This window comes from Bailinhaonella thermotolerans (assembly GCF_003594875.1).
Lineage (GTDB): Bacteria > Actinomycetota > Actinomycetes > Streptosporangiales > Streptosporangiaceae > Bailinhaonella > Bailinhaonella thermotolerans.
Genome location: NZ_QZEY01000012.1, coordinates 57,672 through 115,342, shown reverse-complemented (window position 1 = coordinate 115,342; position 57,671 = coordinate 57,672). Strand labels below are relative to the sequence as shown.

Below are 57,671 nucleotides of genomic sequence, written 5' to 3'. Positions count from 1 at the left end.
CGGATCTGCCCGGGGTACGTCAGTTCCTCTTCGACCTGCTTGGCGACGTCGCGCGCGATCACCTGGGCCTGGATGTCGTCCACGCTGTCGGGCTTGACCATGACGCGGACCTCGCGGCCGGCCTGCATGGCGAAGACCTTCTCGACGCCCTCGTAGGAGCAGGCGATCTCCTCCAGGCGTTCGAGCCGCTTGACGTAGGCCTCCAGGGACTCGCGGCGCGCGCCGGGGCGGCTGCCGCTGATCGCGTCGGCGGCCTGGGTGAGCACCGCCTCGATCGTGCGCACCTCGACCTCGTTGTGGTGGGCCTCGATGGCATGGACGACGTCCTCGTCCTCGCCGTAGCGGCGGGCGATCTCCGCGCCGATGAGCGCGTGGCTGCCCTCGACCTCGTGGGTGAGGGCCTTGCCGATGTCGTGGAGCAGGGCGCAGCGCTTGAGCAGCATCGGGTCCAGGCGCAGCTCGCTGGCCATCATGCCGGCGATGTGGGCGGACTCGATGAGGTGGCCGAGCACGTTCTGGCCGTAGGAGGTGCGGTAGCGGAGCTGGCCCAGGAGCGTGATCAGCTCCGGGTGCATGTCCGTGATCCCCAGCTCGACCAGGGCGTCCTCGCCCGCGCGCACGCAGAGCTGCTCGACCTCGCGCTTGCTGCGCTCGTGGGCCTCCTCGATGCGCTGCGGGTGGATGCGGCCGTCGAGGACCAGCTTCTCCAGGGTCAGCCGCGCCGTCTCCCGGCGGACCGGGTCGAAGCAGGACAGCAGCACGGCCTCGGGGGTGTCGTCGATGATCAGGTTGACGCCGGTCGTGGACTCGAAGGCGCGGATGTTGCGGCCCTCGCGGCCGATGATGCGGCCCTTCATCTCGTCGCCGGGCAGGTGGAGCACGGAGACGACGGACTCGGCGGTCTGCTCGGTGGCCACCCGCTGCACGGCGAGCGTGACGATCTTGCGGGCGCGCTTCTCGCCCTCCTGGCGGGCGCTGTTCTCGATCTCGCGCACGATCAGGGCGGCCTCGCGCTTGGCCTGGTTCTCGATGGTCGCGACCAGCTCGGCCTTGGCCTGCTCGGCGGTCAGCCCGGCGGTGCGCTCCAGCACCTCCCGGCGGGCCTCCTCGATCTTGTCGGCCTCGGCGCGCCTGGCGGCCACCTCCGCGTCGGTCTCGGCGAGCTTGCGGGCGCGCTCCTCCAGCCTGCGGGCCTCCTCGTCGAGGCGGCGTTCGCGCTCGGCCAGGCGGGTCTCGCGGCGTTCCAGGTCGGCGCGCAGCTCCTTGAGCTCGTGCTTGAGGCCGCGGGACTCCTCCTCCAGCTCCCTGCGGGCGGCCTGCGCGGCGGTCTGCGCGACGCTCTCGGCCTTGCGCACGATCTCCCCGGCGTCGCTCTCGGCCTTGCTGAGGATCTCGGCGGCGGCCCGCTGCGCCTCGGCGATCTCGTCGCGCCGCCGCTGCTCCTCGCGCTGCTGGGCGGGACGGCGCACGAGCACGACGATCAACGCGACCAGGGCGGCCAGAAGTGCCACGCCCATGAGCACAACCAGGGGTTCCATGGTGCGCACCGCCCTCCTCGCGCTGACCCGACAGGACGCGAGGCGTCACACACGCAGACGCGGACCACGAACCGCCCTCGGGCGCCGCACCGCATGCCGCGGCCGGACGTCCCGGAAGACGTCAGGGCATCCGGGCCCGGACACGGACGAGCACCCGCCGCCCGGCCCCAATTTCGGGCCGAGACCTATCCCGAGCCTCGCCGGCTTCGTGGTCCCGTTCACCTCTATGGCAATCCGCACTGCGCGGAGTAACTCCTCACTGCCGTCGAGGTTAAGCGTCCGCGAGGTAACGAGCAAGCAAAGACACCACCAGCAGCCAATCCGCCCAACCCCACCCGCCGCTCCGGCGACCGCCCGTTCCCGCCGGGCCGTGACGTCCGGGCGTCACGGGAGGCTTTAACGGACGGCTGAAACCCGTCGCGGCCCGCGCCGTTACCTCTGCGCTTCCCAGGGACATGTCCCTGAACGGCCCGGAAAGCGGCCCGAAGCCCTCCGCACCCGAAATGCGCCCCGCGGGTGCCCGGTTCCCCTGATCGCGGTCGTGTGCGTCTCGTGCCCGCTTTCCGGCTTGCCGAAGGCGTGACAGAAGGCGGCCGGCCCTGCGCGCCGGTCATACATGACGAAAGTCCACCGGTCATATAGGGATATATCCGGGCGCGTGCTGATCGTCATCGCGTCGGTGAAGAGAGCCCCGCCCGCCCCGCGATTCCCCGTCGTACGGCGAGCGCGGGCCCGCTCACTCGAAGTCGGGGAGGGACTCGGTGTCGGCGCCCTCGGCCTCCAGGGCCTCGCGGACCACGCGGAAGGCCACGCCGGCGGGGTAGCCCTTGCGGGCGAGCATGCCGCCGAGGCGGCGCATGCGGACGGCCGGGTCCAGGCCGCGGGTCGCGGGGAGCCGCCGGGCCACCAGGTCGCGGGCGGTCTGGAGCTCCTGATCGGGGTCGAGCCGGTCCACCGCGTCGCGCACGGTGTCCTCGTCCACGCCGCGCTGCCGGAGCTCGGCGGCCAGGGCGCGGCGCGCGAGGCCCCGGCCCGCGTGCCGCGAGCTCACCCAGGCGGCGGAGAACGCCTGGTCGTCGATGAGGCCGACCTCGCTGAACCGCGAGAGCACGGCCTCGGCGACGTCGTCGGGCACGTCCCGCCGCCGCAGCGCCTCGGCGAGCTGCGCCCGCGTCCGCGGCGCCCCGGTCAGCAGGCGCAGGCAGATCGCCCGCGCCACGGCCTCCGGGTTCGCCGGCGGGCCCTCGTCGGCTCCCGACCCCGGAGCCGGCCCGTCAGGCCCCCGCCCGCGCCGCCGTCCCTGCCTCATCTCGCCGCCCTTCACCGTTCCGCTTCCACGCCTCACGCTCCACGCCCCGCCCGCGCCGGGACGCGACGCCACGCGAGGCCGCCGTGCGGGGAGGGGTGGGAGCGCCCCGGGGGCGCTCCCGGCGGGGTTCGTCAGACGTCGCCGGGCTTGGGGGCCGCGGCGGCGCGGGACTTGCCCCGGGCGGTGGTGAGGCTGGTGACCGGGGCGGGGGCGGCGGCCGGCGGGGGCTTCTCGTCGACGGGGACGTCGACGCGGGGACCCACGCCGAGCTTCTCCTTGATCTTCTTCTCGATCTCGTCGGCGATGTCGGGGTTGTTGCGCAGGAAGTTGCGGGCGTTCTCCTTGCCCTGGCCGAGCTGGTCGCCCTCGTAGGTGTACCAGGCGCCGGACTTGCGGACGAAGCCGTGCTCGACGCCCATGTCGATCAGGCCGCCCTCGCGGGAGATGCCCTGGCCGTACAGGATGTCGAAGTCGGCGACCTTGAACGGCGGGGCCATCTTGTTCTTGACGACCTTGACGCGGGTGCGGTTGCCGACGGGCTCGGTGCCGTCCTTCAGCGTCTCGATGCGGCGCACGTCGAGGCGGACCGAGGCGTAGAACTTCAGCGCCTTACCACCGGTCGTGGTCTCGGGCGAGCCGAACATGACGCCGATCTTCTCGCGGAGCTGGTTGATGAAGATCGCGGTCGTGCCGGTGTTGTTGAGCGCACCGGCGATCTTGCGGAGTGCCTGGGACATGAGGCGGGCCTGGAGGCCGACGTGGCTGTCGCCCATCTCGCCCTCGATCTCGGCCTTGGGCACCAGGGCGGCCACCGAGTCGATGACCAGGATGTCGATCGCGCCGGAGCGGATCAGCATGTCGGCGATCTCCAGCGCCTGCTCACCGGTGTCGGGCTGCGAGACCAGCAGCGCGTCGGTGTCGACGCCGAGCTTCTTGGCGTATTCGGGGTCGAGGGCGTGCTCGGCGTCGATGAACGCCGCGATGCCGCCGGCGCGCTGGGCGTTGGCCACGGCGTGCAGGGCGAGCGAGGTCTTACCGCTCGACTCCGGGCCGTAGACCTCGACCACGCGGCCCCGCGGCAGGCCGCCGATGCCGAGCGCCACGTCCAGCGAGATCGACCCCGTGGGGATCACGTTGATCGGCGGACGGGTGTCGTCGCCGAGGCGCATGACGGAGCCCTTGCCGAACTGCCGCTCGATCTGGGCGAGCGCGGTCTCAAGAGCCTTCTCTCGGTCGTTACCTGCCATGTTGGGGCCCCTGTCGGGTCGGATGTTGTCGTTCGGGAAGCCGGAGGGCGTGCCCCCGGATCGTCCGGGGGCCTTCCGACGGAGACAAAGCTACGAGCCGCCACCGACATTTCAAGGGCGCCGGGCGGCGACTGTGGATAACTTCCGCCACCCCTCACTCTAGCCGAACATCTGTTCGATCATGAAGTCGAACACGCGCCTCCCGCCCGTATCTTCCCGAGCAGTTCGCGCCACTGCTCGCGGGACACCTCCAGCCGGGGCCCGTCCGGCCGCTTGGAGTCCCTGATCAGCACTCCGCCTCCGCCGCGCGCGACCTCGACGCAGTTTCCCGATCCACCGCTGCGGCGACTCCTGCGCCAGGTGGCATGCTCCATTCCCCGCTCCCCCCGAACTCGCTTCCGTAGTTCCGGGCGACCGAGCGCAGCAGGGCCGTCGACTCCTCCGGGGACAGCGCCGCCGCGCTCAGCGCCTCGAATACGACGCCATACCCCCGCACCTCGGCGTCGCGCTCAAGGTAGAGCCCGCCCATCGTGTGCTCCAGGTAAACCACGTCGGCGTCCTCGGGCCGGCCGAACTCCAGGATCGAGAACGCGCCCTCCATCGCCGGGTGCGCCCCGGCGGCGAGCGGCAGCACCTGGAGCGTCACGTTGGGCAGCGCCGCCGCCTCGCACAGCCGCGCCATCTGGTTCCGCATCACCTCGGGGCCGCCGACGCACCGGTAGAGCACGGCCTCGTCGATCACCGCGGTGAGCCGCAGCGGGGGCTCGCGCGTCAGCGCCTCCTGCCGGGCCATGCGCAGCCTGGTCCGCCGCTCCTCCGTGCCCGTCTCCCCGGCGCGGTAGGCCGCCCGGAAGATCGCCTGCGCGTACGCCTCGGTCTGGAGCAGGCCGGGGATCACGTGCATCTCGAACGTCCGCACGGACTCGGCCTCGGCCTCCAGCCCGACGTACACCTCGAACCACGGCGGCAGCACGTCGCTGAAGACGTGCCACCATCCCCGCTGCCGGGACTCGCGGGCCACGCCCACCAGCCCCTCGCGCACGCCGTCGTCGCGCACGTCGTACAGGTCCAGCAGGTCCTGCACGTCGCGGGGGTGGACGCGGACGCGCCCCGTCTCCATCCGGCTGACCTTCGACGCGGACCATTCCAGTCGTTCGCCGACCTCTTCGCAGGTCAGACCGGCCGCTTCCCGCAACCGGCGCAGCTCGATGCCGAGCCTCCTGCGTCGTACCGTCGGGGAGGGACCGACGGTCATTGTGTCCACCTCCCGAGCCCGCTCACGGGGCGACATACGCGGACATATGGTGAACCCTGCCGCCGCTTGGGTGACCTGCGGTGATAGGGGTCCGGCAGGGGGTTCAATCCTGTCGTACCACCCCGAGCCCCAGCATTCCACCGAGATCGTCGGCTACCCCGCGTCACCGGGCCGAACCGGCGTCTCAGCGCAGCTTCGCGGGCACGTCGGCGACCTCGCAGACCGCCCGCCAGACCTCCTTGGCCGACACCCCGTCAGCGAGGGCCTGCTCCACCGTGCGGTACCCGAGCGGAGCGATCACGAAGTCCTTCGCCCACGATTCGGCGTATCCGGCGCCGAACTGGCGGTTCATCCGATTCCAGAACTCCGTGAGACGCATGCCCCCAGTATCGCCCCTCCCGCCCCGCCGGGTGCGCAAGCCGCCCGACTTCCCCGCCGTCCCGCCCCCGCTCATGCCGTACGGTCCGCTCATGCCGTACGGCCGGGCGGGGTGATCCGGGAACAGCGCACCCGGCGGGCGGGAACGCCGCGAAACGCCGCGGCCTGACTCCCGGAGAGGCGCGGACCGGGCGGAACGCCCGGAAGGGGCGGGCTGACGCGGGGCGCGGACGGGGGGAGGGCGGGCGGGGGACCGGTCAGCGGCGGTGGGGGGACTCCGCCTCGGCCGGGGGCGCGGCCGTGAGCTCCAGCGGGGTGCCGTCGGGGTCGGCGAAGCGGAGGGAGACGCCGTTCTCCTGGTGATACGGCACCCGGGCCTCGTCGAGGCGCCCGCGCAGCCGGGACCACCGCTCCGGGGGGACGCGGATCGCGATGTGGTGGAGGCCGCCCAGGACCTCGCGGTAGGCGGGCAGGGCCAGCCCGGGGAAGTCGGCGAACGCGAGCAGGTCGCCGTCGCCCACGTCGAAGAGGACGCGGCTGGACCCCTCGTGGCCGGGGTTCTCGGCGACCGTCGTCAGGGGGAACTCCAGGACGTCCTGGTAGAACCGGATGGTCCGCTCCACATCGCCCGAGATCAGCGTGACGTGGTGCACCCCGCACCCGGACGTGCCGTGCCGCACCTCCCTCAGGTGCCGCCGCCGGATCTCGCGCCGTTCGTCCTCGGTGGTCATGTGCGCTCCCGCGAGCCGATCAACCGCCGGATACCGCAGCGGGAGACCGGGTGCCGGAGCCGCCCCGCGCGAGGAGGGGAGCGCCACGTGGCCCGGGGCGGGCCCGGGCGGGACCCGCGGTGCCTCGTGGCGCCCCCACCCGTTCGGCGGGCGGCCGGGCCTGCCGGGGGACCCGCCGCCGCGCCGGGCCGGGTGCCTCGCGCGTCGTGGAGGGCGTTCTCGGCTCCTCCGGGATGCCTGCTCCCCGATCCCCCGTATCTCCGAGATTCGAAGCCGCCGCCGGGCCTGTCAAGGGCGCGGCGGGGGCGGCCGGCACGCTTTTGTCGGTGAGGGTGTGCAAACTGGGGGGATGAGCAGCTCGGCGCTCGACCGTTTCTCGCCGGTGACCAGGGAGTGGTTCACCGCGTCCTTCGCCGCGCCCACCCCGGCGCAGGAGGGCGCGTGGGACTCCATCGCCCGCGGCGAGCACACCCTGGTCGTCGCGCCCACCGGCTCGGGCAAGACCCTGGCCGCCTTCCTGTGGTCGCTCGACCGCCTGGCCTTCCCGCCCGCGGGCCCCGGCCCGTCCCCCGCCGGCGCGACGCCGGCCGGGGCCCTGGGCGCGAGCCGTACGGCCGGGGCGGCGGCGGACAAGACGCCGGGCAAGACGCCGGGCAAGGCGGGCAAGACGGAGAAAGCGGGCAAAGCGGAGAGGGCGGGCAAGGCGGCGGACGCCGCCCGGCGGTGCAAGGTCGTCTACGTCTCGCCGATGAAGGCGCTGGCCGTGGACGTGGAGCGCAACCTGCGCGCCCCGCTGGCGGGCCTGCGGCACACCGCGCGGCGGCTCGGCCTGCCGGAGCCGGAGATCACCGTGGCGGTGCGGTCGGGCGACACCCCGGCCGAGGAGCGGCGCAGGTTCGCCGCGAAGCCTTCCGACATCCTGATCACCACGCCCGAGTCGCTGTTCCTGCTGCTCACCTCGCAGGCGCGTGAGGCGCTGCGCGGCGTGGAGACCGTGATCGTCGACGAGGTCCACGCGGTCGCGGGCTCCAAGCGCGGCTCCCACCTGGCGCTGACGCTGGAGCGGCTGGACGCCCTGCTCGACCGGCCCGCCCAGCGGGTGGGCCTGTCGGCGACGGTGCGGCCGGTGGCGGAGGTGGCGGCGTTCCTCGGCGGCAGCCGCCCGGCGAGCGTGGTGCAGCCCCCGTCGAGCAAGCGCATCGAGGTCGAGGTCGTCGTCCCGGTCGAGGACATGACCGAGCTGGCCCCGCCCCCGCCCGGCGAGGTGGCTGGCCCCGCGGAGCACCGGCGGAGCATCTGGCCGCACGTCGAGGAGCACCTGCTCGACCTGATCGAGGCGCACCGCTCCACGATCGTGTTCGCCAACTCGCGGCGGCTGGCCGAGCGGCTGTGCACCCGGCTCAACGAGCTCCACCACGAGAGACGGCACGGCGAGGCGCTGCCCGAGGGCGTGCCCGCCGAGCTGATGGCGCAGGCGGGCGCGGCGCGCGGCGCGGTCCCCGAGGTCGTGCGGGCGCACCACGGGTCGGTGTCGAAGGAGGAGCGCGCCCAGATCGAGGAGGCGCTCAAGTCGGGGCGGCTGCCCGCGGTGGTGGCGACGTCGAGCCTGGAGCTGGGCATCGACATGGGCGCGGTGGACCTGGTGGTGTGCGTGGAGGCCCCGCCGAGCGTGGCCAGCGGGCTCCAGCGCATCGGCCGGGCCGGGCACCAGGTGGGCGCGGTGTCCAAGGGCGTGATCTTCCCCAAGTTCCGCGGCGACCTGGTGCGGACGGCGCTGGTGGCCGAGCGCATGAGCGGCGGCGAGATCGAGGAGATCCGCTACCCCCGCAACCCGCTCGACGTGCTGGCGCAGCAGATCGTGGCCATGGTCGCGATGGACGACTGGACCGTGGACGACCTGGAGGAGCTGGTCAAGCGCTCCGCGACCTACTCCACCTTGCCGCGGAGCGCGCTGGAGGCGACGCTCGACATGCTCGCCGGGCGCTACCCGAGCGAGGAGTTCGCCGAGCTGCGGCCGCGCCTGGTCTGGGACCGGGTGACGGGCGTGCTGCGCGGGCGGCCGGGCGCGCAGCGGCTGGCCGTGACCAGCGGCGGCACCATCCCCGACCGGGGGCTGTTCGGCGTGTTCCTGGTCGGCGAGAAGGCGTCCAGGGTGGGCGAGCTCGACGAGGAGATGGTCTACGAGTCCCGCGTCGGCGACGTGTTCGTGCTGGGCGCGACCTCGTGGCGCATCGAGGACATCACCGCCGACCGCGTGCTGGTGTCCCCGGCCGCGGGCCAGCCGGGCAAGCTGCCGTTCTGGCACGGCGACACGGCGGGCCGCCCGGCCGAGCTGGGCCGCGCCCTCGGGGCCTTCCTGCGCGAGCTGGCCGCGCTCGACCCGGCCGAGGCCGTCGCCCGGGTGCGCCGCGCGGGCCTGGACGACCACGCCGCCGCCAACCTCGTGTCCTACCTCGCCGAGCAGCGCGAGGCCACCGGGCACGTGCCGGACGACCGCACCCTCCTGGTCGAGCGGTTCCGCGACGAGCTGGGCGACTGGCGGGTCGTGGTGCACTCGCCGTACGGCGCGCGCGTGCACGCGCCGTGGGCGCTGGCGATCGCGCGCAGGCTGCGGGAGCGGCACGGGTTCGACGTGCAGGCGATCCACTCCGACGACGGCATCGTGCTGCGCGTCCCCGACACCTACGCCGAGGGCGGGGAGGCCGCGCCGCCGTCCGGGATCGCCCTGTTCGACCCCGACGAGATCGAGCGGATCGTGACCGAGGAACTGGGCGGGTCGGCGCTGTTCGCGGCCCGGTTCCGGGAGTGCGCCGGACGGGCGCTGCTGCTTCCCCGCCGCTCGCCCGGGCGGCGCACCCCGCTCTGGCAGCAGCGGCAGCGCGCCGCCCACCTGCTGTCGGTGGCCGGGGACTACCCGTCGTTCCCGGTGGTCCTGGAGACGATGCGCGAATGCCTCCAGGACGTCTTCGACGTGCCGGAGCTGGTGCGGCTCATGCGCGACCTGGCCGCGCGCGAGGTGCGGCTGGTCGAGGTGGAGACCGCGGCGGCCTCGCCGTTCGCGGCGTCGCTGCTCTTCGACTACGTCGGCGCGTTCATGTACGAAGGCGACGCCCCGCTGGCCGAGCGCCGGGCGCAGGCGCTCGCGCTCGACACGTCCCTGCTGGCCGAGCTGCTGGGCCAGGCCGACCTGCGCGAGCTGCTCGACCCCGACGTGGTCGTCACCGCCGAGATGGAGCTGGGCCGCTTCGACCGGCCGCCGCGCGACGAGGAGGACCTGGCCGACCTGCTGCGCTCCCACGGCCCCCTGCCCACGTCGGCCCTGGTCGAGCGGGGGGCGCGGCCCCGGTGGCTGGCGTCGCTGGAGGAGGCCCGCCGGGCGATCCGGGTCCGGGTGGCGGGCGAGGAGCAGTGGGCGGCGATCGAGGACGCCGCGCGCCTCCGCGACGCCCTGGGCACCCCCCTGCCGGTCGGCGTCCCCGGCGTCTTCATGGAGCCCGTGGCCGACCCGCTGGGCGATCTGCTGTCCCGGCACGCCCGCACCCACGGCCCGTTCGCCGCGAGCGCCGCCGCCGCCCGCCTGGGCCTGGGCGTCGCCGTGGTCACCGACACCCTGCGCCGGCTGGCCGGGGCGGGGCGGGTCGTGGCGGGGGAGTTCCGGCCGGGCGGCCGGGGCGAGGAGTGGTGCGACGCCGAGGTCCTGCGCATGCTCCGCCGCCGTTCCCTGGCCCGGCTCCGCCGCGAGGTCGAGGCGGTCCCCGTCGAGGCCCTGGCGGCGTTCACCCCCGCCTGGCACGGCATCGCCGGCCACGCGAGCCCGCCGAGCCCCGACCCCTACGGCCCGCTCCCCGGCACCGCGCAGCGCCTCCGCGGCGCCGCCCCCGCCGACCCCTGGGCCACCGGCGGCGAGCCGGGCGGCCCACCGCGGGAGCTCGCCGGGGCCTCCGGCCACGACGCGGGGCGTGGCCCGGCCGGCGCCTGGGGCGGCCGGGCCGGGTCGCGGGCGGCGGCCATGGACGCGCTGGTGGCGGCGGTCGAGCAGCTCCAGGGCGCGGCGGTCCCCGCCTCGGCGCTGGAGACGCTGGTGCTCCCCGCGCGGGTGCCGGGCTACGCGCCGGAGCTGCTGGACGAGCTGACGGCCTCGGGCGACGTGATCTGGGCGGGGCAGGGCGCGCTGCCCGGCAACGACGGGTGGGTGGCGCTCTACTTCGCCGACACCGCCCCGCTGCTGATCCCCGAACCCGCCGGCATCACGATGACGCCGCTGCACGATCAGGTGCTCGACGCGCTGGCCGGGGGAGGGGCGCTGTTCTTCCGGGGCCTGTCCGAACGCCTCGGCTCCCTCGACGACCCGGCCCTCATCGCCGCCGTGTGGGACCTGGTGTGGGCGGGCCGGATCTCCGGCGACACGCTCGCCCCGCTGCGCGCCCTGCTCGGCGCGGGCCGCACCGCCCACCGCGCGCCCACCACGCGCCGCCGCCGCGCGGTGCTCCCGTCCCGCAGCGGCCCGCCCACCGTGGCCGGCCGCTGGTGGCTGCTCCCCTCCGCCGAGGGCGAGCCCGCGCGCCGCGCCCAGGCCCAGACCGAGGTCCTGCTCGACCGCCACGGCGTCCTCACCAGGGGCGCGGTCGCCGCCGAGCGGGTCGCCGGCGGCTTCTCGGCGGTCTACCCGGTCCTGCGCGCCTACGAGGAGACGGGCCGCTGCCGCCGCGGCTACTTCGTCGAGAGCCTGGGGGGCGCTCAGTTCGCCCTGGCCGGAGCGGTGGACCGGCTCCGCGCCACCGCCACCACGTTGCGCGAGCGCAGGACCGACTCCCCGGACGACGCCCCGTGGTCCGCCCGCCGCCCCGAGACGTCCCCCAGGGCCGTGGTCCTGGCGGCGGCCGACCCCGCCAACCCCTACGGCGCGGCCCTCCCGTGGCCCGACCGCGGGGGAGACGCGACCCACAAGCCCGGGAGGAAGGCGGGCGCCCTGGTGGTCCTGGTGGACGGCGCCCTGGTCCTCTACGTCGAACGCGGCGGCAAGACCCTCCTGTCCTTCACCGACCGCCACCTCCAGCCGGCGGTGGACGCCCTGGCCCTGGCCGTCCGCGAGGGCGCCCTCGGCAAGCTCACGGTCGAACGCGCCGACGGGGCCCCCATCACGGGCTCCCCCCTGGCCCACGCCCTGGAGGCCGCCGGCTTCCACCCCACTCCCAAGGGCCTCCGCCTCCGCGCCTGACCCCCTCTGCCGTACCACCTCGCCGTACGCCCCCGCTGCCGTACGGCGGGCCCGCGCCGCCATGCCGTACGGCGCGCGCGCCCGGCCGCGCACCTGCCGTACGGGGCGGGTGCGGCGGGAGGTCAGCGCCCGCCGTACGGCGCGGGGCGGGCGGGGGCGGGGGCGGGAAGGAAGGGGCGGGGCGGACATGGAAGAGCCGCCCTGAGGGCTTCGCGCGGCCTCAGAGCGGCTCTGCTCAAGGGGGCCCGAGGGGCCGGGGACCGCTACTTCTCGGTGCGATCCGTCATCTGCTGCTCCTGCATGCCCGGAGCCGGGGGCGCGAGGGCCGGGCCGAGGGTGGCCGCCGAGGACTTGCGGCTGCGGCGGCTGCGCTTCTCGAACCAGGTCGCCAGGTAGCTCAGCGCCATGTTGATGATGATGAAGAGGATGGCGACGACGATCGCGGCCGGGATCAGGTTGCCGAAGTTGGCGTCGAGCTCGCGCACCCCGCTGGTGACCAGCTCGGGGTAGGCGATGATCGTGCCGAGCGCGGTGTCCTTGAGCAGGACCACGAGCTGGCTCACGATCGCCGGCATCATCGCGGTGACCGCCTGCGGCAGCAGGATCATGCGCATGACCTGGCTCTTGCGCAGGCCGATGCCGAACGCCGCCTCGCTCTGGCCGCGCGGGACCGAGCGGATGCCGGCGCGGACGATCTCCGCGAGCACCGATCCGTTGTAGAGCACCAGGCCGAACACGACCGCCTGGAACGACAGCACCGTGATGCCGAGCACGGCGGAGGCGCCGTACTGCGCGAAGAACATCAGGTGCAGCAGCGGGACGGCGCGGAAGAACTCCACGACCGCGCCGGCGGGCAGGCGGATCCACGCGTGGTCGGACAGCCGGGCGATGCCGAAGACCGCGCCGAAGACGAGCGCGAGGACGGCGGCGACCCCGGCCGCGCTGAGCGTGTTGACCATGCCCGGGAGGATGAACGTGGTCCACGTGCTCGGGTCGGTGAACGGCTTCCACTTCTCCGGAGCGAGCTGCCCCTTCTCGCCCATGTTGACCACGACGAAGTAGGCCACGCCGAGCAGGATCAGCGAGAAGACGACCGTGAGGACGACGTTGCGCCGCCGCGCGATCGGCCCGGGGGCGTCGTACAGGACCGACGCCTGCCGGGCGGGGGCGCTCTTGCGCCGCTGCGCCGTGGACACCGCGCTCATCGGACCACCGCCAGTCGCTTGGCCAGCCAGCCGAAGAACAGGCCGGTCGGCAGGGTCAGGATCAGGAAGCCGATCGCGAAGCCGATGAAGATCGGGATCACCGAGTCGCCTTCGAGCTCGAAGAGGTTCTTCATGAGCAGCGCCGTCTCACCGACGCCGATCGCCGCGGCGACCGTCGTGTTCTTGGTCAGCGCGATCAGGATGCTGCCCAGCGGCGCGATGACCGCGCGCAGCGCCTGCGGGAGGATGATCAGCCGCAGGTTCTGCATGAACGTCAGGCCGATCGCCCGCGCGGCCTCGGCCTGGCCCATCGGCACGGTGTTGATGCCCGAGCGGAGCGCCTCGCAGACGAACGACGCGTGGTAGAGCGACAGCGCGATGATCGCCAGCCAGAAGTCCTGGACCGACAGGTCGTCGGAGAACTTCAGGCTCATGACGGTGCCGAGCCCCAGCCCGGAGAAGAGCATGATGAGCGTCAGCGGGCTGTTCCGGACGCCGTTCACGTAGGCGGTGCCCACGGCGCGCAGGACGGGGAGGGGACTCACCCGCATGGCGACGAGCACGATACCCAGGATCAGGGAGATGACCGCGCTGATCGCGGTGAGCTTGATGGTGAGCCAGAACGCGTCCAGGATCGCCGGAAGGTTCTCGATCACAGCGTCCATGTGACCTCCAGGAAGAACACGGAGGAGGGCGGGCCGGAGCGGCCCGCCCTCACCGGACGATCAGTACTTCTCAACCGTCGGCGGGTTCGGGAAGTTCTTCGCGAACTCGCCGAAGTTGGCCTCGATGGCCTTCTTCCAGCTACCGTCCTGGAACATCTTCTCGATGGCCTTGTTGATCGCGTCGCGACCGGCCTTGTCCTCGAGCTTGATGCCGATGCCGTACTTCTCCTCGGAGAACGGCTTGCCGACCAGCTTGAACTTGCCGGGGAACTGGGTGCCGTAGCCGGCGAGGATGGAGGCGTCGGTCGAGATCGCGTCCACCGTCTTGTTCTCCAGCAGCGGCACGCAGCCGCCGTATCCCTGGACCTGCTTGAGGTTCTTGGACGCCCAGGAGGCGCCGAACTTCTCGGCCAGGCGCTGCGGGGAGGCGGAGCCCTGCGAGCCGCAGACCTTCTTGTTCTTCAGCGACTCGACGTCGGTGATGGAGTTGTCGTCGGCGCGGACGAGGATGTCCTGACCGGTGATGAAGTACGGCCCGGCGAAGGACACCTCCTTCTTCCGCTTGTCGGTGATGGAGTAGGTGGCGACGACCATGTCCACCTGGCCCTGCTTGATGAAGGCCTCACGGTTGGCCGACTGGGCCTCCTTGAACTCGACGCCGCTCTCGGGGACGCCCAGCTCCTTGGCGACGTACTTGGCGACGTCGACGTCGAAGCCGGCGAAGGAGCCGTCCGGCTTGCGCAGGCCCAGGCCGGGCTGGTCGATCTTGATGCCGATGACCAGCTTCTTGCTCTCCTTGGCCTTGTCGACGATGCCCTTGGCGGCACCGCCGCCGCTCCCGGCGCCGCCGCCCTGGCCACAAGCCGCCAGCCCCATGGTGAGGGCGGCGGCCGCGGCCAGCGCCGCGCCGATTCGACGTACTCGCATTCCTTCTACCTCTTCCTAGGCAGTCCCCGGGGGGTCCCAGCGATCAGTGGGTGAGGATCTTGGACAGGAAGTCCTTGGCCCGGTCCGTCCGGGCGTTCGTGAAGAACTCATCGGGGGTGTTCTCCTCGACGATCTGACCGTCGGCCATGAACACCACCCGGTTGGCGGCGCGCCGGGCGAATCCCATCTCGTGGGTGACGACCATCATCGTCATGCCCTCCTGCGCGAGCTCGATCATGACATCGAGCACTTCCTGCACCATCTCAGGGTCCAGGGCGGAGGTCGGCTCGTCAAAGAGGATCATCTTGGGATTCATCGCCAGCGCGCGGGCGATCGCGGCCCGCTGCTGCTGGCCGCCCGAGAGCTGCGCGGGGTACTTCTGCGCCTGGGAGGCGATGCCGACCCGGTCGAGGAGTTCCAGCGCCCGCTTCTCGGCGTCCTCACGCGCGACCCCGCGGACCTTGATCGGGCCCAGGGTGACGTTCTCCATGATCGTCTTGTGCGCGAACAGGTTGAACGACTGGAAGACCATGCCCACGTCGGAACGGAGCCTGGCCAGCGCGCGCCCCTCCTCGGGCAGGGGGCGCCCGTCGAAGAGGATGCGGCCTTCGTCGATCGTCTCCAGCCGGTTGATCGCGCGGCACAGGGTGGACTTGCCACCGCCCGATGGGCCGATGACGACCACGACCTCGCCGCGGTCGATGTTGAGGTTGATGTCCCTCAGCACGTGCAGTGAGCCGAAGTGCTTCTGCACGCCTTCGAGTACGACAAGAGGGCCAGCTTCAGATGTGGCCCCGTTGCCAGGATTGCCGGTCTCCGCCATGGTGGCAAAGCGTAGGGGACCAAAGACAAAAGTCAGCTCACCGCCGGGTACCGATCGGATCACGGCGTGTCGCTCCACTACCTCCTCTTATCGAGAAGTTATCCGAGCCTTTCCGGGCCGCCCGGTATCTTTGCCACTGATCTTCGCGGACTTGGCGTGCCTCTTACCGTCTCGTGTTCGGATCGTGGTCCATGTTCTGCTTTGATCCGCTTTCCCCCTTGAGTACGGCGGAGTGGCGGCTTCGGCCGGTACGGCATCGCCCGCCGGGCGTACGGCTCACGCCCGCGGCGTACGGCCCGCGCCCCCGGAACGCGTACGCTTGACGGCGAGATGACTGTGACCCCGGAGCGCGCCCGCACGTACGAAGTCCGTACCTACGGGTGCCAGATGAACGTGCACGACTCCGAGCGGCTCTCCGGTCTGCTGGAGGGCGCCGGATACGTCCGCGCGGACGGCGACCAGACGCCCGACGTGGTCGTGTTCAACACGTGCGCCGTGCGTGAGAACGCCGACAACCGCCTCTACGGCAACCTCGGGCACCTGCGCCCGGCCAAGGTCGCCAACCCCGGCATGCAGATCGCCGTGGGCGGCTGCCTGGCGCAGAAGGACCGCGGCGAGATCGTCAAGCGGGCCCCCTGGGTGGACGTGGTGTTCGGCACCCACAACATCGGCTCGCTGCCGGTGCTGCTGGAGCGCGCCCGCGTCCAGGCCGAGGCGCAGGTGGAGATCGAGGAGTCGCTGAGCGTCTTCCCGTCCACGCTGCCGACGCGCCGCGAGTCGCCGTACGCCGCCTGGGTGTCGGTCTCGGTGGGCTGCAACAACACCTGCACCTTCTGCATCGTGCCGTCGCTGCGCGGCAAGGAGAAGGACCGCCGCCCCGGCGAGGTGCTGGCCGAGGTCGAGGCGCTGGTCGCCGAGGGCGTGCTGGAGGTCACCCTCCTCGGGCAGAACGTCAACTCCTACGGCGTGGAGTTCGGCGACCGCCAGGCGTTCTCCAAGCTGCTGCGCGCGTGCGGGGGAGTCGAGGGGCTGGAGCGGGTGCGCTTCACCTCGCCGCACCCGCGCGACTTCACCGACGACGTGATCGCGGCCATGGCCGAGACGCCCAACGTCATGCACCAGCTCCACATGCCGCTGCAGTCCGGCTCGGACCGGGTGCTCAAGGCGATGCGGCGCTCCTACCGGGCCGAGAAGTACCTCGGCATCATCTCCCGCGTGCGCGAGGCGATGCCCGACGCCGCGATCTCCACCGACATCATCGTGGGCTTCCCCGGCGAGACCGAGGAGGACTTCCAGGCGACGCTGGACGTCGTGCGGGAGTCGCGGTTCGCCAACGCCTTCACGTTCCAGTACTCCAAGCGCCCCGGCACCCCCGCCGCCGAGATGGACGGCCAGGTGCCCAAGGAGGTCGTGCAGGAGCGCTACGAACGCCTCGTCGCGCTCCAGGAGGAGATCTCCTGGGCCGAGAACCGCGCCCAGGTCGGCCGCACCGTCGAGGTGCTGGTCGCCGAGGGCGAGGGCCGCAAGGACGACGCGACGCGCCGGCTGTCCGGCCGCGCGCCCGACAACCGCCTCGTGCACTTCTCCCACGGCGACGAGGTGCCGCGCCCCGGCGACATGGCCACCGTCCAGATCACCTACGCCGCCCCGCACCACCTGGTCGCCGACGGCGCGGTGACCGTGCGCCGCACGCGCGCGGGCGACGCGTGGGAGGCGCGCCAGGGCAAGGCCGCCGCGCCGGCCCCCGGTGTGCTCCTCGGGATGCCCTCGATCGGCCGCCCGGCCCCCCTGCCCGAGGCCGCGCCCGCGTGCGGCTCCCACTCCTGACCCGCCTCGCCCCCTCCTGACCCGCCTCGCCCCGGCGCGTCCCGTCTCCAACCGCCCGACCGGGCACCACTGATCCCGTACGGCCGCCGGCCGTACGGGATTCGTTTTGCGCCCGAAGTGTGATCCGTTATGGCGGTGGCGGAAGTGGCGTCCGCTTAGCCCGGTGATGTCCATTAATGCGGGGATTGATGTGATCATTTTGTGATTGCTGCTTGCTGATGCCGTTATTGGGGCTAGTGTGTCTCCCGCTGCAAGGCATCCTCCGATGCTTCCCCCGATGCGCCGAGGAGAAGGCGATGCGTCGACGAGGCCGTAGGCACGCGAGACGAGAGAGGACGTCCCGAAGTACGCGGATCGTGGTGTCCGCCTGCGCGGCGGTCGCCGTGGGGGCTACGGCCGTGGGCGTCATGGCGCTGGTGGGCGAGCCCGGCGGCGGCACCGCCGGGGCCCTGCGCTCGGCGCGGGGGCAGGCGCCGCAGCAGACCGGCACGCCGTACACCGCGCAGAGCGAGGACCGGGTCCCCGCCACGACCCTCTCCCCGGAAGGCGCCGGCTCCCCGGGCTCGGCGTCGCGCCCGCCCGCCGCCCCCGCGCCGCGCTCCGGCCCGCCGTCCTCCCGTCCCGCGCCGTCCGGGCGCCCGTCGCCGCCCAAGCCGAAGCCGCCCTCCGCGCGGCCGACGCCGGAGCCGCCGGAGCCCGAGCCCACGCGCCGGCCCAGGCCCCCCAAGCCGGCGCCGCCCGAGCGGGACGAGCCCCCCTCCGCCAGGTCCGGCGGGCTGGAGGACGCCGTCGTACGGCTGACCAACGAGGCCCGCGAGGACGCCGGATGCGCGCCGCTGCGGGTGGACGAGCGCCTCGCCCGCGCCGCCAGGGCGCATTCGGCCGACATGGCCGAGCACGACTACTTCAGCCACACGTCCAAGGACGGCCGCTCCCCCTGGGACCGCATCCGGGCCGAGGGCTACGACCAGCCGGGGGCCGAGAACATCGCCCGCGGCTACGGCGGCCCCCAGGCCGTGATGAAGGGCTGGCTCAAGAGCCCCGGCCACCGCGCCAACATCCTCAACTGCAAGCTCAAGGCCATCGGCGTGGGCGTCCAGGAGGGCGCCGGCGGCCCCTGGTGGACCCAGGACTTCGGCTGGAGGTAGCGCCGGGCCGGGACGCCACGGCACGCCGTCCCCCGCCGCGGCCCGGGCGGGGCGGGTCGAGGGGAGGGCCGGGGCCTGGCACGATCGGGGGTACAGGCCGTGAAGGGATGGTTCAGTGCTGGTAGCCGCCGCCGTGTGTCCGCATCCGCCGCTTCTCGTGCCCGAGGCGGCGGGGGAGGCCGCGCCCGAGCTGGACGAACTGCGCGCGGCGTGCTCCCGGGCCGTCCGGGCCCTCGCCGGGAGCGGCGCCGACCTGCTGGTGGTCGTGGGCGGCGCCGAGGAGGCGGGGGAGTTCGCCGGGGACGCCGGGGGCTCGCTCGCGCCGTACGGCGTGGACGTGCGGACCGGGCGCGGCCCCGCCGTGCTGCCGCTGTCGCTGACGATCGGGTCCTGGCTGCTGGGCCGCGAGGGCGTGCGGCCGGGGGCGGCCGTGGCGGTGGCGTCCGGGGCGGGGGCGGAGGAGTGCCTGGGGCTCGGGCGGGCGGTCGCCTCCCGGGCCGAGCGGGTGGCGCTGCTGGTCATGGGGGACGGGACGGCCCGCCTGTCGGAGAAGGCGCCCGGATACCTCGATCCGCGCGCGCGGCCGTACAGCCAGAGGGTCCGCGCGGCGCTCGCCACCGGGGACGCCCGCGCGCTGGCGGCGCTCGACCCGGAGGAGTCCGCCGGGCTCATGGCCGCCGGGCGCGCCGCCTGGCAGGTGCTCGCGGGCGCCGTCCTGGCCGGCGCGCCGCTCGCCGCCGGAGCCGCCGGAGCCGCCGGAGCCGCCGGAGCCGCCGGAGCCGCCTCTGGACCCGGGTACGGCGGGGCGGGCGCGGCGCCGTACGGGACGGGGGAAGGGCTCTACGCGGACGCGCCCTACGGGGTCGATTACATCGTGAGCACGTGGCGGCGACAGACTTGACCCCGTGACGCGTACACGGGTGGTCGCCGTCGTCGGTGCGACGGCGGCCGGTAAGTCGGACCTGGCGGTCGAGCTGGCGCTGCGCCTCCCCGGCGGGGGAGAGGTGATCAACGCCGACTCGATGCAGCTCTATAAGGGCATGGACATCGGCACGGCCAAGCTGACGGCCGGGGAGCGGCGCGGGGTGCCGCACCACCTGCTCGACGTGTGGGACGTGACCGAGACCGCGAGCGTGGCGGAGTACCAGCGGCTCGCCCGGCCCATCGCCGACGACCTGCTCGCCCGCGGCGTCACGCCGATCCTGGTGGGCGGGTCGGGGCTGTACGTCCGCGCGGTGATCGACGACCTGGAGTTCCCCGGGACCGACCCCGCGCTGCGCGAGCGGCTTGAGGCCGAGCTCGCCGCCGCGGGGCCGTACCGGATGCACGCCGTGCTGAAGGACAAGGACCCGGCGGCGGCCGCGGCGATCCTGCCCGGCAACGGCCGGCGCATCGTGCGCGCGCTGGAGGTGATCGAGCTGACCGGGCGGCCGTTCTCCGCGACGATGCCCGGTTACGAGGGCGTGTACGACGCGGTCCAGATCGGCCTGGCCGTGCCCAGGCCCGAGCTGGACGAGCGGATCGAACTGCGGGTGGACCGCATGTGGGCGGCCGGCCTCGTGGACGAGGTGCGCGAGCTGGAGGCCCGGGGGCTGCGCGAGGGCCGCACGGCGGGGCGCGCGCTGGGGTACGCCCAGGTGCTGCGGTTCCTGGCCGGGGAGTGCACCGAGCGGGAGGCGCGCGACGAGACCGTGACGGCGACGCGGCGGTTCGCGCGGCGGCAGGAGTCCTGGTTCCGGCGGGACCCGCGCGTGGTGTGGCTGCCGTACGACGCCCCCGACCTGGTGGATCGCGCCCTGGAGCTGACCCGATAGGCTCCGAATCATGCACTTCGTCAAGGGCCACGGCACCGAGAACGACTTCGTGATCCTGCCCGACCCCGACGCCGCGCTCACGCTGACGCCCGCCCAGGTGGCGCGGATCTGCGACCGGCGCGCCGGGATCGGGGCCGACGGGGTGCTGCGCGTGGTCCGCACCAAGCTCGTGCCCGAGGTGGCCGACCAGGCCGGCGACGCCGAGTGGTTCATGGACTACCGCAACTCCGACGGCAGCGTCGCCGAGATGTGCGGCAACGGCACCCGCGTCTTCGCCCGCTACCTGGTGGAGGCCGGGCTCGCCGCCCCGGGGTCGCTGAACCTCGCGACGCGCGCGGGCGTCCGGCGGGTGAGCCTGGGCGCGACCGGCGACGTGCGCGTGGACATGGGCAAGCCCCGGGTGTACGGCACGAGCCGGGCGACCGTGGCCGGACGGGAGTACCCCGGGCTGCACGTCAGCATGGGCAACCCGCACCTGGCCTGCGTGATCGGGGAGCCGGTCGACGGGCTGGACCTGTCGGTCGCGCCGGGGTACGACGCGTCGGTGTACCCCGAGGGCGTGAACGTGGAGTTCGTCGCGCCGCTGGCGGAGCCGCGCTCGGTGGCGATGCGGGTGTTCGAGCGCGGCTCGGGCGAGACCCGCTCGTGCGGGACCGGCACGGTGGCCGCGGTGGTCGCCGCCGCGCACGCCGCGGGCGAGGTGTCGGGGGAGTGGCGGGTCGCGGTGCCGGGCGGCGACCTGGTCGTGACGCTGGACGAGGAGACGAGCTTCCTCACCGGGCCCGCCGTGCTCGTGGCGGACGGCGAGATCCGCGACTCGCTCTTCGCCTGACCTCCGGACTCCGGCACCCGGTCTCCGGCACCCGGACTCCCGGCCTCCGCGCGGCCCCGGCCCACCGCGCCGGGCGGCCCTCACCCCGCCCGCGCGCCGTCCGGTCCCCGGCGCGGCCGCCCGCGCCGCGCCGTGCTCAGGTCACCCGCTTGCCGTAGGTGTCCCGGTCCATCTCGCGGATCTCGACGGTGAGCTGGACCCGCAGGTGGGCGGGCGGCCGGAGATGCTCGCCGAGCAGGTCCAGGACCAGCGCGGACAGCCGCTTCCTGGTCTCCGCGTCGCGGCCGGACAGGATGCCCATCTCCACGTGCGCCATCGCGTTCTCGGCGGCCCCGTCCCCGATCACCACGTCGTCCAGCGGGCGGAACCGCGTCTTGTAGCCGTCGTTGCCCAGCATCGCGGGGGCCTGGGCGTGCACCGCGAGGGCGAACCCGCGCCGGTCGAACACGTCCGCGAGCGCGGCCGAGTACTCGACGATGATCTGCGGCATGACGTGGCTCCTGGAGTCGCGGGCGGCAGCCGTACGAACCGCATCATAGGGAGACGTATCCCCTGGGAGTCCCCTGGGGGCGTACGGGCGGAAACGCGGGTGCCTTTTTCGCACACCTGGGCTATGGTCGGCCGTATGGGCAGGTCGTGGCGGATTCCACGGGGGTCCACCGCGTTCATGGCCGTGGTGGGCCTGGTCGTGCTCGCCCTGACGGCCGTCGGCCTGGTCTCGATCCCGTACGGCGAGGCCCCCGCGCCCGGGAGCGCGCCCGCCGAGATGCGGGCGTCGTCCGGGCCGGCCACCAAGCCCCTGGGCACCCCGGCGAACCTCACGGGCGCCCGTGAGCACCTCGTCGCCGTGGGCCTGCTCCCGCACCGCGCGCCGCGCCCGATGGCGGCGCATCGGCCGCCGATCCTCGCGCCCGCGCCCGCCACGACCTCCATCCGCAGCCCGCAGCGGTTCTCCTACCGGATCCCGGAGTCCCGAAGTCCCCCACGGGCGTGACCGCCCCTCCCGCGCCGGCCGTCGCCGGGCGGGACGCGGAGCGTGCCTTCTGAGCGGCCTGTGAGCCGCCCGCCGCGTGCCGTCCCGGAGTCCCGGGGCACGCGGCCCGCCGCCGTTCCCGGCACGCCCATGAGGCCGGCCGGGACGCGGCTTCCTGCCCTGCCCGGAACCCCGACGCGCTCGGGCGGTTCCGGGCGTCCGACGGAGGGACGTCACATCATGACCATCGACCGTGAGAGCACCTGGCTCAGCAGCGTTCAGATCCAGTTCCTGCGCGAGGAGCTGGAGGAGCTGCTCCAGCAGCGGGCCGGCCGGCTGGACGGCCTCCGGCGCATCGCCGACGGCCAGGGCGACGGCGAGACGAACGCGGACTGGCAGAGCCTGCCCGCCGCCATCGAGGCCGCCGAACGCGCGGTGGCCGAGACGCGGAACGGCCTGGAGCGGCTGGCGGCCGGCGGCTACGGCCGCTGCGAGGACTGCGCCGTGGAGATCCCGTTCGAGCGGCTGAAGATCCGGCCCCTGACGCGCTACTGCGTCACCTGCCAGCGCAAGCACGAGTTCGCGTAACGGCGGCGAGGGCTCCGGCCCGCGCGCCGGAGGACCGCCCGCCCCGGCCACCCCCGGGGCGGGCGGCCCCGCGCCGACCGGACCGGTCGGCGCGACCGGTCGCGGTGGGCGGCGGTCAGGCGGTCAGGCGGTCAGCGGTCGGCCGAGGTCGGCCGCGGTCAGCCGCTGTCGGTCTCCAGGTCCAGGTTCAGGGGGACGTCGGAAGGCGACAGGTCCTGACGCACCCGGATGAACCGTACGGCGTGCCGCCAGCGGCCCCGCTCCGCCGCCACGTCCACCGCGACCTCGGCCACCACGTCCGGCCGGACCCGGGTGTACTCCAGGGGGTCGCGGGAGCCGTACCGGCCGCTCGTCCAGCCCGGCGGGAGCCGTTCCGGCCAGGGGTGGTCCGGGCCCGCGGGGGCGAGCAGCGGCGCGACCTGGCGGGCGGCGCCGTCGGCGAGCCGGGTGGTGCGCCCGGCGACGTGCAGCACGCCCTCGTCGTCGTACCGGCCGAGCAGCAGCTCGGCGGGCCGTTCCAGGCTCCCGGTCACGCCGCCGACCAGCGCCTCGGTCGTGCTCCGGTGCTTGAGCTTCCACCAGCCGCGCGCCCCCGGCTCGTACCGGGAGCGCGCGGGCTTGATGACGAGCCCCTCGATCCCCGCGACGTGCAGCGACCGGAACCACCCGCGGGCCTCCCCGGGGTCGGCCGTCTGCATCGACAGGGCGAGCACCGACGCGGCCGGGATCCCGGCGAACAGCTCCTCCAGCGCCCGCCGCCGCTCCACCAGCGGCGACCCGGTCAGATCCCGTCCCCGCATCCGGGGCAGGTCGAAGACCACGAAGTGGCAGGGCTCGGCCCGCGCCAGCTCGGCGGCCCGGTTCCCGGCCGAGTTCCGCCGCTGCAGCGCCCCGAAGTCCAGCCGCCCGTCCGGCGTCCACCGCACGATCTCCCCGTCCACCGTGGTCGAGGGAGGCAGGCATTCGTACAGCGCCCACACGACCTCGGGGAACGCCTCGTTGAACCGGGCCCCGCGCCGGGACTGCAGGTGCACGCCCCGCTCGGCGTCCACCATCCCCACGGCCCGGAACCCGTCCCACTTGGGTTCGTACAGGAACTCCCCGCCCCGGCCCACGGGCAGCCGGTCCACCCCGGCGGCGAGCATCGGCTCGAAACGCCCCCGAACTCGCACGATCTCCCCCCGAAGTACCGGGGGGAGAACGTCCGCCTACCCCCGGCGCCCGGGAAGCACACGGCACGGGAGGGGCGGAGCCGGAGCGGACCGCCGTCCCGTCCGCCGGGAAGACGCGGATCACCGGGGAGGGCGCCCCGCGCGACCACGCGGGCGGGCGCGGGCCCCGGCCGGATGACCCCCGGCCCGGTGAATACGATCACCGCTCGACCGGATCTCGCCGGCGATCCGGGCGTCCCCGGCTCTTGTGGAACTTCCTTCTGTTTGGGAGGCTGGGTCTAAGAAGTGGACCGAGAGGGGCTGTCATGGACGTTCGGAGCGTGGCGCGGGCCGCGAAGGGGCCCGTGGGGGTGCTCGGGGGAGGGTTCATGATCTCGCGCGAGGTGAAGGGGCTCTGCCGCGAGACCGGGCTCGGACCCCGGGAGATGTACTTCCGGGGCCGGTGCGGGGTGCTGGGGGAGACGGCCGCGGACGTCGTCACCGCCGTCTGCGTGTTCTTCCCGGCCTCGCACGTCGCCGAGTCCTGGGACGGCGGGCGGAAGCTGCCGGTGGAGCGGGCCGTCGAGGGGTACGCCGAGGCCTGCCACAACTGGGGGCGGCGCAAGTTCGGCGAGTTCGCCGGGGCGGGGCGGCTCGCCGATCTCGTCACCGCCGTCAACAGGCACGCCTCCCCGCTCGGGGCCCCGCTCTTCGCCGGCTGGCGGGCCCTGCCGCTGCCGGGCGACGATCCCGCGCGGCTGGCCCAGGCGCTGCACGTGCTGCGGGAGCTGCGGGGCGGGCTGCACGGCTGCGCCGTCCTGTCCCACGGGCTGACGCCGCTGGAGGCCATCCTCGCCAACCCGGACTCCTCGGGGACGCCGGTGCCCGGGGCGGCGGACGTGCGGCTGGTGGCGGGCTTCATGAACTGGCGCGAGCCGTACCCCGAGCCGGGGGAGGAGGTGCGGGAACGGCGGCGCCGGGCAGAGGAGGCGACCGACGAGATGACCGCCCCGGCGTTCGAGGCGCTGGACGACCGGGAGCGGGACGAGCTGGCCGAGCTGCTCGCGGAGGCGCAGCGGGCGGCCGCGGGCCGGTAGTTCCCGGGCCGACAGGGCGTGAGTGGGCTCCGCCATGGAATAGCGTGCGATGAAGCACAACGTCATCCAAGCGCTGAAGTGGAGTTCGCTCACGTGGACATCTGGGCATGGGTCGCCGACACCCAGCGGCAACTGCACGCGTCCGGCAACGGACGGTTGGCCTTCGCGATGGGGGAGATCCCCGTTCAGGTGCACGAGGGCCGCTTCGAGCAGCTCGAGGCGCTCGCCGGCGAGGCCATCGGCCAGGCGCGCGAGCTGGGGCTGCCCTGGGTGGAGCTGTTCGTACGCCACTGGGTGCTGCGCGCCCACGTCGGCGACCGGGCCGAGGGCGCGGGCGTGCTCCCGGAGGCGGCGGCGCTGCTGGAGTTCGCCCAGCGCGAGGACGCGCGTGACTGCCCGCATGCCCCGATGGTCGTGCAGGACTACGTGATGTGCCTGGCCAACATCGACGGGCCCGGGTACGCCCAGGAGCGGCTCGCCGCGCTCGACAAGGTCCTCGAGCGCGTGGACGAGAGCTGGTCCTGCTACGAGAGCCTGATCGCCGAGTACGCCTACGCGCTCGTCGACGCCGACCGCGCCGTCGCCGCCCTCGTGCGCGTCGAGGGCGCGGAGGTGCGCCTGCGCGACGCCGGGCGGGAGCCGTCGCACGAGCTGGCCTACGCCCGCGCCCGCGTGCTCTTCGCCCTGGAGCGCGACCAGGAGGCCGTCGAGGCGGCCCGCGAGGCGGTGGCCCCCGCCGGGACCGGCAAGGCGGCGACCGTCACCGAGGCGCTGTCCGGGCCGGAGCTGGAGCGCGCGGCGAACATCCTCGCCGGCCGCGCCCTGGCCCGGCTGGGCCGGCTGGACGAGGCCGAGGCGATCCTGCCCGGCCTGGAGGACATCGCCTCCCACCCGCGCGACTGGCCGGGCACGGCGGCGGCCCTGGAGCCGCTGGTCACCGGCGGCGCCGTGGACAACTCCTGGCAGATCGGCCGCGTCATGCGCGACTGGATCTCCTACCTCGACTCGGCCGGCTCCTACCGCCTGGCGCTCGACATGGCGCTGACCGCCGGGCGCCTCGCAGTCGGGCGCGGGGCGGCCTGGGTCGCGCTGCGGCTGGCCGAGGTGGCCGAGTCCAAGCAGCTCGCGGGGGCGGAGGAGGAGATCGCGGCGCTGCGGGCGTCCGCCGAGGCGCTGCCCGCGCCCGTGCCCCCGGCGGGCGACGTGGTGGCCGCGTTCGACGCCGCCAACGACGGCGGAGCCGACCCCGAGGAGTGGGTGGGCCTGCTCCTCGCCGGCCGGGACGCCGCCGCCGACCCGGCCGCGGCCGACGAGCGGCTCGTCGCCACCATGCACTTCCTCGGCTTCCCCGGCGCGGCGGCCGACCTGCTCTGGGAGCGCGTCGAGCGCGAGCCCTCGGACGAGGAGCAGGCCAACACGCTCGTGGACCTGCTGCTCACCGATGACGACGACGAGCGGATCCAGCGCCTGTCCGGCCTGCTCGCCGAGCCCGCCCCCGCCGCCTCGCACCTGGCCCTCGCCCGGCTCCACCACGCGCGCGAGCGCTGGGAGGAGTGCGCGGCCGAGGCCAAGGCCGTCACCGAGATCGAGCCGGGCGGCGAGACCGCCCAGCGCGCCCGCCGCATCTGGGCCGACGCCGCCCAGGAGCTGGAGGACATCGGCCTGGCCGCCGACCTGTACCAGCAGGTCGTCTCGCACGGCGGCACCGAGGAGGACACCTGGCGCCTGATCGTGCTGGCCTCCTCCGTCGAGCGCTGGAACACCGTGCGCCTGGCCGCGCAGGGCCTGGGCATCGAGCTGAGCGGCACCGAGGGCCCGATCGAGGAGGAGTGGCACCTCGTCCGCGTCGTGCTCCCCGCCCCCGACGGCACGATGCGCGAGGTCCTGGGCCTGCGCACCGGCCCGGCCACCGCCCGCCTGCTGATCCCGCAGCCCGCCGGCACGCCGTACAACGTGGGCGACGTGGTGATCGTGGACCCGCAGCCGCTGGAGCCGCTGCCGGAGGACGAGAAGGAGCTCCAGCGGTTCGTCGTGCCGTTCCGCGGCGTGCGGCTGCTGCGTCCCGGCGGCTACACGAGCTGGTTCTTCGAGGGCGCCGAGCCCGACGACGACACCTGGGCGGCGTTCGCCGAGGCGCTCCAGGAGCGCGACTGGCACCTGGGCGTCTACAGCGAGGACGACGACACGGTGACCGACCCGGCCACCGGCGAGGAGATCCCCGGCATCTACGGCTGGCTCGCGGTGCCCGCGGGCGTCAAGCCCGCCGAGGCCGACCGGGTCCTGACCGAGCTCACCGCCGGGTGGAAGCACCCGCTCGTCTGGACCGACCTGGCCAAGGCCGGCGACGGCGACGTGGAGCGCCACGAGCGCATCGCCGAGGAGTACGACCTGTAGGCCGCGCGCCTTCGCGCCGTACGGCGGGCCCGCGCGCCCTCGGCCGTACGGCGGGGCCGCCCCGCCTCCTCCTAGTCACCGGCAAGTCCGCCACAAGGGGGAGGCGGCAGTCTTTTCCCGACCGAGGGAACGGCGAACGTTCCGGAGGTCGGCGCGATGCGCAGCCCGGCCGGTGAATCCCCCGTAGCATCGGCCGGGCCCATCGCGTCACCGTGCCCATCGCGTCACCGGCCCCTCGTATCACCGGCCCCTCGCGTCACCGGGCCCATCGCGTCAGCCGCTCCGCCGCGCCGCGCCGCGCGGGCCGGTGGCGGCCTTCCCGCCGACGATGCCAGAATGTCGTTCTGTTGTCGTGGGGAGGGGCTGCTGTGGGTGTGCTCGATCGATTCCGGCTGGACGGGAAGGTCGCCGTCGTCACCGGGGCCTCCGCCGGGCTGGGGGTCGCCTTCGCCCGCGGGCTGGCCGAGGCCGGGGCGGACGTGGCCATCGGGGCGCGGCGCAAGGACCGGCTGGACGAGACCCGCAGGCTCGTGGAGGAGACCGGGCGGCGGTGCGTCGCCGTGGCGACCGACGTCGCGGACCCCGAGAGCTGCCGGGGGCTCGTGGACGCGGCGATGTCCGAGCTCGGCGCGGTGGACGTCCTCGTGAACAACGCCGGCGTCGGCACCGCCGTACCCGCGCTCAAGGAGACTCCGGAGCAGTTCCGGCAGGTCATCGACGTGAACCTGAACGGCGCCTACTGGATGGCCCAGGCGTGCGCCCGGGTGATGCGGCCGGGGTCCTCGATCATCAACATCGGCAGCGTGCTCGGGGAGACGACCGCGGGACTCCCGCAGGCGGCCTACAGCGCGTCCAAGGCGGGCCTGGTCGGGCTCACGCGCGACCTGGCGCAGCAGTGGACCGGACGGCGCGGCATCCGGGTGAACTGCCTGGAGCCGGGGTTCTTCGAGTCGGAGATGACCGGGCAGTACGCCGAGGGGTACCTGGAGCGCCAGCTCGCGACCCGGGTGCTGATGAAGCGGGCCGGAGACCCGGCCGAGCTCGTCGCGGCGGCCGTCTTCCTGGCGAGCGACGCCTCGGCGTACGTCACGGGCGTGACGCTCCCGGTCGACGGGGGCGTCCTGATCACCTGACGGTTGTCGCGACCAGTGGCGTGACCTGGCAGAATTCGACAATCGTCGGAGTTGGGAGTTGTGTCCGTGATCGAGATCGACCGCCTGGGCGCGGTGCTGCGCGATGAGCGGCCGTGGGGGAACTTCGAGCAGTTCACCCACAACGAGCCGACCACCGTGAAGATCATCACGGTGGCGCCGGGGCGGCGGCTGAGCCTTCAGCGGCACCGGCTCAGGGACGAGCTCTGGGTCGCCCTCGACGCCGGCGCGGTGTTCGAGGTCGCCGGGCGGCGGATCGAGCCCCAGGTGGGCGACCGCGTGTTCATCAAGGCGGGCGAGACGCACCGCCTCGGGTCGGCCGGGCCCGAGATCCGCGTCCTGGAGATCGCCTTCGGGCACTTCGACGAGGACGACATCGAGCGCCTCGAAGACGACCACGGGCGCGGCTGAGCCCCGCCGTCACGTGACGTCGAGCCGCGCCTCCGCCGCTCCCCGCGTTTCCGCCAGGCGCGCGGCCTCGGCCCCGGCCGCCGCGCGCACCCGGGCGTCCAGCGGCTCGAACGCGGTGACCGTGACGTCCAGCCGCCGGCCCGCCTTCTTGGCCCGCCAGACGCCCAGGATCTCGCCGTCCACGAGCAGCGCGCCCGGGTTGCCGAGCGGCCGCCACAGCTCGCGCCTGCGCGCCGCGTCGGGCACGATCAGGTCGCGGTCGCGGGCCTGGAGGTAGGGGTCGGACGCGGGCAGCAGGCGCACCGCCTCCGGCCGGGGCGCGCCCAGCAGGTCGTCCACGCGGTCCGCGGGCAGGTGGCACGCGCGACCGGCCACGCTCACCTCAACGGTCCCCTCCGGCCACACGCGGCGTGCCTCGGCCCGCCTGGTCCCCAGGAACCCGGCCACCTCGGCCGGGGTCGCGGGCCCGAGCAGCCGCAGGTACGCCGCCATGTACGCGTCCGTGCCCTCCGCCCGCTCGGGCACCCCCGGCCAGCCCGGGATCGGCGCGAGCACCGTCCTGCGGCCCTCCGGGCGCACCGTCACCCCCGCGGCCAGGCCCACCTGGGCGAACAGGGCGGTCGAGAGGTGCCGCGCCCGGCATCCCCGGCAGTCGTACGTCAGGGACTCCGGCACGCGGGCGCTCACCGCCGCGCTGACCTCGCCCTTGGCCATCGGCTCCCGCACGACCTCGCGCATCGCCCGGGCCGCGGCCTCGAACGCCGCGATCCCCAGCGCCGCCCCCTCCTTGATCTGGGCGCTGTCGATCCGCGCCGTGGCGTCCGCGTCGCTCAACGGCCACAGCGCCCGCGCCAGCCGTACCAGGTCCGCGTCCCGGTGCAGGTGGGGAGCGCCCCGCGCGGCCCACACCAGCGACAGCGCGTCCCCGGCGTCCCCCGCGTGGTCCGTCCGCGCCGTGAGCGCCATCGCGGCCGTGCCGTACGGCGTGTCCTGCACCCCCAGGTCCAGCACCGCCAGGTCCAGCACCCCGGGCCCGGCCGCCCCGGGCCCTTCCGCGCCCGCCCGCCGGTCCAGCCCCTGCGCCGCGATCCGGTAGGCGATCACGCGCTCCCGATCGACGCTCAGCCCCGCCATCCCCGTCTCCTCCCGCTCCCGTCTTCCCGGAATCCTCCCACCGCCCCGGCCCCGGGCATCGCGCCGGAACCCGGCGGCGGCCGTACGGCATGAGCGGCCCGGGCGGTTCCGCGCACACCCGTGACCAGAACCGCGTGATCGCCCGCGACGGAGGCGCGGGCCGTACTGCGTCAGCGGGGGACGGGCGGGCGCGGGGGGAAGGGCAGCGTGGGCGGCGTGGACGGGCGGGCGGTGGGGCGCGGGGTGGCCTTGGGGGTCGGCTTCGGGGTCGCGCGCCCGGTCGTGCGGGGCACGGGGACGGTCGGCCTGGGCGTGTCGAGGGCGCCGCCCGGCGGGGGGACGCGGACGGGCGGGAAACCCGACGGGCGGGCGGGCTCGGTCCCGTCCTCGCCGGGGGACACCGCCGGGGAGACGTCCGGCGGCGCGGCGGGCGACGGGCTGGGGGAGGGCCGGGGCGCGGCGGTGGCGGAGTCCGCGCGGGCGATCGGGGCCAGCGTGCCCGTCGGCTCCCCGGCCTGGACCAGCGCGTACATCACGCCGGAGGCCACCGTGAGGGCGGCGGCGGCGCCGATCGCGACGACCCACCCGCGGACCCGGCTCTCGGGGTTGGAGGCGTCGCCGTCAGGGGTCCAGAACTCCGAGTCGGGGATGTCGATCGGCTCCTGCACGGGCTTGGGCGGCGCGGAGGCGGCGGGCGCGGGCAGGATCGGCAGCAGGGCCAGCAGTTCCCCGGCCGAGGTCCCGGCGCGCGGCGCCTGGGCGCAGATCGGGCAGTGGCGCACGTGCCCGTTGAGCCGTTCGCGAGAGGCCCGGTCGGCGCCGCGCACCCACGCCGTCACGAGCGGGGCGATCTCCGGGCAGGGGGAGCGCCCGTCGCGGGCGAGCACGACGGCCGCCATCCAGCGTTCCATCCGCCGCCGCGCCTCGGCCAGCAGCGTCGAGACGTCCTCCCGGCCCAGGACGTACGCGACCTCCTCGGGCGGCAGGCCGTGCCGCAGCGACAGGTCCAGCGCCTCGCGCTCGTCGGGTTCCAGCGCGCCCAGCGCCTCGGCCACGAGCCGGCCCATCGGGCGGCTGTCGGAGACCTCCGCGGGCGGCGCGCCCGCGCCGCTCTCGGCCCGCGCCAGCGCGTACAGCCAGGCCCGCAGCCGCTCCGGCTCGCTGAGCAGGGAGATGTGCGCGTGCACGGTGGCCAGGGTGCGGGTCAGCGCCTCGGCCGCGGCCTCGTCGTCCCCGAGACGGGAACGGCAGTAGTCGAAGAGCCGGTCGGCGTAGACGCCGTGGAGGTCGCGGGAGGCGTTCGCGTCTCCGCGGCGCAGCGCCCCGACCAGCTCCAGATCATCGACGGCGGCGGGGACGTCGGGCATGCGGGCAATGATAGGGATTCGCCACATCGCTGTCATCACGCGCACCGATGACCAGACATGTCCCCGGTGTCACAGATGCCGGGCGCGGCCCCGGCGGGCGCCGCCCGCCCGCCGGGCCGCTCCGGGCCGGGCCCGGCCGAATCCGGGCAGGTCCCCGGGGGATTCGGCCGGGCCCGGTCACGCCGTGATCGGGCTACTTCCGGTCGGACCGGTCGGACCGGCCGGCGCGGTCGGACCGGTCGGGCTTGTCGGAGCGGTCGCCGCGCGTGACCTCGGCGGCCAGCCGCGCCTTGGTCCGCTCGGCCTGCTGGCGGATCTGGTCCAGCACGATCGGGTTCAGCCGCTTGTCGGCGAACGTGCGGACCATCTTGTCCAGGACCGTGTTGGCCTGCTCCAGGTCGCCCTGCTTGGCCTGGGCCTGGGCCAGCCGGCGCATCACCATGTTCAGGGTGATGTTGTCGACGCCCCGGCCCTGCGCGGACGCCTCGGCCACCGCGGTGAGCTGCTGGATGCTCTCCTTGGTGTCGGCCTGGCGCACCCTCATGTCCTTCTCGGGCGTGATGATCTTGAAGTCGCGCTCGGCGTTGATGCCGCGGATCATCCGCGCGTAGACGGCCAGCGGGTGCTTGGCGTGGCGGTCGATGACCTCGTCGAGCGCCTCGTTGCCGTGGCGCAGCGCGGGGGAGTCGGAGCCCAGCAGCGCGAGCAGCTTGCCCTGCTCCTCGCCCATCATGAGCTCGGCCACGTCCTCGTCGGCCCGGTTGGCCGGGTGCCGCACGCGGATCCGGCAGACGTCGGAGACGATCCGGGAGCCGTCGGCGGCGACGTACTGCGCCCGGATGTGGTACTCCCCGGTCTGCTGGAAGTAGTGGCCGTCGCGGCCGTACCCGATGTAGGCGCTCTGGTAGATCGCGGGGTTGTCCGCGTCCAGGCGCACGGACCGGGCCTCGTCCACGCAGCGGCGCGTCATCGGCCGGTAGATCACGGTGCGGCCCGAGGGCTGGCCGATCGCGATCGAGACGAAGTCGGTGGTCGGGTGGAGGTAGCCGTGGGTCGTCCGGCCGCGCAGGTCGGTCGTGGCGAGCTTGAGCTCCACGACGACCGGCTCGCCGAACTCGAACGCCTCCTTGGCCCGGACCTCCAGCTTCAGGCCGGACTGGTCCACGACCGGCTCGTCGAACATCTCCGGGCTGATCTCGGCCGCGCCCACGCCGAACGCGTTCGCGCCCATGATCACGTTCCGGTAGTACGCGTGCCGGAGGTGGATGAGCTCGTTGTCGGTGAACTGGAACGGGAACGCCGCCCAGTACGCCGCCTCGCCGCCGGCCGCGGGGGGCGGCGGCTGGTACTTCCAGTCGTAGTTCATCCACGACAGGTCGCCGAGGCCGCCGTTCGGCCCGAGCGGCTGCGGCGGCTGGCCGAGGTTCTTCTGCCAGGAGTGCAGCAGGTTGAACGCGTGCCCGAGCTCGTGGACGTACGTCCGGAGCTGCGAGCGGGTGTTCGCCGGGCCGGTGCCCTTGATCGCGTCGTAGAAGACCGCGCAGCCCTGGCGCTGGAAGGCGTCGGAGTAGTCGAACATGATGCCGCGGTAGCCGCCGACGTGCTTGTTGGCGACGAGCAGCCAGACCTTCCACTGCGGGACGTTCGCGAACGTGCTGAAGTGGCTCGCCATCGCGGCGTGCAGCTCGGAGTCGTCCCAGCCCGCCGGGTCGTTGGCGATCACGTTCGCCGCGCCGGAGACCTGGAGCTCGATCCCGGCCTCGGCGAACGCCTTCGGCACGGTGAGGACCCGGTTGGGGCTGCCGGGCGGCTGCGGGAGCGAGGACGTGTCGTACGACACGAAGGGCACGGCCCCGGTCACGGAGTCCTGCTCCCAGACCACGCTGCGGAAGTACGGCGAGAGGAAGTTGCACAGGTAGGTCGCGCCCGGCTGGCCCGAGGTGGTGAAGAACTGCACCGTCGCGGCGCCGGGGGGCTGCGTGATGATCTTCCGCGGGATGGTCACGCGGACGCGCGGCGCGCCGGCCGCGAACGTGAACGTGCCCTGGCCCTCGATGCGCACCTGAGCGGCCGTGGTCGTGATGACCGGGGAGTGGACGATGAACGACCCGTAGTAGGTCGTGGTCCCGCCGCTGGTCTGGAAGAAGTCGCCGCTGACGCGCTTGAGGGGACGTGTGCCGTCGACGTCCACGCGCAGTTCGAGCTGGTAGCCGGCGCCGCCGCTGCGGTAGCGGCCGCGCACGAGGTGCCGCCGGATCTGCGGGGGCACGGGGCGGGGCGGGAGGGGCCGCGGCGGGATCAGGGCGTCCCGCTCGGTGTCGGTGATCTCCTCCGCCGCGTAGGCGCCGATCGTCTCCCCGCGGTCGCCGTTCGCCTCAAGGGTGTCCCGGGCCTGTTCGTAGCGGGTCTCCTCCTCGAGGGACTGCTCGAGGTTGCCCAGACCGGAGGACGACGAGGCCGTCTCGGTCGTGGGGTCGGTGAGGGATGACATGACTGTCTCCGGGGGTTGCGCCGGTGAGGATGGCGATGCCCGGGGCCCGCGGGCCATCGCCGGTAGGACCGGCCGGTCCAGTCACATTGGGCGAGTTTGTTACGTCATGGACACTCGTCCTGCGATTGGAGCGTGTCAATGGGTGATGGATGGTTTCTTCTGGTCTGGCCAACAGGTGACACCGGCTTACCGCGGGCGTGGGACGCGCACGCGGTACGGCGGGGGCCGGGGGGTTCAGGGGAGGTCAGCGGCCGGTCTGATAGATCTAGACATATGTGGATAAGGGTAAAAAGCTGCCCTAGTTAGGTTCAAGGGAACCTTTTAAGTCCGGTTTGCCGGAAATAAAGCTCTTACGCTGCCCCAATGCGACGCTACGTGCATAAAGGGACATTGTCGGGTCAGCGGCGATGGCTGCTGATCGGGGTGGCGTCCTCCGTTCTGATGGTGGGATGCGCGACCTTGACCAAGGACGTCCGGGTCGCCGCGACCGGCCCCGTCCACGCGCCCGCGGAACGGGCGGCGGACTCCGTGTCCGGCGTGCGCCCGGCGTCGTTCACCGTCGCCGCCACCGGCGACTTCCTGCTGCACGACGTGCTGATCCGCCAGGGCGCGCAGGACGCGTCCGGGTCGCGGACCCACGACTTCCTGCCGATGCTCAAGGCGCTCAAGCCGGTGATCAGCAAGGCCGACCTGGCCATCTGCCACATCGAGACGCCGATCGCCGCCGAGGGCTCGGCCTACACCGGCTACCCGGTCTTCAACTCCCCGCCGCAGATCGTGGACGCGGTCGAGCGGCTCGGGTACGACACCTGCTCCACGGCCTCCAACCACACACTGGACAAGGGCGCGGCCGGGGTCCGGCGCACCCTCGCCGCGCTCGACGAGGCCGGGATCGAGCACGCCGGCTCCGCGCGCAGCGCCGCCGAGGCCCGGCGGACCACGATGCTCGACGTCAAGGGCGTGCGGGTGGCCCAGCTCTCCTACACCTACGGCACGAACGGCGTCGCCGAGCCCGCGGGCAAGGAGTGGCTGGTCAACGACGGCCTCGACGCCGACGTGATCCTCGCCGACGCCCGCCGCGCCAAGGAGGCCGGCGCCGATGTGGTGATCCTCAGCGCCCACTGGGGCGTGGAGTACCAGCACGAGCCCTCCGCCCAGCAGCGCCGCCTCGCCGAGCGGCTGCTCGCCTCCCCGGACGTGGACCTGATCATCGGTGACCACGCGCACGTGGTGCAGCCCTTCGAGCGCTTCGGGGACAAGTGGGTGCTGTACGGCCTGGGCAACCAGGTCGCCAACCCCACCGCCAACGCCGAGGCCACCCACGAGGGCATGGTCGGCCAGTTCACGTTCCGCTACGACGAGGAAGCCCGCGCCTGGCGCGCCTCGCCCGCCTTCATCCCCACACTCGTCGTGCCCGGGCCGCCGATCCGCCTGGTCAACCTGGCCGCCGCGCTCAAGGGCTCCGACGCGCTCTCCGCCGACCTGGAGGGGGAGAGCGCCTCGGCCGCGATGCGCGCCCGGTACGCCGAGGCGGCCACCCGCACCGCCCGGGTCGCCCGCAGCCTGGGGGCCGACGTGCCCGTGGGCAAGTGAGCGCGCGGAGAGTAGCCGATTCATAACGGCTTGGAATAACAGCGGGTCCGTGAGCCCGCGATGCGGTTCGCTCTGACCTTGTGGAGAGCGGCATCGGCCGGCGAGGCCGGCATCGTCATCCGTTCGGCCCCCCGGCGCCCGGCTCCCCGCCCGGTCACTCGGCCGGGTCTCCTGCCGAGGAGGGCTCGGCGGGAAGCCCGGCCGAGCCGGGTGACGCCATGGACCACCGCCCTCCCGCGCGGCGCGGCCGTGGCATCGCTGACGCCGCTGACGCCGCCGACGTCGCTGACACCACTGACGCCGCCGACGTCGCTGACGCCGGGCGGCGAGGCGGCCGGCGGCGCGCCGGGCTCGTCGTGACCGTCCTCGCGCTGGGCCTGACGGCGGGCGGCGGCGCGGCCGTGGCCTGGTCGTGGGCCGCCGGAGCCGCCCGGGACGCCGAGGCCGTACGGCGAGACGCCCCGCGGACCGGCACCCCGGCGCACGCTCGGCCGTGGACCGCCGAGGGCGAGGGGACCACCCCGCGCGATGGAACCCCCCAGGGGTATGACGGACGAGGTGCGCGGCCGCCCGCGGCGTCACCGCCCCGGCTCGTCCCCGCCCCGCCGTACGCGCTCGTGACCAGGGCGAAGAAGGGCCGGACGGCGGAGGTGGCCCGGCCGGCGCCGGCCCGCACCGCCCGGCCGGGACGGGCCGGGGGAGCGGGGGAGGAGACCCCTCGCGGACCGGCCGCGCGGCTGCCCGGCGGCGCCCCCACGATGTCCGCCGTCTGCCTCACCGTGCCGCCCGCCTTCCGGGCGAGCCACTGCCGATCCCTTCTCGGCGACCTGGGCACGCGCTGAAATCCCAGGTCAGAGCGCCTTCCTGGGAGATCATGGGAAAAGATCCGGTGGAGGTGGAATAAACCCCTAGGGGGTACGGGTTGCGTGCAACCGTACGGGCATGGCAGTATCAGGTCCGGCAGATACCCCCCGGGGGTAATGAGAAAAGGAGAGAACGATGGCGACGACCACCTACACCGTTTCGGGGATGACCTGCGGCCACTGCGTCGGGTCGGTGAAGCAGGAGGTTTCCAAGATCGCCGGCGTGACCGACGTGACCGTGGAACTGGCCACCGGCCAGGTCACGGTGACCGGGACGCAGCCGGTGTCGGACGACGACGTGCGGGCCGCCGTTGAGGAGGCCGGCTACGAGGTGGTGAGCCAGTAATGAACACGGCGACCAAGCTGGGCGCGTACGCGCTCGGGCTGGCGGTCGTCCTGGCGGGTGGCGCGGGGCTCGGCAAGGTGGCCGGGCCCGCGCCCGCGGCCGAGGCGGGAGTCAAGCCCCACGGGGACGGACACGAGACGACGAAGACGGGGGCGGCAGTGAGCACTCAGGCGGGACACGGCGACGGGCACGGCGGGCACGGGACCGCGGCGGGGGCGGCCAAGCTCCCCGGCGGGCTCCAGGCCTCACAGGACGGGTACACGGTGGTGCCGCTGACCCGGACGCTGAAGGCCGGCGAGAAGACCGACTTCCGGTTCAGCGTGATCGGCCCGGACGGCCGGGGCGTCACGCAGTACAAGACCAGCCATGACAAGGACCTGCACCTCATCGTGGTCCGCCGCGACCTGAGCGGCTTCCTCCACGTCCACCCCGAGCACGTGGGGCAGGGCGTCTGGTCCGTCCCGATCACGCTCCAGGACGCCGGGTCGTACCGGTTCTTCGCCGACTTCATCCCGGCGGGGGCCGAGGAGGGGCTGACGCTCGGCGGCGACATCTCCGCCGAGGGCTCCTTCACCGCCAAGGCGCTGCCGGAGCCGAGCCGCACCTACGAGGTGGACGGCTACGAGGTGCGCCTCGACGGCGACCTGGAGCCCGGCAAGACCACCAAGCTCACGCTCACGGTGAGCAAGGACGGCAAGCCGGTGACCGACCTGCAGCCCTACCTGGGCGCGTACGGGCACCTGGTGGCGCTGCGCGACGGCGACCTGGCCTACCTCCACGTCCACCCGGACGGAGAGCCCGGCGACGGGAAGACGCCGGCCGGTCCGTCCGTGACGTTCTACGCGGAGGCACCCAGCCGGGGCGACTACCGTCTGTATCTGGACTTCAAGCACGGCGACACCGTCCGGACGGCGGAGTTCACCGCCCGCGCGGGCGCCGCCGTACAGACCGGGACGCCGGCGGAGACGCCCGAGCCCGCGAAGACCCCCGCCCACGACGCCGACGGCCACAGCCACTAGGCGACAGAGACGACGAAGGAGGAGGAGCCGTGACTTCCGTTGCCGGTGAAAACGCGCAGCGTCAGGTCGAGCTGACGATCGGTGGCATGACGTGCGCGTCCTGCGCCGCGCGGATCGAGAAGCGCCTGAACAAGGTGGACGGGGTGGTCGCGACGGTCAACTACGCGACCGAGAAGGCCAAGGTCGAGTTCTCGGGCGACATCGACCCGCGCGATCTGATCGCCGAGGTCGAGAAGGCGGGTTACACCGCCGCGCTGCCGGTCGAGAAGAAGGACGACGGCGAGGAGGGCGGCGAGGCCGCCGAGGCCGACGAACTGCGGCCCCTGCGCCAGCGGCTGATCACGTCGGTCGTGCTGTCGGTCCCGGTCATCGCGATGGCGATGATCCCGGCGATCCAGTTCACGAACTGGCAGTGGCTCTCGCTGACGCTGGCGGCGCCCGTCGTGGCCTACGCCGGCTGGCCGTTCCACAAGGCCGCCTGGACCAACCTGCGCCACGGCGCCGCGACCATGGACACGCTCGTCTCGATGGGCACCCTGGCCGCGCTCGGCTGGTCCCTGTGGGCGCTGTTCTTCGGTACGGCGGGCACGCCCGGCATGACGCACGGCTTCACTCTGACGGCGGACGGCGCGAGCAGCATCTACCTGGAGGCGGCCAGCGGCGTCATCGCGTTCATCCTCGCGGGCCGCTACTTCGAGGCGCGGTCCAAGCGGCGGGCGGGCGCGGCCCTGCGGGCGCTGATGGAACTGGGCGCCAAGGACGTGGCGGTGCTCAGGGACGGCGTGGAGAAGCGGATCCCGGTGGACCGGCTCCGGGTCGGCGACCTCTTCGTGGTGCGGCCGGGCGAGAAGATCGCCACGGACGGCGTCGTGGAGGAGGGCGTGTCGGCGGTGGACGCCGGCATGCTCACCGGCGAGTCCGTCCCGGTCGAGGTCGGCCCCGGCCAGCAGGTGACCGGCGCCACGGTCAACGTGGGCGGCCGGCTGGTGGTCAAGGCCGAAAGGATCGGCGCGGACACCCAGCTCGCGCAGATGGCCAGGCTCGTCGAGGACGCGCAGAACGGCAAGGCCCAGGTCCAGCGGCTCGCGGACAGGATCTCGGGAGTGTTCGTCCCGATCGTGATCGCGCTGGCCGTCGGCACCCTCGGGTTCTGGCTCGGCAGCGGCGCGGGCCCGGTGGCGGCGTTCACCGCGGCGGTAGCCGTACTGATCATCGCCTGCCCCTGCGCGCTCGGCCTGGCGACCCCGACGGCGCTCATGGTCGGCACCGGCCGGGGAGCCCAGATGGGCATCCTGATCAAGGGCCCTGAGGTCCTGGAGCACACCAAGAACATCGACACCGTGGTGCTGGACAAGACCGGCACCGTGACCACCGGCAAGATGACCCTGCTGAACGTGCACGTGGCCGAGGGCGAGTCCGAGGCCGAGGTGCTGCGGCTGGCGGGGGCCCTGGAGGACGCGTCCGAGCACCCGATCGCCCAGGCCATCGCGGCGGGCGCCCGGTCGAAGGTCGGCGCCCTGCCGGCTCCGGAGGACTTCGCGAACGTCGAGGGCCTCGGCGTCCAGGGCGTCGTGGACGGGCACGCGGTGCTCGTCGGCCGGCCGAAGCTGCTGGCCGAGTGGTCGCAGCACCTCCCGGTCGAGCTGGAGCGGGCCATGGAGCAGGCGCAGGCGCGCGGCGAGACCGCGGTCGCGGTCGGCTACGACGGGAAGGCACGGGCCGTCCTGACGGTGGCGGACCAGGTCAAGGAGACCTCGGCCGAGGCCATCGAGCGGCTGCGCGGGCTCGGGCTCACCCCGATCCTGCTCACCGGCGACAACGAGACCGTCGCCAGGGCGGTCGCGGCGCAGGTCGGGATCACCGAGGTCATCGCCGAGGTGCTGCCGGCCGACAAGGTGGACGTGGTCAAGCAGTTGCAGGGCGAGGGCAAGAAGGTCGCCATGGTCGGCGACGGCGTCAACGACGCGGCGGCGCTCGCGCAGGCCGACCTGGGCCTGGCGATGGGCACCGGCACCGACGTGGCGATCGAGGCCTCCGACCTGACCCTGGTCAGGGGAGACCTTCGGGCCGCGGTGGACGCGATCCGGCTCGCCCGGCGCACGCTCGGCACGATCAAGGGCAACCTGTTCTGGGCCTTCGCCTACAACGTGGCCTCGATCCCGCTGGCGGCGGCGGGCCTGCTCAACCCCATGATCGCGGGAGCGGCGATGGCCTTCTCCAGCGTCTTCGTGGTCAGCAACAGCCTCCGGCTCCGCCGGTTCCGGTCCAGCTTCTAGACCCTCATCCCCGGGGGCGTGCGGCGCTCGCCGTACGGCCCCCGGGCGGCACCCTCTCTTTTTTTTGCCTGACAGATACCCTACCCCGGTATAGTAAAAGGAGCCTTGAGATGTCACACCTGAGGTGGTGGGCGCTCGCCCTCATCGCGATCGCCCAGTTCATGACCATCATGGACACGTCGATCATCGGGGTCGCCTTACCCGAGATCCAGAAGGACCTGGGCTTCTCGCAGGAGAACCTGTCGTGGGTCTTCAACGCCTACGTCATCGCCTTCGGCGGCCTCCTGCTCCTCGGCGGCCGGCTCGCGGACCTCTTCGGCGCCCGCAGGCTCTTCCTCGCCGGCTGGGCGGTCCTGGGGGCGGGCTCGCTCGTCGCCGGCCTCGCCGGGAACGTCGCGGTCGAGCTCATCGGCCGGGCCGTCCAGGGCGCGGGCTCGGCGCTGATCGCCCCGGCCGCGCTGACCCTGCTGATGATGTCCTTCGGGGGCAACCCCAGGGAACTCACCAAGGCCATGGCGATCTACGGCGCGGCGGCCCCGGCGGGCGGCACGGCGGGCGTCTTCCTCGGCGGCGTCATCACCGAGTGGCTGAGCTGGCCGTGGGTGTACTACATCAACATCCCGTTCGCCCTGCTCGCGCTGATCGCCGGCCCGGCCCTGCTGCCCCGTGGCGAGTCCCGCCGCGGTCACGTGGACGTCACCGGCGCGATCGCCGTCACCGGCGGCCTGGCCCTCGGCGTCTTCGCCATCGTCCGCGCCCCCGAGGCCGGCTGGGGCTCCCTGACCACGCTCGGCTCGCTCGCGGCGGCCGTACTGCTCCTCGGGGTGTTCTTCGCGATCCAGCGGGCCAAGCGCGAGCCGCTCATGCCGCTGCGCATCTTCCGCGCCCCCGGGCTCGGCTCGGCCAACCTGGCGATGACCCTGCTCGGCGCGGCCTGGATCCCGATGTGGTTCTTCCTGAACCTGTACCTCCAGCAGGTGCTGGGCCTTGGGGCCTTCGAGGGCGGCGCCGCCCTGGTCCCGATGACCGCGCTGGTCATGCTGCTGATGACCATGGTCGCCGCGCCGCTCATCGGCCGGTACGGCATCCGCCCGCTCATCGTCGGCGGCCTGTTCGTCCTGGCGGCCGGGCTCGTCTGGCTCGCGTTCGCCCGTCCCGACGGGTCGTACCTCGTGGACGTGCTCCCCGCCTCGCTCGTCGCCGCCGCCGGCATGGCCCTGGCGTACATCCCGGCCCTGCAGGGCGCCCTGTCCGGCGCGCGTCCCGAGGAGGGCGGCCTGGCCTCCGGCATCGTCAACACCACCTACCAGGTGGGCTCCGCGCTCGGCCTCGCGGTCATGACCGCGATCGCCAACTCCCAGGGCGCGTCCCGGCTGGGTGACAAGGTCGCGCTCACGAACGGCTTCCAGGCCGCCTTCGCCGGCGCCGCCGTGATCGCGGTCGCCGGTGGGATCCTGGCCGTCCTCACCATCCGCTCCCGCAAGGCCGCGGCGGCCGTGGAGCCCGCCGAGGCATGACGCCCGTCCGCTGTACCCGCGGGTTCCCCGCACCCCCACCCTGAAGCGCCCGTCCGGTGACCCACCGCACGGGCGCTTCCCCTGTCCGCCCCCGCCGCTCCCGCTCCCTCCGCCGTTCTCCTGCCCCCGCCCACCTCCCGCGTCCGGGTTCCTTCCACGCCCGCTCGTCTCCGGTGTCCACGCTTCTCCGGCGCCCGTCCTCCTTTTGCTCGCGCCTCTCCTCTCGCCGGCCGTTCTCGCTCGCGCCTCTCACTCGCTCCCGCCTCGCTCGCCGCCCTTCCCGCACCGGCTCCTCTGTCGTCGTGATCATGCGGTTTCAATCACACCCTGTGCTTAAAACCGCATGATCACGGCGGGAAAAGGGCCGGGTCGTCCACAGGGTGGTGTGCGGAAAGGAGAGGCGGGCGATGGCCGTACTTATGGGGCGCATCGGAATGTGGTGGGAGGTGTGACTCTTGTACGGTTTCGGCCATGAATTCTGGGAAGGGCAACGTCCCGGCAAAGAAAAGCCGGGTGGGGCGGATCGTGCTGCTCGTCGTCGCGGGGGTGGTCGCGGTGACGTTCGGGCTCACGGCCTGCACGCGGGTCAGCACCGGGCCGGACGAGGTCGTGCTGCACTACGCCGGGGGGATCTTCGAGGCGCGCAAGTTCTCCGACTGCATCAACCCCTCCAGCGGGATGCAGATCGACGGGCCGGGGGACACCCACCACACCTATCCGTTCGGGCAGCGCACGTTCGACTTCTCCGGCTCCGGGGACGCGGAGTCGCGGCCGATCAGCGTCGTGTCCAAGGACAACGTGCAGATGGAGGTCGCGGGGGTGGCGACCTTCGCGCTCAACACGGACTGCCAGACGCTGCGCAGGTTCCACGAGCGGATCGGGCTGAAGTACGGCATCGACTTCGCCGAGGGCGAGCCCGCCGGCTGGAAGCGCATGCTGAACGTCTACTTCAAGCAGCCCCTGGACCGGGCGATGGACGCGGCGTCGCAGGAATACGAGTGGAAGAAGCTCTTCAACGACCCGAACGTCAAGCAGCAGTGGGAGCAGCGGGTCGGGGTCCTCGCGCGGCAGTTCATCAAGGAGGCGGCCGGCGGGGAGTACTTCTGCCAGCCCAACTACGGCGGCACGGGGGAGTGCGGCGACGTGGTCCTGACGATCCAGAAGCCGGAGCCGCCGGACAGCCTGGTGGACGCGATGGCCGCCGAGCAGGCCGCCAAGCAGCAGAACCTCGCCCAGCAGCAGATCAACACCAAGGTGAAGACCGAGCTGGAGTCCATCAGGGACCTGGTGAAGGTGCTCGGGCCGCAGGGGGCGATCCTGTGGAAGGCGATCCAGGACGGGCGCGTGACGGTGGTGCCGGTGCCGCAGAACGGCAGCATCAACATCAGCCCCAAGAAGTGAGCCCGAATCCCCCTTCACCTTGATGTGACCGCCTGACCACCCCTTCGGCCGTACGGCCCGCGGCGCGCACCGGACCTGCCGCGCGGAGGCCGTACGGCCTGGCGGGCTCGTCGATCACGGCATGCGGGACACTCGCAGCGGACAGGAGGCCGGGACAGGAGGCCGGGACAGGAGGCCGGGACAGGAGGCCGGGACGGGGGCCGGGGGTGGCGGGGCGTCAGCGGGCCGGGGGCGTCAGCGGGGCGGGCCGAAGACCTCGGCGCCGAGGTCCTCGGCGATGCGGCGCATGCCGGCGTAGAGCGTGTGGCGGGGCAGGGCGTCGATGCGCTCGGCGGGGCCTGACACCGAGAGCGCGGCGACCACCCGGTCGTCGTCGCGGACCGGCACCGCCATGCAGTGGACGCCCAGTTCCTCCTCGCCCAGGTCCAGGGCGAAGCCGCGGGAGCGGACCAGGGCCAGCTCGGCCAGCATGGCCTCCACGTCGGTGATGGTGTTGGCGGTGCGGCGGGGCAGGCCGGTGCGCTCCAGGAGGGCCGCGCAGTGGTCGTCGGTGCGGTCGGCCAGCAGCACCTTGCCCACCGCCGTGGAGTGGGGGAGGACGCGGCGGCCTACCTCGGCGAACATGCGCAGGCGGCGCGGCGAGGGCACCTGGGCGACGTAGACGACGTTGTCGCCTTCGAGCACGGCCATGTTGGCGGTCTCGCCGGACAGGTCCACCAGGCGCGAGAGGTACGGCCGGGCCCAGACCGCGACCAGGCGCTCGGCGGCCTCGCCCAGGCGCAGGAGGGAGCCGCCGAGGGCGTAGCGCTTGTCGGCGCCCTGGCGAACGTAGCCGCGGGCGAGCAGGGTCTGCAGCAGGCGGTGGATCGTGCCGTAGGGCAGGCCGGTGCGGTCGGCGATCTCCGAGATGCCGGCCTCCCCGCCGTACGCCGTCAGGGCCTCCAGCACGTCGAACGCCCGGTCCACGGACTGGATGGTCACGGCCTGCCCCCTCGCAGGAGGGCGCGGGCGGGGCGCGCGCGCAGGGAGGCGTCGAGGAGCTGCGCGGTGTGCGCGACCGCGATCTCCCGCCCCCGCCGGGCCAGCGCCGAGGTGATCTGCACGGTGCAGCCGGGATTGGCGGAGACCAGGAGGTCGGCGCCGGTGGCCAGCACGTTCGCGGCCTTGCGGTCGCCCAGGTCGCGGGCGGCCCCGGGCTGGAAGAGGTTGTAGGTGCCGGCCGAGCCGCAGCAGATCGCCGAGTCCGGGACCTCGACCACGGTGAGGCCGGGGATGGCCGACAGGAGCGCGCGGGGCTGGGCGCGGACGCCCTGGGCGTGGGCCAGGTGGCAGGCGTCGTGGTAGGCGACCGTGATCTCCAGCGGGTGGCGCGGGGCCGCCGGGCCCAGTTCCGCCAGGAACTCGGCCAGGTCGCGCACCTTGGCGGACAGGGCGGCGGCGCGCGCCGACCAGGCGGGATCGTCGGCGAGCACGTCGGCGTAGTCCTTCATCGCCGAGCCGCAGCCCGCCGCGTTGACCACGATCGTGTCCACGCCCGCGCGCTCGAACGTGCGGATCACCCGGCGCGCCAGCCGCCGCGCCTGCTCCGGACGGCCCGCGTGCAGCGACAGCGCCCCGCAGCAGGACTGGCCGCGCGGGATCACCACGTCGCAGCCCTCCAGCGCCAGCACCCGGGCGGTGGCCGAGTTGACCTGGGGGAAGAACTCGCCCTGCACGCATCCGGTGAGCAGCCCGACCACCGCCCGGCGCGGACCGCGCGCCCGGACCAGGCGCGGCAGGCGCACCCGGGCCGTCAGCTCGGGGGCCAGCGCCTCCATGGCCGCCAGCGGCCCCGGCAGCGCGCGGCGGACCAGCGGGGCCAGGCCGCTCGCCTGATAGAGGCGGAGCGGGCCGCGCAGCGCGCGCAGCAGGCGGGGGCGGGGGAACGTCGCGAAGACCAGGGCGCGGAACGCGCGCTCGGCCAGGGGGCGGCGGTGCTCCCGCTCCACCACCGCGCGGGTCTCCTCGATCAGCCGGTCGTAGCGCACCCCGGACGGGCACGCCGTCACGCACGCCATGCAGCCCAGGCACGCGTCGAAGTGGCCGGCCATCTCCGGGGTGACCGGGGTGCCCTCGACGTGCTGCCGCATGAGGTGGATGCGCCCGCGCGGGGAGTCCATCTCCTCGCCCCACAGCACGTAGGTCGGGCAGGTGGGCAGGCAGAAGCCGCAGTGCACGCAGTCGTCGATCAGCTTCGGATCCACGCTCGCCTACCTCCCGCCGTCATCGCCGGCCGTCCTCGTGCGCCCATGCCTAGATGCCCCCCGCGAACCGGCCCGGTGAGACACGGTAACCGGGGTCGAAGCGTTCCTTGACCCGGCGCATCAGCGGCAGCGCCGCCACCGGGCCCCACAGGTCCAGCCGCGGCCGCACCGGGTCGGGGGCCCGCCGCACCACCACGTGGCCGCCGAGCGGGCCCAGCTCCGCCCGCAGCAGCGGCACGAACTCGGCGGGCACCGAGGGCTCGACGTCCGGCAGCAGGCCCAGGCACAGCGCGCCCGCCCCCGATCCGCGCACGGCGGGCCGCGCGCCGGCGCGCCCCGCGGCCTCGTCGATCGCCGCCAGGACCCGGCCCAGCGCCGACAGCGGGAACGTCACCTCGACCAGCACGCCGCCGTCGAGCGAGGGCAGCCTCCCCCACCACACGGGCGGATCGGCGGCCACCTGGGAGTCGTAGCCCAGGATCCGCCGCACGGCCTGGCTCCGCGCGGCCACTCCCTCGGGCACGCCCTCCAGCAGGACGGCCACGCTCACGGGCGCGCCCGGCCCGGTGCGCTCCACCTCCACCGCGCTCGCCACCGCCTGGGACCCCGCGACCTGGTGCGCGGCTCGCGCGGCCTCCTCGGCCCCGGCGTAGACGGCGGTGACGAAGGCGCGCGCGGCCGGGAGCGGGTGCAGGCGGAAGGTGGCGTCCACGATGAGCCCGAGCGTGCCGTAGGAGCCGGTGTAGAGCTTGCCCAGGTCGTAGCCGGCGACGTTCTTCACGACCTTCCCGCCGGAGCGGGTGATCGCGCCGTCGGGCCGGACGACCGTGATGCCGATGAGCAGGTCGCGGGCCGTGCCGTACAGCAGGCGGCGCGGCCCGGCCGTGGCGGTGGCGAGCGCGCCGCCGACGGTGGCGGAGCCGGTGGGGTCGTCGAGCACGAGCTGCTGCCCGTGCTCGGCCAGGACGCCGGCGAGGTCGCTCAGGGCCATCCCGGCGGGGACGCGGGCCACGAGGTCGCCGGGCGCGTGCTCGACGTCGCCGGTGAGCCCGGACGTGCGCAGGATGACGTCGAGCCGGTTGGGCGGCGCGCCCCAGTCGAGCTTGGTGCCCGCCCCCGTCGGCACCACGGCCAGGTCGTGCCGGGCCGAGGCGCGCATGACCGCCGCCGCCTCCTCGGCGGAGCGGGGCGTGACCACCCAGGACGCGGCGACCCCGGAGACGGCGTCGCCCTCGCCCGCGGGCCGCACGTCCGCGCACGCCGCCCGCAGCGCCGCCCCCACGTCCCCGTGCCCGCCGGCCGGCCCGGTGGCGCCGCCGTCCATGCCGTCCGCCGGGGTCAAAACAGCTCCGCCTCTCCGGAGGCGACCAGCGGGTGCACCCCGCGGCGCACGCCCGGGGCCTCCCCGCACAGGCGCGGGGTGGGGAAGACCTTGCCGGGGTTGCAGAGGTTCATCGGGTCGAAGGCGCAGCGGAGGAGCTGCATGGTGTCGAGATCGTCATCGCCGAACATCTTCGTCATGTATCTGGACTTGTCCACGCCGACGCCGTGCTCGCCGGTGATCGAGCCGCCGTGCTCCACGCACAGGTCCAGGATCCGGCCGGAGACCTCCTCGGCCCGCGTGCCCTCCCCGGGCACCGCGTCGTCGAACAGCACCAGCGGATGCAGGTTGCCGTCTCCGGCGTGGAACACGTTGGCCACGCGGATGCCGTAGTCCGCCGACAGCGCGTCGATGGCGGCCAGCACCTCCGGCAGGGCGGTGCGCGGCACGACGCCGTCCTGCACGATGTAGGCCGGGCTGATCCGGCCCACGGCCGCGAACGCCGACTTGCGCCCGGTCCAGACGGCGGCGCGCTCGGCGTCGTCGCGCGCCACGCGCAGCTCGAACGCGCCCGCCTCGGCGCAGATGGTCTCGACCCGCTCGAACTGGTGGCGCACCTCGGCCTCGGGCCCGTCCAGCTCCACGATCAGGACCGCGCCCGCGCCCTCGGGGTAGCCGCAGCCCACCGCCGCCTCGGCCGCCTCGATCGCGAGCGCGTCCATCATCTCGATCGCGGCCGGCACGATCCCCGCGCCGATGATCGCCGACACCGCCCGGCCGCCGCGCTCGATCCCGTCGAACGCCGCCAGCAGCGTCAGCACCGCCTCGGGCGTGCGCGTCAGCCGTACGACCACCTTGGTGGCGATGCCCAGGGTGCCCTCCGAGCCGATGAACGCGCCGAGCAGGTCGTAGCCGGGGTCGCCGCCGCCCAGCCAGGTGATCTCGCCGTCGGGCGTGACGATCTCGCAGGCCAGGACGTGGTTGACGGTGAAGCCGTACTTCAGGCAGTGGGCGCCGCCGGAGTTCTCCGCGACGTTGCCGCCGATGGAGCAGATCTGCTGGCTCGACGGGTCGGGGGCGTAGTAGTAGCCGTGCGGGCGGGCGGCCTGGCTGATCGCGAGGTTGGTCACCCCGGGCTCGACCACGGCCCGCTGGTTCGCCACGTCGATCTCGATGATCCGCCGCATGCGGCTGGTGACGATGAGCACCCCGTCGGCGCGGGGCAGCGCGCCGCCGGACAGCCCGGTGCCCGAGCCGCGCGCGATGTACGGCGTGCGGGCGGCGTTGCACTCGCGCACGATCTCGGCGATCTGCTCGGCTGTGCCGGGCAGCACCACGATGCCGGGCGTGGCCCGGTGGACCGTGAGGCCGTCGCACTCGTAGGTGCGCAGCCGTACGGGATCGGTGATGACCCCGTCGTCACCGAGGATCTCCCGGAAACGTTCAGCCAGGGCTCGCATCCCGGCACCTCCTGACCCGTGCTCTCGGAGCCGATCGTCCGGCCCGGCGGCCGCCCGGATCGGGATCGGCCGCCGTCGCCTGCAATCTACGGCCCCGGCGGGCCTCGCAGGCCCCTGAGCCGCCGCGTTGTGGATAACCCGTCACGCCGCAGCTCACGGCCCTGTGGATAACTCCTGCGGGCCCGTGACCCGCGGCTCCGGGCTACGGCATGCGCGCGTACGCCGGCAGCGTCAGGAACTCCGCGAAGTCGTCGTCGAGCGCGACCTCCTTGAACAGCGCGGTCGCCTGGGCGTACAGCTCGACGTCGAACCGCTCGCCCAGCTCCTCACTGATCTTGGCCAGCTCCTCGTCGATGATGCCCTCGACCAGCGCCTTCGTCACCACCGGCCCGTCCGCGAGCCGGACGTCGTTGTGGATCCACTGCCAGATCTGCGACCGGGAGATCTCGGCGGTCGCCGCGTCCTCCATGAGGTTGTGGATCGCCACCGCGCCGTTGCCGCCCATCCAGGTGGCCAGGTAGCGCAGCGCCACGTCCACGTTGTTCCGCAGCCCCGCCTCGGTGATCTCGCCCGGCGTCTTGGACACCGCCAGCAGGTCGGCGGCGGAGACGTTCACGTCCTCGCGCTTGCGGTCGAGCTGGTTCGGCCGGTCGCCCAGCACCCCGTCGAAGACCTCCCGGCAGATCGGGACCAGGTCCGGGTGCGCCACCCACGACCCGTCGAAGCCGTCGCCGGACTCGCGCGTCTTGTCGGCGCGCACCTTCTCCAGCGCCGTCGCGTTGACCTCGGGGTCCTTGCGGCTCGGGATGAACGCGGCCATGCCGCCGATCGCGTGCGCGCCGCGCTTGTGGCACGTGCGCACCAGCAGCTCGGTGTACGCCCGCATGAACGGCGCGGTCATCGTGACCGAGTTCCGCTCCGGCAGCAGGTAGTCCCGCCCGCGCGTGCGGAACTTCTTGATCACGCTGAACAGGTAGTCCCAGCGCCCCGCGTTGAGCCCCGCCGAGTGCTCGCGCAGCTCGTACAGGATCTCCTCCATCTCGAACGCCGCCGGGTACGTCTCGATGAGGACGGTGGCCCGGATCGTGCCGCGCGGGATCTTCAGCAGCTCCTGGGCGGTCACGAACACCTCGTTCCAGAGCCGCGCCTCCAGGTGGCTCTCCATCTTGGGCAGGTAGAAGTACGGCCCCTTGCCCTTGGCGAGCTGGCGCTTCGCGCAGTGGAAGAAGTACAGCCCGAAGTCCACCAGGCTGCCGGAGCAGGCCCGCCCGTCCACCTCGATGTGCTTCTCGTCCAGGTGCCAGCCGCGCGGCCGGACGACGATCGTGGCCAGCTCCTCGTCCGGCCTGAGGGCGTACCGCTTCTCGCCCTGGCTGAAGTCGATCGTGCGGTCGAGGGCGTCGCGCAGGTTGAGCTGCCCCTCGATCATGTTCTCCCAGAGCGGCGAGTTGGCGTCCTCGAAGTCGGCCAGCCACACCTTCGCGCCCGAGTTCAGCGCGTTGATCGTCATCTTCCTGTCGGTGGGGCCGGTGATCTCCACCCGGCGGTCCACCAGCCCGGGCGCCGGCTCGGCCACCCGCCAGGAGTCGTCCTCGCGGATGTGCCTGGTCTCGGCGAGGAAGTCGAGGGTCCCCCCGGCGGAGAGCTCGGCCTGGCGCGCCTGCCGCGCGGCCAGCAGCTCGGCGCGGCGGGCGCCGTACCTCCGCTGCAGCTCGGCCACGAAGGCGAGCGCCTCGGGGGTGAGGATCTCGTCGTACCTCTCGCGGATGGGTCCGGTGACCCGCACGCCCTCGGGTGCCTGCATGGCGGCGTCCTCCTCGGTCTTCCAACTATTTTTCCACTGTACGGAAAGCTGCTTCTGCTTCGTGGAAGCTATGGGTGGGGAGCCTACTCCCGGGTAGCTGTCATGGCCACCACCGGGGTGGTCCTGCCCGGTACGGCGCGCTTCGATCGCGCCGCCGGGGGAGGCCTCCCTCTCGCGGGGGGCGCGAGAATCCCCGCCCCGGCGGGAGGCCGCCGCGCCCCGATCGCGACAGGCTCAGGTCATGGCGAACACACGAATCGGAATCGCGACGGCCGTCCCCCTGACCGCCCTCGGCGTGTGGGGCTTCCTCGCCCACGGCGGCCCGGACCAGAGCAGCACCAGGACCTACGTGGTCCAGGAGAACGTCGCCGACGTGCGCATGGTGCGCGGCGACGGCGACATGCGCCTCGTCGAGAGCGCGCGCACCGGCGTCAAAGTGACCGAGCGGCTGTCCTGGCGGCTGATCAAACCGGTCGCCAAGCACTCGGTCGAGGACGGCGTCCTGTCCCTGTGCGCCGACTGCCCCTGGTGGACCCGCCTCGGCGGTCTCTGCCAGGTGGACTACGACGTCGAGGTCCCGCGTGGCCGCGGCACCTGACCTCGCCCCCGCCGTACGGCACGCGCGGGCGTGCCGTACGGCGTGCGGGGCCGTGCGGTACGGTAGGGAGGGCCCGTGCCGTACGGCGGGCGGGAGCGCGGGCGGGGCGTGTCCCGGGCCCGTGCGGCGGGCGCTCGGTCTGCCGGGGGAGGCGCATCGTCCCCGCGGGCCAGGCCCAAGATGGTCCTCTGGCGGGACGTCCGGCCCTGCCGGGTACGGCAAACTCCTGGTCATGAAGTTCAAGCGAATCGGCCTCGCCGCGGCGGCGATCCCCCTGGGTGTACTGATCGTGTCCGGCTGTGGTGTGATCGGGCGCTCCGAGACCGAGACCAAGACCTATGAGGTCGCGGAGAAGGTCAGCGCGGTCAGGTTGGACAGCGGCGAGGGCGATGTCGAGTTCGTCGAGACCGGGCGCGGCGACGTGAAGGTGACCGAGAAGCTCTCGTGGCGGGGTGAGAAGCCCAAGCCGGAGCACCGGGTGGAGGGCGGCACCCTCGTCCTGACGTACGACTGCCCCGACGTCCAGCTCGGCGGGAGCTGCGGCATCGACTACGTCGTGGAGGTGCCGAAGGGGCTGGCCGTGGACCTCGAGACCGGCGCCGGGGACATCACGCTGCGGGCGCTGACGGGCACCATCAAGGCCAACACGGGCGCGGGGGGCCTGACGGGCGAGAACCTGGGCGCGAAGAAGGCTCAGGTCGAGAGCGGCGCCGGCGACGTCGAGCTGAGCTTCGTCTCCGCGCCCGACGACGTCGAGGTGCGGACCGGGGCAGGCGCCGGGACCGTGCGCGTGCCGGACGGGTCGTACCGGGTGGACGTGGGCACCGGCGTCGGCGAGGAGGACGTGCAGATCAAGAACGACCCCAAGGCCACGAAGCGCATCAAGATCGAGACTGGCGCGGGCGAGGCCAAGGTGCTCAAGCTCTGACGGACCCGTCCGCCGCCGCCGGCCGCTCCCGAGGGGCGCGCGTCGCGGAACCCGGTCGCTGAGGCGCCCCGGAGGGCCGGTTCCGGCCGTCCGGGGACGCGCCCGTATATGAGGTGAGGAATCCGGCCGGGTCATGCGACCATCGACGGGAAGACGCCGGGGCATCTCGGTGTTCAGTTCGACAGAGATGAAACTTATGCAGAGCAACCCCATCAAGTCCGAAGCGGATCTGGACGAGTTCGAGCCGGCCACGGGCGACCTGGAGCTGGCCGAGCGACAGGCGTTGCGCCGGGTCGTCGGACTGTCCACCGAACTCGAAGACGTCACCGAGGTCGAATACCGGAAGCTGCGGCTTGAGCGGGTCGTCCTCGTCGGAGTCTGGACCACCGGGACCGTCGCCGACGCGGAGAACTCCCTGCAGGAGCTGAAGCTGCTGGCCGAGACCGCCGGTTCCCAGGTGCTGGAGGGTGTGATCCAGCGCCGGCAGAAGCCCGACCCGGGCACCTACATCGGCTCCGGCAAGGCCCGCGAGCTCGCCGACATCGTCAAGTCCACCGGCGCCGACACCGTGATCGCCGACGGTGAGCTGACCCCCGGCCAGCTCCGCCAGCTCGAAGAGATCGTCAAGGTCAAGGTCATCGACCGCACGGCCCTGATCCTGGACATCTTCGCGCAGCACGCGCGCAGCAGGGAGGGCCGCGCCCAGGTCGAGCTGGCGCAGCTCAACTACCTCCTGCCGCGGCTCCGCGGCTGGGGTGGCAACCTGTCGCGCCAGGTCGGCGGACGCGCCGCGGGCGGCGTCGGCATCGGCGGCCGCGGCCCCGGTGAGACCAAGATCGAGCTGGACCGGCGGCGCATCCGCACCCGGATCGCCAAGCTGAACCGCCAGCTCGCCGAGATGTCCAAGGCCCGCGACACCATGCGCGCGCGGCGCCAGGCCCGTGAGGTCCCGGCCGTCGCGATCGCCGGCTACACCAACGCCGGCAAGTCCTCGCTGCTCAACCGGCTCACCGGAGCGGGCGTGCTGGTCGAGGACGCGCTGTTCGCGACCCTGGACCCGACCGTGCGCCGGTCGCGCACCCCGGACGGCCGCCTGTTCACGCTGGCGGACACCGTCGGGTTCGTCCGGCACCTGCCGCACCAGCTCGTCGAGGCGTTCCGGTCCACGCTGGAGGAGGTCGCCGACGCCGACCTGATCCTGCACGTGGTGGACGGCTCGCACCCCGACCCCGAGTCCCAGCTCACGGCCGTGCGCGAGGTCTTCGCCGAGATCGAGGCCGACAAGGTCCCCGAGATCGTCGTGATCAACAAGGCGGACGCGGCGGACCCGCTGGTCATCCAGCGCATCCAGAACCGCGAGAAGCACAGCGTCGTCGTCTCCGCCCGCTCGGGCGAGGGCATCGGCGAGCTGATGGCGATCATCGAGCGCGACCTGCCCCGCCTCGACCACGAGATCCGCGCCGTCGTGCCCTACGGCCGCGGCGACCTGGTCTCCCGCGTCCACAGCGAGGGCGAGGTCCTCAAGGTGGAGCACGGCGACGAGGGCACGCTGGTCCACGCCCGCGTCCCGTCCGGCCTGCTGGCCGAGCTGGAGCGCTACGCCGAGCCCGCCGAGACGCTGCGCTGAGCGTTCCCCGCAAGGGCCGACCGAGGCCGCGCGAGCACCCGCCGCTCGCGCGGCCTCGGTCTTTTCCCGGGCACTCCTGCTCCACCGCCTCCGGTCGCCGGGCTCGCGGCGGTCCGTGAGGCTTCGTGCGTTCGAACGCTTCCTGTGCTTTCTGTGCTTTCTGTGCGGCCTCCCGCGTGTCCGGCGTGGCTCCCGCCGTACGGCTTGCGCGCGGTACGGCTTGCGCGCGGTACGGCTTGCGCGCGGTACGGCTTGCGCGCGGTACGGCTTGCGCGCGGTACGGCTTGCGCGCGGTACGGCTTGCGCGCGGTACGGCTTGCGCGCGGTACGGCTTGCGCGCGGTACGGCTTGCGCGCGGTACGGCTTGCGCGCGGTACGGCTTGCGCGCGGTACGGCTTGCGCGCGGTACGGCTTGCGCGCGGTACGGCTTGCGCGCGGTACGGCTTGCGCGCGGTACGGCTTGCGCGCGGTACGGCTTGCGCGCGGTACGGCTTGCGCGCGGTACGGCTTGCGCGCGGTACGGCTTGCGCGCGGTACGGCTTGCGCGCGGTACGGCTTGCGCGCGGTACGGCTCGCGGGGTACGGCTCGCGCCGGCCTCGGCGGGCGGAGCGGGCGCGAGCCGTACCGGATGGGGCTCACGGGGCGGGGGGAGGCCGTGGGGAAGGGTTGACGGGCGTGACCCGGTGCGGGATCTTGGGGCCGAAACGTGTCCGCGCGGGGGAGCGGGCGCGGGGCCACGTGGGATTTCTCGAAGGGCGGACGGGGAGCCCCGATTAGGGGAGGTTTGAACCGCCCGTTTCGGGTGTCCTTTTCCTTGTGGGCATTTCACATTGTGGCTTTCGGGAGACATGATGCTCACGTGGTTTCGCCGGCGGCGAGAAGCGCTGACCTGGGGGCGGATCGGCGGTTAGGGTGGCCGGAGAGTTCACCGGATCGGGCCGTGGGGGAAGCGGCACATTGTTCTTCCCATTGGCCCTATACAGCGAGCCAGCCTGTGAAATAACGTAACTGAACTGAAATCGCCGGACCCCTGAGTCCCGGCGACCCCTCCAGGATGTCCCTGTCAAGGCGGTGCGGTCGCGACGCCGCGACCCCCGCGCGGAAGTAGGTGACCCCTATGGCCGGACTCCGCGAGCACCGCACAGGTGCGCCCGCGCCGTTCGGCCGTCCCGTCGTGCCCGAACGGCGGCGGTGATGCGATGACGGTTCGCCTGCTCACCAACATCGGCCGGCTCTGGACCGGCTCCGACGTGTGCAGCAACGCGGCCATCCTGCTCCACAACGACCGCATCGCCTGGGTCGGGAGGGCCGCGGACCTGCCGCAGAGCGTGCCCGGGGTCGTCGACGACATCGTCGACGTCGACCACGTCGAGAACCTCGGCGGCGCGCTGGTCACGCCGGGCCTGATCGACGCGCACTCCCACCCCGTCTACGCCGGGAACCGCTGGGCGGAGATGGCGATGCGCTCCGGCGGCTCCTCCTACAGCACGATCACCGCGGCGGGCGGCGGCATCGGCTCCACGGTCACCGTGACGCGCGGCACCGACCCGTGGACCCTGTGCGACAGCGTCCGCAAGCGCCTGCGCGAGTGGCTGCTCTCGGGCACGACCACGGTCGAGGCCAAGACCGGCTACCACCTCACCCGCGACGGCGAGCTCTCCGACGTGCGCATGCTGCGCGAGCTGGAGAAGGAGCCCAACATGCCGCGCATCCACGCGACCTTCCTGGCCGCGCACGTGGTCCCGCCCGAGTACTTCGGCCGGCAGCGCGACTACGTCGAGGCGGTCGGGGCCTGGTGCGGCGACGCGGCGGCGGCCGGGGCCGACAGCGTGGACGTCTACTGCGACGAGGGCCACTTCACCACCGACGAGGCGCGCTGGGTGCTCGCCTCCGGGCGCAACGTCGGGCTGCTCCCGCGCATCCACGCCGGCGTCAACAGCCGCAACGGCGCGGTGCAGCTCGCCGCCGAGGTGGGCTGCTCCTCGGCCGACCTGCTGCACTACACCTCCGAGGAGGACCTGGCCGCGCTCGCCAGGTACGGCGTGCCCGCGGTGATCTGCCCGGGCACCGCGCTCCAGCACCACAGCCGGCCGCCGGTGCGGCGCATGATCGACGCGGGCATCCCGATCGCGCTCGGCACCGACCACAATCCAGGCCACTGCGGCATCACCTCGATGTCACTGGTCATCGCCCTGGCCGTGACGGCGTTCGGGATGAGCGTCGCCGAGGCGCTGCGCGCGGCCACGCTCGGCAGCGCGTCCGCCCTCAACGCCCCCGACCGCGGGGTGCTCGCGCCCGGCCGCCTGGCCGACATCGTGCAGTGGGACGCCGATCACGAGGGCGCCTTCGCGTGGGCCTTCGGCCTCAAGCCGCGCCGGGTCTGGCGCGGCGGCCAGCCTGTTCAATAGATCACAGGCGGGTACTCTCTGCTCATGTCTGTCGCGGTCGTCACCGATTCCACCGCTTATCTCGCTTCTGAGGAGATAGCGCGGTTCGGGGTGACCGTCGTGCCCCTCCAGGTCGTCATCGGCGGGCGGGTGCTGGAGGACGTCTCCGAGGTGGGCGCCTCGGACGTCGCCGAGGCCCTCAAGAGCTGGTCCCCGGTGACCACGTCGCGCCCCGCCCCCTCGGTGTTCCTGGAGGCGTACGGCGAGGCCGCCGCGCGGGGCGCCACCGGCGTGGTTTCCGTCCACCTTTCGGCGGAGTTGTCGGGCACGGTGGAGGCGGCGCGGCTGGCGGCCGAGAAGTCCGGCATCCCGGTCATGGTGGTCGACACCCGGTCGCTCGGCATGGGTCTGGGCTTCCCGGTGATCGCGGCGGCCGAGGCGGCGACGCGCGGGGAGCCGCTGAACGCCGTCGCCGGCGCGGCCTCCCGCTGCGCCTCGCGGACCCGGTCGTGGTTCTACGTGGACACGCTGGAGCACCTGCGGCGCGGCGGTCGCATCGGCGCCGCCGCGTCCCTGGTCGGCACCGCCCTCATGATCAAGCCGCTGCTGCACATCGCCGACGGCGCGATCCTGCCCCTGGAGAAGGTCCGCACGTCGGCCCGGGCCATCGCGCGCATGGAGGACCTCGCGGTGACGGCCGCCGCGGGGAACCCGGTGGACGTGGCCGTTCAGCACCTGGCGGCCCCCGGGCGCGCGGCCGAGCTGGCGGAACGCCTGGCCGCTCGCGTCCCCTCACTGCGCCGCCTGCACGTGGGCGAGGTGGGTGCGGTCATCGGCGCCCACGTCGGGCCCGGGATGCTCGGCGTCGTCGTCTCCCCGGTTGTGGACGGCCAGCCCGCTTAACCCGGATATTTCAGGACTCGCCCGAAGCGGCTGTCCACAGAACCGGGTTCGGCCTGAATCGGGCCGCGCCGGTCTCCGTACCGTCACGACCGTGCGTACCAAGCGGCGTTCCCAGCAGCGAGCGGCCCTCGCCGAGCAGCGCCTGCTCGCTCTCCTCCAGCCACCACCCCCACCCCGGCCGGCCACCCTCCCCCGCCCGCCGTCCCTGGCGACCCTCCACGCGGAGCCAGGTCCTCCCACCCCGCGCCGGGACCGCCCCGATGAGCGTGGGCGGCTCCCCGTGATCGGCGGCCCGCCGGCGGCTCCCCGTCAGCCGGGCGAGGAGTTCCCCGGCCCGGCCCCGGCCTCGGCCGCCGCGCCGATCCGCCCCGCGGATCTCGCCTCCGCGCGCGATGCGGCCTCTCTCGCCATGCGCGCCGAGCACGACGAGGACCCGGCTCGATCCCCGGCCGAGAGCGGGGACGCGCCGTGGTCCCGAGGCGGGGAGGGGGACGCGGCCTGGGAGCGTGGTGGGGGCGTGGCGCGGGAGCACGGCGGGGGCGCGGGCCTGCCTCAGGGGCGTGGCGGAAGCGGGGGCGCGAGCCGGGAGCCGGCAGCGGGCGACGGCGCGGCACCAGGCCGGGGCGTCGTCGGGGCGGGGGGTGGGGGAGCGGTCTGGTTCCGAGGCGGGGACGGGGCTCGGGGGCCGTGGGAGGACGAGGGCGGGGGCTGGGGTGGGAGCGCCGCCGGGGCGGGAGGTGAGGGGGACCGGGTGGGCGGGGGCGTGGCGGGGGAGGGGCCGCCCGCCGGGATGGTCCGGTCGGGTCCTGTGGAGCCTGGAGGGAGGTTCTCGATGTCCTTGTTCGACCCGGGCGGGGGCGGAGTGCGGGTGCTGGTGGTGATCGGGGCGCTCGCCGCGCTGGCCGGCGGCGGTTACGCGTGGCTGTCGCGCCCGAGCGCCGAGCCGGTCCCGGTGGCGGTGACGACGCCGGCCGCCACACCGGCTCCCTCGCCCGCGCCCCCGCCGACGGCGACCGGCGTCGTCACCGTGCACGTCGCGGGCAAGGTCCGCCGTCCAGGCGTCGTACGGCTCCCGCTCGGCTCCCGGGTGACCGACGCCGTGACGGCGGCCGGGGGCCCGCGCGCGAACGTACGCGTCGACGCCCTCAACCTCGCCCGCAGGCTCGTCGACGGCGAGCAGATCGTGGTCGGCGCGAAGACGCAGCCGCCCCAGGCCGCCGCTCCGCCCTCGGCGGGCGGCCCCGGGGCACCTTCCGAGCTCGTCGACCTCAACACCGCCACCGCCGGCCAACTGGAGGAGCTCCAGGGCGTCGGCGAGGTCCTGGCCGGGCGCATCATCGAATACCGCGACCGCCACGGCGGCTTCCGCACCGTCGACCAGCTCCGCGACGTCACCGGCATCGGCCCCAGCAAGTTCGCCGACCTCAAGGACAAGGTCCGCGTATGACCCGGCCATGGCGCATGCCGCGCCCCGGCTCCGGGCGCGGCACGGCCCCGCCGGAGAAGAACCGGGCTCCCGGGAAGGACACGGTCCCGCGGGCGGAGCGCCCGTCCCAGGGCAGGGGCGCGGACTCACGGGCGGACGGCGGCCTCGTGCGCGAGGGGGCCTTCACCTGCCGGCTGCTGCTCCCGGCGCTGGGGGCGTGGCTCACCTCCCTGGTGCTCCTGCGGGCCTCGCCCGTCGTGGCGTGGCTCGTGCTGGCCGCCGCC

47 protein-coding genes (2 of these 47 cut by a window edge) are annotated in these 57,671 nt (G+C 73.7%); 26 read left to right on the top strand and 21 right to left on the bottom strand.

From position 1 onward, the window contains the following. From rny to D5H75_RS26490, 7 genes are all read right to left on the bottom strand, one after another. On the bottom strand, positions 1-1,538 hold the 5' portion of the coding sequence (gene rny / locus D5H75_RS26520; RefSeq protein WP_119929379.1) for a ribonuclease Y. The gene continues 46 nt to the left of window position 1, outside the view; only the first 1,538 of its 1,584 coding nucleotides appear in the window; its start codon is at positions 1,536-1,538; its stop codon lies beyond the left edge, outside the window. Between the two features lie 736 nt (positions 1,539-2,274). Further along, on the bottom strand, positions 2,275-2,982 hold the full coding sequence (gene recX, locus D5H75_RS26515; protein WP_119929267.1) for a recombination regulator RecX: 708 nt from the start codon (positions 2,980-2,982) through the stop codon (positions 2,275-2,277). Then, the gene (recA, locus tag D5H75_RS26510) at positions 2,979-4,094 is read right to left on the bottom strand and encodes a recombinase RecA (RefSeq protein WP_119929266.1); all 1,116 of its coding nucleotides are present in this window, start codon (positions 4,092-4,094) and stop codon (positions 2,979-2,981) included. Before recA ends, recX begins: the two co-directional genes overlap by 4 nt. A 179-nt stretch (positions 4,095-4,273) precedes the next feature. Then, positions 4,274-4,468 carry a DUF397 domain-containing protein gene (locus tag D5H75_RS26505; protein WP_119929265.1) on the bottom strand — a complete coding sequence of 65 codons (195 nt, stop codon included), beginning with the start codon at positions 4,466-4,468 and terminating at the stop codon, positions 4,274-4,276. Further along, positions 4,381-5,349, bottom strand: coding sequence for a helix-turn-helix domain-containing protein (locus D5H75_RS26500; RefSeq protein ID WP_119929264.1), 969 nt, complete (start codon positions 5,347-5,349; stop codon positions 4,381-4,383). The genes D5H75_RS26505 and D5H75_RS26500 overlap by 88 nt, the downstream gene beginning before the upstream one ends. A gap of 184 nt (positions 5,350-5,533) precedes the next feature. Then, positions 5,534-5,728: a DUF3046 domain-containing protein gene (locus tag D5H75_RS26495; RefSeq protein ID WP_119929263.1), complete on the bottom strand. Its 195-nt coding sequence runs from the start codon at positions 5,726-5,728 to the stop codon at positions 5,534-5,536. A gap of 256 nt (positions 5,729-5,984) precedes the next feature. Further along, positions 5,985-6,458 carry a VOC family protein gene (locus D5H75_RS26490; RefSeq protein WP_119929262.1) on the bottom strand — a complete coding sequence of 158 codons (474 nt, stop codon included), beginning with the start codon at positions 6,456-6,458 and terminating at the stop codon, positions 5,985-5,987. Between the two features lie 349 nt (positions 6,459-6,807). On the opposite strand from D5H75_RS26490, the gene D5H75_RS26485 reads away from it, so the two are divergent. Beyond that, a complete protein-coding gene (locus D5H75_RS26485) occupies positions 6,808-11,676 on the top strand; it encodes an Lhr family helicase (protein WP_119929261.1) in 4,869 nt (1,622 codons plus the stop codon). A 263-nt stretch (positions 11,677-11,939) separates the two neighbouring features. On the opposite strand, the gene D5H75_RS26480 is transcribed toward D5H75_RS26485, so the two are convergent. The 4 genes from D5H75_RS26480 to D5H75_RS26465 are packed head-to-tail and all read right to left on the bottom strand — an operon-like array spanning position 11,940 to position 15,296. Beyond that, positions 11,940-12,881, bottom strand: coding sequence for an amino acid ABC transporter permease (locus tag D5H75_RS26480; protein WP_119929260.1), 942 nt, complete (start codon positions 12,879-12,881; stop codon positions 11,940-11,942). After that, a complete protein-coding gene (locus tag D5H75_RS26475) occupies positions 12,878-13,546 on the bottom strand; it encodes an amino acid ABC transporter permease (RefSeq protein WP_119929259.1) in 669 nt (222 codons plus the stop codon). Before D5H75_RS26475 ends, D5H75_RS26480 begins: the two co-directional genes overlap by 4 nt. A 60-nt stretch (positions 13,547-13,606) precedes the next feature. Next, the gene (locus D5H75_RS26470; RefSeq protein WP_119929258.1) at positions 13,607-14,473 is read right to left on the bottom strand and encodes a glutamate ABC transporter substrate-binding protein; all 867 of its coding nucleotides are present in this window, start codon (positions 14,471-14,473) and stop codon (positions 13,607-13,609) included. A gap of 43 nt (positions 14,474-14,516) precedes the next feature. Beyond that, positions 14,517-15,296 carry an amino acid ABC transporter ATP-binding protein gene (locus tag D5H75_RS26465; RefSeq protein WP_119929257.1) on the bottom strand — a complete coding sequence of 260 codons (780 nt, stop codon included), beginning with the start codon at positions 15,294-15,296 and terminating at the stop codon, positions 14,517-14,519. A 330-nt stretch (positions 15,297-15,626) separates the two neighbouring features. Between D5H75_RS26465 and miaB the strand changes: the two genes are divergently transcribed. The 5 genes from miaB (at position 15,627) to dapF (ending at position 20,917) form a co-directional block, all read left to right on the top strand. After that, positions 15,627-17,123 (top strand): tRNA (N6-isopentenyl adenosine(37)-C2)-methylthiotransferase MiaB, encoded by a 1,497-nt coding sequence (miaB, locus tag D5H75_RS26460; protein ID WP_119929256.1) that lies wholly within the window; start codon positions 15,627-15,629, stop codon positions 17,121-17,123. Between the two features lie 359 nt (positions 17,124-17,482). After that, positions 17,483-18,271 carry a CAP domain-containing protein gene (locus tag D5H75_RS26455; RefSeq protein ID WP_202638535.1) on the top strand — a complete coding sequence of 263 codons (789 nt, stop codon included), beginning with the start codon at positions 17,483-17,485 and terminating at the stop codon, positions 18,269-18,271. Positions 18,272-18,386: 115 nt separating this feature from the next. Further along, a complete protein-coding gene (locus D5H75_RS26450) occupies positions 18,387-19,172 on the top strand; it encodes a class III extradiol dioxygenase subunit B-like domain-containing protein (RefSeq protein WP_119929254.1) in 786 nt (261 codons plus the stop codon). A gap of 19 nt (positions 19,173-19,191) precedes the next feature. Then, complete coding sequence (miaA, locus tag D5H75_RS26445; RefSeq protein ID WP_119929253.1) at positions 19,192-20,085, top strand: tRNA (adenosine(37)-N6)-dimethylallyltransferase MiaA; 894 nt, start codon at positions 19,192-19,194, stop codon at positions 20,083-20,085. A 10-nt stretch (positions 20,086-20,095) separates the two neighbouring features. Beyond that, a complete protein-coding gene (gene dapF, locus D5H75_RS26440) occupies positions 20,096-20,917 on the top strand; it encodes a diaminopimelate epimerase (RefSeq protein WP_119929252.1) in 822 nt (273 codons plus the stop codon). Positions 20,918-21,053: 136 nt separating this feature from the next. Here dapF and D5H75_RS26435 read toward each other — a convergent pair whose 3' ends face one another. Further along, positions 21,054-21,407, bottom strand: a complete 354-nt coding sequence (locus tag D5H75_RS26435) for a 5-carboxymethyl-2-hydroxymuconate Delta-isomerase (protein ID WP_119929251.1) — start codon at positions 21,405-21,407, stop codon at positions 21,054-21,056. Positions 21,408-21,542: 135 nt separating this feature from the next. Between D5H75_RS26435 and D5H75_RS26430 the strand changes: the two genes are divergently transcribed. Both D5H75_RS26430 and D5H75_RS26425 read left to right on the top strand, forming a co-directional pair. Then, complete coding sequence (locus D5H75_RS26430; protein WP_147425284.1) at positions 21,543-21,911, top strand: hypothetical protein; 369 nt, start codon at positions 21,543-21,545, stop codon at positions 21,909-21,911. Positions 21,912-22,130: 219 nt separating this feature from the next. Further along, positions 22,131-22,478: a TraR/DksA family transcriptional regulator gene (locus tag D5H75_RS26425; protein WP_119929249.1), complete on the top strand. Its 348-nt coding sequence runs from the start codon at positions 22,131-22,133 to the stop codon at positions 22,476-22,478. 158 nt (positions 22,479-22,636) lie between these two features. Here D5H75_RS26425 and D5H75_RS26420 read toward each other — a convergent pair whose 3' ends face one another. Further along, positions 22,637-23,650: an ATP-dependent DNA ligase gene (locus tag D5H75_RS26420; RefSeq protein ID WP_242454532.1), complete on the bottom strand. Its 1,014-nt coding sequence runs from the start codon at positions 23,648-23,650 to the stop codon at positions 22,637-22,639. Between the two features lie 305 nt (positions 23,651-23,955). Between D5H75_RS26420 and D5H75_RS26415 the strand changes: the two genes are divergently transcribed. The 4 genes from D5H75_RS26415 to D5H75_RS26400 all read left to right on the top strand — a co-directional run bounded on the left by D5H75_RS26415 (position 23,956) and on the right by D5H75_RS26400 (position 28,682). After that, a complete protein-coding gene (locus D5H75_RS26415; RefSeq protein WP_119929247.1) occupies positions 23,956-24,726 on the top strand; it encodes an SCO6745 family protein in 771 nt (256 codons plus the stop codon). A gap of 93 nt (positions 24,727-24,819) precedes the next feature. After that, on the top strand, positions 24,820-27,120 hold the full coding sequence (locus D5H75_RS26410; RefSeq protein ID WP_147425283.1) for a coiled-coil domain-containing protein: 2,301 nt from the start codon (positions 24,820-24,822) through the stop codon (positions 27,118-27,120). A gap of 374 nt (positions 27,121-27,494) precedes the next feature. Then, a complete protein-coding gene (locus D5H75_RS26405) occupies positions 27,495-28,253 on the top strand; it encodes an SDR family NAD(P)-dependent oxidoreductase (protein WP_202638534.1) in 759 nt (252 codons plus the stop codon). A gap of 66 nt (positions 28,254-28,319) precedes the next feature. Beyond that, complete coding sequence (locus D5H75_RS26400) at positions 28,320-28,682, top strand: phosphomannose isomerase type II C-terminal cupin domain (RefSeq protein WP_242454531.1); 363 nt, start codon at positions 28,320-28,322, stop codon at positions 28,680-28,682. A 9-nt stretch (positions 28,683-28,691) separates the two neighbouring features. On the opposite strand, the gene D5H75_RS26395 is transcribed toward D5H75_RS26400, so the two are convergent. The 3 genes from D5H75_RS26395 to D5H75_RS26385 form a co-directional block, all read right to left on the bottom strand. Continuing rightward, positions 28,692-29,816: a DNA glycosylase AlkZ-like family protein gene (locus D5H75_RS26395; RefSeq protein WP_119929243.1), complete on the bottom strand. Its 1,125-nt coding sequence runs from the start codon at positions 29,814-29,816 to the stop codon at positions 28,692-28,694. Positions 29,817-29,986: 170 nt separating this feature from the next. Continuing rightward, positions 29,987-31,183 carry an RNA polymerase sigma factor gene (locus D5H75_RS26390; RefSeq protein ID WP_119929242.1) on the bottom strand — a complete coding sequence of 399 codons (1,197 nt, stop codon included), beginning with the start codon at positions 31,181-31,183 and terminating at the stop codon, positions 29,987-29,989. Between the two features lie 193 nt (positions 31,184-31,376). Then, a complete protein-coding gene (locus D5H75_RS26385; RefSeq protein WP_119929241.1) occupies positions 31,377-33,674 on the bottom strand; it encodes a zinc metalloprotease in 2,298 nt (765 codons plus the stop codon). A 459-nt stretch (positions 33,675-34,133) separates the two neighbouring features. Between D5H75_RS26385 and D5H75_RS26380 the strand changes: the two genes are divergently transcribed. From D5H75_RS26380 to D5H75_RS26350, 7 genes are all read left to right on the top strand, one after another. After that, positions 34,134-35,267, top strand: coding sequence for a CapA family protein (locus tag D5H75_RS26380; RefSeq protein WP_202638533.1), 1,134 nt, complete (start codon positions 34,134-34,136; stop codon positions 35,265-35,267). A 218-nt stretch (positions 35,268-35,485) separates the two neighbouring features. Beyond that, positions 35,486-36,109 carry a hypothetical protein gene (locus tag D5H75_RS26375; protein WP_119929239.1) on the top strand — a complete coding sequence of 208 codons (624 nt, stop codon included), beginning with the start codon at positions 35,486-35,488 and terminating at the stop codon, positions 36,107-36,109. 157 nt (positions 36,110-36,266) lie between these two features. Next, positions 36,267-36,476, top strand: coding sequence for a heavy-metal-associated domain-containing protein (locus D5H75_RS26370; RefSeq protein WP_119929238.1), 210 nt, complete (start codon positions 36,267-36,269; stop codon positions 36,474-36,476). Then, on the top strand, positions 36,476-37,495 hold the full coding sequence (locus D5H75_RS26365) for a hypothetical protein (protein ID WP_119929237.1): 1,020 nt from the start codon (positions 36,476-36,478) through the stop codon (positions 37,493-37,495). The genes D5H75_RS26370 and D5H75_RS26365 overlap by 1 nt, the downstream gene beginning before the upstream one ends. Before the next feature lie 29 nt (positions 37,496-37,524). Beyond that, positions 37,525-39,771, top strand: a complete 2,247-nt coding sequence (locus D5H75_RS26360; protein WP_277949974.1) for a heavy metal translocating P-type ATPase — start codon at positions 37,525-37,527, stop codon at positions 39,769-39,771. Between the two features lie 110 nt (positions 39,772-39,881). Next, positions 39,882-41,288, top strand: a complete 1,407-nt coding sequence (locus D5H75_RS26355; RefSeq protein ID WP_119929235.1) for an MFS transporter — start codon at positions 39,882-39,884, stop codon at positions 41,286-41,288. Between the two features lie 513 nt (positions 41,289-41,801). Then, positions 41,802-42,689, top strand: a complete 888-nt coding sequence (locus D5H75_RS26350; RefSeq protein ID WP_242454530.1) for an SPFH domain-containing protein — start codon at positions 41,802-41,804, stop codon at positions 42,687-42,689. Positions 42,690-42,923: 234 nt separating this feature from the next. Here D5H75_RS26350 and D5H75_RS26345 read toward each other — a convergent pair whose 3' ends face one another. The 5 genes from D5H75_RS26345 to aceB form a co-directional block, all read right to left on the bottom strand. Continuing rightward, positions 42,924-43,670: an IclR family transcriptional regulator gene (locus D5H75_RS26345; protein ID WP_242454529.1), complete on the bottom strand. Its 747-nt coding sequence runs from the start codon at positions 43,668-43,670 to the stop codon at positions 42,924-42,926. Beyond that, on the bottom strand, positions 43,667-44,932 hold the full coding sequence (locus tag D5H75_RS26340; RefSeq protein WP_119929233.1) for a (Fe-S)-binding protein: 1,266 nt from the start codon (positions 44,930-44,932) through the stop codon (positions 43,667-43,669). Before D5H75_RS26340 ends, D5H75_RS26345 begins: the two co-directional genes overlap by 4 nt. A 49-nt stretch (positions 44,933-44,981) precedes the next feature. Further along, positions 44,982-46,274, bottom strand: coding sequence for an FAD-binding oxidoreductase (locus tag D5H75_RS26335; RefSeq protein WP_242454528.1), 1,293 nt, complete (start codon positions 46,272-46,274; stop codon positions 44,982-44,984). Further along, positions 46,271-47,713: an FAD-linked oxidase C-terminal domain-containing protein gene (locus D5H75_RS26330; protein ID WP_119929231.1), complete on the bottom strand. Its 1,443-nt coding sequence runs from the start codon at positions 47,711-47,713 to the stop codon at positions 46,271-46,273. Before D5H75_RS26330 ends, D5H75_RS26335 begins: the two co-directional genes overlap by 4 nt. A gap of 202 nt (positions 47,714-47,915) precedes the next feature. After that, a complete protein-coding gene (aceB, locus tag D5H75_RS26325; RefSeq protein WP_119929230.1) occupies positions 47,916-49,517 on the bottom strand; it encodes a malate synthase A in 1,602 nt (533 codons plus the stop codon). Positions 49,518-49,758: 241 nt separating this feature from the next. Here aceB and D5H75_RS26320 point away from each other — a divergent pair, with 241 nt between their 5' ends. The 7 genes from D5H75_RS26320 to D5H75_RS26290 form a co-directional block, all read left to right on the top strand. Next, positions 49,759-50,115, top strand: coding sequence for a hypothetical protein (locus D5H75_RS26320; protein ID WP_119929229.1), 357 nt, complete (start codon positions 49,759-49,761; stop codon positions 50,113-50,115). Between the two features lie 232 nt (positions 50,116-50,347). Further along, the gene (locus D5H75_RS26315; protein WP_119929228.1) at positions 50,348-51,043 is read left to right on the top strand and encodes a DUF4097 family beta strand repeat-containing protein; all 696 of its coding nucleotides are present in this window, start codon (positions 50,348-50,350) and stop codon (positions 51,041-51,043) included. A 196-nt stretch (positions 51,044-51,239) separates the two neighbouring features. Then, positions 51,240-52,670: a GTPase HflX gene (gene hflX, locus D5H75_RS26310; RefSeq protein ID WP_242454527.1), complete on the top strand. Its 1,431-nt coding sequence runs from the start codon at positions 51,240-51,242 to the stop codon at positions 52,668-52,670. Between the two features lie 1,200 nt (positions 52,671-53,870). Continuing rightward, positions 53,871-55,079, top strand: coding sequence for an imidazolonepropionase (gene hutI, locus D5H75_RS26305; RefSeq protein ID WP_119929226.1), 1,209 nt, complete (start codon positions 53,871-53,873; stop codon positions 55,077-55,079). Positions 55,080-55,103: 24 nt separating this feature from the next. Then, complete coding sequence (locus D5H75_RS26300; RefSeq protein ID WP_202638532.1) at positions 55,104-55,961, top strand: DegV family protein; 858 nt, start codon at positions 55,104-55,106, stop codon at positions 55,959-55,961. An 832-nt stretch (positions 55,962-56,793) separates the two neighbouring features. Then, positions 56,794-57,408, top strand: a complete 615-nt coding sequence (locus D5H75_RS41935; protein WP_202638531.1) for a ComEA family DNA-binding protein — start codon at positions 56,794-56,796, stop codon at positions 57,406-57,408. Next, positions 57,405-57,671, top strand: partial view of a ComEC/Rec2 family competence protein gene (locus tag D5H75_RS26290; RefSeq protein ID WP_242454526.1) — the 5' portion only. It continues 2,346 nt past the right edge of the window; 267 of the gene's 2,613 nt are visible here — the first part of the coding sequence; the start codon lies at positions 57,405-57,407; the stop codon falls past the right edge of the window. The genes D5H75_RS41935 and D5H75_RS26290 overlap by 4 nt, the downstream gene beginning before the upstream one ends.

Excerpts from the sequence above, each read along its gene's own strand:
- recA (WP_119929266.1), bottom strand. The coding sequence starts at position 4,094 with ATGGCAGGTAACGACCGAGAGAAGGCTCTTGAGACCGCGCTCGCCCAG.
- D5H75_RS26505 (WP_119929265.1), bottom strand. The coding sequence starts at position 4,468 with ATGGAGCATGCCACCTGGCGCAGGAGTCGCCGCAGCGGTGGATCGGGA.
- D5H75_RS26500 (WP_119929264.1), bottom strand. The coding sequence starts at position 5,349 with ATGACCGTCGGTCCCTCCCCGACGGTACGACGCAGGAGGCTCGGCATC.
- D5H75_RS26495 (WP_119929263.1), bottom strand. The coding sequence starts at position 5,728 with ATGCGTCTCACGGAGTTCTGGAATCGGATGAACCGCCAGTTCGGCGCC.
- D5H75_RS26490 (WP_119929262.1), bottom strand. The coding sequence starts at position 6,458 with ATGACCACCGAGGACGAACGGCGCGAGATCCGGCGGCGGCACCTGAGG.
- D5H75_RS26485 (WP_119929261.1), top strand. The coding sequence starts at position 6,808 with ATGAGCAGCTCGGCGCTCGACCGTTTCTCGCCGGTGACCAGGGAGTGG.
- D5H75_RS26480 (WP_119929260.1), bottom strand. The coding sequence starts at position 12,881 with ATGAGCGCGGTGTCCACGGCGCAGCGGCGCAAGAGCGCCCCCGCCCGG.
- D5H75_RS26475 (WP_119929259.1), bottom strand. The coding sequence starts at position 13,546 with ATGGACGCTGTGATCGAGAACCTTCCGGCGATCCTGGACGCGTTCTGG.
- D5H75_RS26470 (WP_119929258.1), bottom strand. The coding sequence starts at position 14,473 with ATGCGAGTACGTCGAATCGGCGCGGCGCTGGCCGCGGCCGCCGCCCTC.
- D5H75_RS26465 (WP_119929257.1), bottom strand. The coding sequence starts at position 15,296 with ATGGCGGAGACCGGCAATCCTGGCAACGGGGCCACATCTGAAGCTGGC.
- miaB (WP_119929256.1), top strand. The coding sequence starts at position 15,627 with ATGACTGTGACCCCGGAGCGCGCCCGCACGTACGAAGTCCGTACCTAC.
- dapF (WP_119929252.1), top strand. The coding sequence starts at position 20,096 with ATGCACTTCGTCAAGGGCCACGGCACCGAGAACGACTTCGTGATCCTG.
- D5H75_RS26435 (WP_119929251.1), bottom strand. The coding sequence starts at position 21,407 with ATGCCGCAGATCATCGTCGAGTACTCGGCCGCGCTCGCGGACGTGTTC.
- D5H75_RS26430 (WP_147425284.1), top strand. The coding sequence starts at position 21,543 with ATGGGCAGGTCGTGGCGGATTCCACGGGGGTCCACCGCGTTCATGGCC.
- D5H75_RS26425 (WP_119929249.1), top strand. The coding sequence starts at position 22,131 with ATGACCATCGACCGTGAGAGCACCTGGCTCAGCAGCGTTCAGATCCAG.
- D5H75_RS26415 (WP_119929247.1), top strand. The coding sequence starts at position 23,956 with ATGGACGTTCGGAGCGTGGCGCGGGCCGCGAAGGGGCCCGTGGGGGTG.
- D5H75_RS26395 (WP_119929243.1), bottom strand. The coding sequence starts at position 29,816 with ATGGCGGGGCTGAGCGTCGATCGGGAGCGCGTGATCGCCTACCGGATC.
- D5H75_RS26390 (WP_119929242.1), bottom strand. The coding sequence starts at position 31,183 with ATGCCCGACGTCCCCGCCGCCGTCGATGATCTGGAGCTGGTCGGGGCG.
- D5H75_RS26385 (WP_119929241.1), bottom strand. The coding sequence starts at position 33,674 with ATGTCATCCCTCACCGACCCCACGACCGAGACGGCCTCGTCGTCCTCC.
- D5H75_RS26375 (WP_119929239.1), top strand. The coding sequence starts at position 35,486 with ATGGACCACCGCCCTCCCGCGCGGCGCGGCCGTGGCATCGCTGACGCC.
- D5H75_RS26370 (WP_119929238.1), top strand. The coding sequence starts at position 36,267 with ATGGCGACGACCACCTACACCGTTTCGGGGATGACCTGCGGCCACTGC.
- D5H75_RS26365 (WP_119929237.1), top strand. The coding sequence starts at position 36,476 with ATGAACACGGCGACCAAGCTGGGCGCGTACGCGCTCGGGCTGGCGGTC.
- D5H75_RS26355 (WP_119929235.1), top strand. The coding sequence starts at position 39,882 with ATGTCACACCTGAGGTGGTGGGCGCTCGCCCTCATCGCGATCGCCCAG.
- D5H75_RS26330 (WP_119929231.1), bottom strand. The coding sequence starts at position 47,713 with ATGCGAGCCCTGGCTGAACGTTTCCGGGAGATCCTCGGTGACGACGGG.
- aceB (WP_119929230.1), bottom strand. The coding sequence starts at position 49,517 with ATGCAGGCACCCGAGGGCGTGCGGGTCACCGGACCCATCCGCGAGAGG.
- D5H75_RS26320 (WP_119929229.1), top strand. The coding sequence starts at position 49,759 with ATGGCGAACACACGAATCGGAATCGCGACGGCCGTCCCCCTGACCGCC.
- D5H75_RS26315 (WP_119929228.1), top strand. The coding sequence starts at position 50,348 with ATGAAGTTCAAGCGAATCGGCCTCGCCGCGGCGGCGATCCCCCTGGGT.
- hflX (WP_242454527.1), top strand. The coding sequence starts at position 51,240 with ATGCAGAGCAACCCCATCAAGTCCGAAGCGGATCTGGACGAGTTCGAG.
- hutI (WP_119929226.1), top strand. The coding sequence starts at position 53,871 with ATGACGGTTCGCCTGCTCACCAACATCGGCCGGCTCTGGACCGGCTCC.
- D5H75_RS26300 (WP_202638532.1), top strand. The coding sequence starts at position 55,104 with ATGTCTGTCGCGGTCGTCACCGATTCCACCGCTTATCTCGCTTCTGAG.
- D5H75_RS41935 (WP_202638531.1), top strand. The coding sequence starts at position 56,794 with ATGTCCTTGTTCGACCCGGGCGGGGGCGGAGTGCGGGTGCTGGTGGTG.